The sequence below is a fragment of the Myroides sp. LJL115 genome, assembly GCF_054871665.1.
The window spans coordinates 1-45,859 of record NZ_JBTXLS010000022.1 but is presented as its reverse complement, the minus strand read 5'-3'; the positions used below and the strand labels follow the sequence as shown (position 1 = coordinate 45,859).

Sequence of the window (45,859 nt, the reverse complement as noted above, 5' to 3'; positions counted from 1 at the left end):
GCTATACTTCTATACATGACATCTACTTAAAAGTATCGTAAAGTTAAGAACCGCCTTGGTACGGATCCGTATGCCAGGTGGTGTGAGAGGTCGGCTGAAGAAATAATCTTCAGCCTCCTACTCGATTATTAAGTAGATATTATCTTGTTTTGTGTAAGATAAAGATACACGGTCTTTTGTGTAAATCTATGATTTGTTTTTTCCACTCTTGTACACTTTTAGTTTGTATAAACTCAGTTTCCAAGGTGATATCACAAGCTACACATAGTAAAGTACTCGGGTGTAGTATTTGACACATATCACTTAAAAGCTGATTATTGCGGTAAGGAGTTTCAATAAATAACTGGCTTTGATCTTTGTCAAAAGAAAGTTTTTCTAATATCTTTAAAGTATTTTTTTTGTCTGACTTATCAATGGGTAAATATCCATTAAAAGCAAAGCTCTGACCATTCATTCCAGAGGCCATTAAAGAAAGTAGGATAGAAGAGGGGCCAACTAAAGGACGTACCTTAAGGTTGTTTTTATGAGCTAAATCTACAATTACTGCTCCCGGGTCTGCTACCCCAGGACAACCAGCATCGCTCATAAGTCCGATGCTTTTACCTTGCTTTAAAGCATCGATATAAGTGGTAAGCTCCGTTTTATCTGTATGTTTGTTTAAAGGCAGTAAAACTAGCTCAGATTGCTTTTTATCCGGGCAAATACTCTTGATAAATGCTCTAGCTACTTTAGGATTTTCTACAATGAAAATATCCAACATCTCTATACAGCGTTTAACAGTTTGTGGTAAAACGTCCATAGGATTTTCTGTTGGGCCTAAGGTAATTGGAATTAAATATAAAGCTGGTTCTTTACTAGGTGATTGCATAAAAGAATGTTTTGTAAAATAAATGGGTGCAAAGGTAGGGATAAAAAAGAAAAGGAAGAAAACTGATTTTCTTCCTTTTTTATTTTGATGATTCTAAACTAGAGGCTATTATTTGACAAGCCCTATCTAATTGGTTGTAAACTTTTTCAAATCCATCGGCTCCTCCGTAATAAGGGTCAGGAACCTCTGTGCCTTTTGAATCTATTACATTTAAAATCAATTCTACTTTATTTTTTTGCTCTTGGCTACTCGCTAAGGAAAGTACATCTCTATAATTTTGCTTATCCATAACATAGATTCTATCAAAATTATTAAAATCCTCTTTTGTAAATTGTCTTGCCTTTTGTTGGGCAATATCAATTTTGTTTGCAGCTGCAACAGAAATAGAGCGAATGTCTGGTGTCTTGCCAACGTGCCATGAAGCCACTCCAGCTGAGTCTACAAATACCTTTTCTTTATCTACTTTAGATTCCAAAATACCTTGGGCTAAAGGAGAACGGCAAATGTTTCCTAAACATACCATTACTACTCTTAGTTTCATTACATATTAAATTTTAAATTAATATCGTCATGGTATTTCTTAAATTCTTTGTCAGTTTCAATTAAGTTATCAATTGTCTTGCAAGCGTGAAGCACTGTGGCGTGATCCCTTCCTCCAATTTGAGAACCAATACTAGCTAAAGAATTTTTAGTGTATTTTTTTGCAAAGAACATTGCCAATTGTCTTGCTTGAGCAATATTCCTTTTTCTTGTTTTTGAGCGTAGTACTTCTGTGTCAATTTCAAAGTAGTCCGAAACCACACTTTGAATATAGTCAATAGAAATTTCTCTTTTTACGTTCTTAACAAACTTCTCTACTACTTGTCTAGCTAGGTCTAAAGTAACTTCTCTTTTGATAAAAGAAGATTGAGCAATTAAAGAAATAATAGCTCCTTCTAGTTCACGAATATTAGAAGTTACGTTTTGAGCTACGTAATCAATAATTTCTTTTGGCATTTGCACACCATCTCGGTATAGGATGCTTTCCATAATCTTAGAACGCGTTTCAAAATCTGGGTGAGAAATCTCTGCAGATAGTCCCCATTTAAAACGAGATAATAATCTTTGCTCAATATCTTGCATATCCACTGGGGCTTTATCCGATGTAAGGATAACTTGTTTTCCATTTTGGTGCAAGTGGTTAAAAATGTGAAAGAACACATCCTGTGTTCCATTTTTACCCGATAAGAATTGTATGTCATCTACTATTAAAACATCAATTAATTGATAGAAGTAGATAAAGTCATGTCTTGTGTTCTTTTTTACTGAGTCTACATATTGTTGTGTGAAAACTTCTGCCGAGATATACAATACTGTTTTCTCTGGGTAAATTTCTTTGATTTCCACACCAATGGCCTGTGCAAGGTGAGTTTTTCCTAAACCAACTCCACCAAAAATAAGTAAAGGGTTAAAGGAAGTACCTCCAGGTTTATTAGCTACTGCTAAACCAGCCGAACGAGCAAGTCTATTGGAATCCCCTTCTAAGAAATTATCAAAAGAATAATTTGTGTTTAATTGGGATTCAATTTTTACGTTGCGAATTCCAGGAATGATAAAAGGATTTTTTAGTTCTGGATTCTTGTTTTGAATTGGAACGTCTAACTCCTGTGGTTTTACTGGACTTCTATGTGTGCTTGGTAATTGCTCTGTAAAAGGTTGCTTAGTAGATTGACTACTTTCCATTTGGATTTTGTACAATAACTTCGCATTTTGTCCTAATTCTTTAATTAGGGCAACTTTTAAGATTTTAACGTAGTGTTCTTCCAACCACTCGTAAAAAAACTTACTTGGTACTTGAATACACAATTCATTATCATTGACTAATTCAATTGCCCTAATAGGCATGAACCAAGTCTTGAAGGCTTGTTCTTGAATGTTGTCCTTAATGAATTCGAGACAATTGTTCCATACAGATTCAGCTGTCATATTCGTATATTCACGCATTATTGGTTAGAATTAAAAAAACAGTTACTATTTTTGAGTGATATTTGACACGCCCTGAAAAGGGGTATCTGATTTCAGAGGACAAATATGTGAACAAATTTCGGGATAAAAAAATTTTTAAACCATTGTATAAATCAAAAAAAAATGGTAGGTAGTATAAAAAAACAAACAAACAAGTAAAACTAAGTAGGAATGAAAACATTTGAAACAAAAGTTAGAGTACGATATGCAGAAACCGACAAAATGGGAGTGGTTTATCATGGAAATTACGCCCAATACTTTGAGATAGGTAGAGTTGAGTGGCTGAGAAACCTAGGAATTTCCTATAATCAGATGGAAAAGGATGGGGTTATGCTGCCTGTGGTTAGTTTATCGATGAATTATAAGCGTCCTGCAACTTACGATGATGTACTAAGTATTCGTACAATTTTAAAAAGTTGTAGTGGCGTTAAAATAGAATTCGATTATGAAATATTTAACCAAGATGGGACTCTATTAACAACAGCAAATTCCATTTTGGTGTTTGTCGATGCTAACACTTCTAGACCAATTAGTGTTCCGGATTTTATTGAGCAAAAATTAGAAGGGATTATTTAAGGTTTTTTTCTTTGCTAAAGTCTTTAACATATTTTAAAAAAAAGTTTATATTTGAACTAAAGCAAAAAAAACATGAAACAAGTCAATTGGCTAATTGCCATAATGGGATTTTTCACTATCACTAGTGTAGCACAACAAAGAAGCTCAATCGATGGTCGTATTCGGCTATTTGATGGTACTACCACTTTGGTAGAGGTATTTAATATGAAAACCAAAGAAAAGATCAATAGTGATGTTACCGGGTATTATATGATTAATGCTGCTGTGGGGGACACTTTGCGATTTTCGAGTGCTAAAAGTACCGTATCTCATTATGTGGTTGGTCCAGAAGATTTAACCCAAGGGAGGGTGAATGTTGTTTTAGTTAAAAAGGGACAAAACTTAGAGGAGATCGTAATTATTAAAAAAGACTTTGGTCCAAATTTCTTTGATTTAACTCCTCAACAAAAATTATCTCAGGCAGAGTTGAACTACAAAGTGAATAATACTTTAACCAGTGCTACGGCTAACGGGAACGTTGGGATTAACATAGGGGCTTTAATTAATTTGTTCAACGGTAAGCGCAAAGCCGATAAACAAGCTATTGCTTACGAGAAAATGGAATTGATGATCAATAATTTAGTTGACATTTACCCTAGAAAAGAATTAGTTCAAGAACTAAATATGCCAGAAGAGTTTTTAGAAGGTTTTTTAGTTTATTTGGTGAATCAACCAGATTTCGCTCAAATTCCAATTACCCATGATCCTGGCTACTTACTTTATTTAGCTGGTCATTATGAGGGCTTTTTAGATTTTATTCAACAAGAGTAATACAAAGAATACTTAAGTAAAATAAAAAGAGGGCTGTCTCACAATTGAATACAGCCCTCTTTTTGTTTAATAAATTTCGTATTTTACTTGGTGTAATTTAACTATTTAATCTGTACTATAAACTATGCCTAATATATTACTTCTAAATGACAACCAAGTAACCTTTATGAGATAGTCCCATTTTATTTTAATATTCTTTCATATCTGGAGTCAGTACTTTTACCTCGTAATAAGGTTCAAAGCTTTCCAAAGCTTGCTGGTATTCACTTTGACGTATGCTTAATTCGATTTCACAGCTCATGTGCATGTTCTGGTTGACGATGTTTAAGTTTTTCTCCTTTATAACTCGCATAACATTATTCATGTCTTTGTAATCAAATCTTACCTTAAAGTAACTATCAATGGTTTTTTCTATTATAATAGCTTCTTCTAAGGCCATTTGGGCTGCTGCTCTATAGGCGGTGATTAAACCACCAACTCCTAGCTTAATTCCTCCAAAGTAACGAACCACTACTACTAGAACATCGGTAAGTTCAAAAGATTGAATCTGTCCATGAATAGGAGCTCCTGCTGTATTGCTAGGCTCTCCATCGTCATTTACTCTATAATACACCGTTTGGGCGCCTGTTTGAAAGGCATAACACCAGTGCCTAGCATTATAGTGTTCTTTTTTAATCTGCTCTATAATATCCTTTACCTGGGATTCTTCGTGTATTGGAAAAGCATAGGCAAAGAATTTGCTATTCTTCTCCTTGTATAATACCTCAGGGGTTGGTTTTTCTATGGTTTTATAACTATCTATGTGTGTACTCATTTTATCTTGTTAGTATATCTAAGGTATCTTCTAAGATATGGTGTCTTTGATGATTTGAAAAATTGTTTATTTTTGGGGCTATGTGCCCATTTTCTAAATAGCTTTGGGAAGTGAAAATTCTAGCTTGGTCCCAAAGGTTTAAGTCAATAAAGTTTTGAAGGGTTTTACTTCCTCCTTCAATAACAAGGGACATGATCTTCTCTTTATATAATGCCTCACAAATTTGTTGGGGTAGGTTGTCTTGAAAGTTAAGATGGTATACACTCAAATTGTCATGGCTTTTTAAGCTTTGGTTTTCTGTAAAGCAAATTGTTCTGCTGTTACTATCGTTTATAGCAAAGCTTGAATCAATTACGCCTTTTCGATCGATGTATATTCTAATTGGATTATCCCCATACCAATCTCTAGTGGTTAAAGAAGGGTTATCCTCTAAAACAGTATTAGTTCCAACTAAAAAGGCAGCTTCTTGGCTTCTGTATTTATGTACTAATTGTTTACTATAGGTATTGCTAATCCAAACTGGACTTTGATGGTCCTTCTCTAATGGAGCGATATACCCATTATAGGTTTGAGCCCACTTTAAAATAATAAAGGGACGTCTTTTATTTAAAAAAGTAAAGAAGCGAATATTACTGTCTTGACACTCTTTTTCTAAAACACCAACAGTTACTTCAATACCAGCTTGTTTTAATTTTTGTATGCCTTTGCCATGTACACTTGCAAATGGATCAATGGTTCCAATAACTACCCTAGGGATTTGCATCTTCACGATTAAATCCGCGCATGGAGGAGTTTTGCCATGGTGGCTGCAAGGCTCTAAGGTTACATAAAGAGTACTTTGTTTAAGTAGTTCTTTGTCCTTTACTTTATCAATGGCATTTACCTCGGCGTGTTTACCACCATAAGGGCTGGTTGCTGCTTCTGCGATAATTTTGCCATTATGTACAATAACAGCGCCAACACCTGGGTTGGGCATTGCTTTATAAACGGCCGATTGGGCGATTTGTATAGCTCTAGAAATATATAGTGAATGTTCTTTCAAAATGTATAAAACTGTATCTTTGAACAAATTTACGATTTTTAAAATTAAACCCTTAAATCTTTGACCTATAAAGTATGTTGATAAAGACCATAAATGAGCAGTTTATAAAGGAGCTTACTCCTATATATGATGCCCAAGAATCTCAAAGTTTGTTTCTTCTGTGTCTGGAAGAGCTGGAAAATAAAAAAAGATTAGATCTTGTTTTGAACCCAGAACTCTCTACGCAAAAGCAAGAAAAGTGGCAACAGGTATTAAAGGACTTAAAACAAGCTAAACCTATTCAATATATTTTCAATACTGCTTATTTCTATGATCTTATTTTTAAGGTAACTCCGGATACTTTAATACCTCGAAGTGAAACAGAGGAATTAGTGGAATGGATTTTAGATTCACTAGAGGATAAGAATAAAGCTATATCTATTTTAGATATTGGAACAGGTAGTGGTTGTATAGGAATTACATTAGCAAAAAATTTGCCTAATGCTAAGGTAACTCTAATGGATGTTAGCCCAAATGCTTTAGAGGTAGCTCTATATAATGCCAAGGCTAATGATGTTAAGGTAAATACCATTGAGCAAGATGTTTTAGCTTTAGAACAGTTAAAAGATACCTATGATATTATTGTATCTAACCCTCCTTATGTAAGAGAGTTAGAAAAGGTGGAGATACACTCTAATGTACTTGATAACGAACCTCATTTGGCTTTGTTTGTTTCAGATAATGACCCTTTAATTTTTTATAGAAAAATTGTACACTTAGCCACTGCTAATTTACCTAAGGGAGGTATGCTTTTCTTTGAAATTAACCAATATTTAGGACAAGGTACTTTAGACCTTTTTAATCAGCTCGATTTTAATCAGCCTATTTTGCGCAAAGATTTAAAACAAAACGATAGAATGATAAAGGCAGTTAAGCTCTAATGCTTGCTCCTATATATAGGTATAAAAAAACAAGAGCATTTTTAAGACTAAGAATGCTCTTGTTTTTTGCTCTATAATAAGAAGGAGTGAATTATTATATACTTTAAAATGTTTGCTTTTCAATCAGTTATTTTATTTAAAATGTTTGCTTTTCAATCAGTTATTTTATTTAAAATGAAATAGGCTATAGAAAGTGTAAATTTATTAACTGCAAGATTCAAAAAAGTCTTTAAACACTTTTTTAATAGCACTAAAGTCTACTTTAAAAAGTTCCTTAATCTGACTCTTTTCAAGATCTGTTAAATCTTTAGTGTAGTTTACTCTTTCTTTTTGAAGCTCTACTTCATTTAATGTAATACCTTGAAGTACAATTTTCACATAGTTACAGGTAAAGTCTACCTTTGTTTGTACTTTTATATCTTCCCCTTTTATTGTTTTTATTTTAGAAGTGAAAAAAGACTTCTCTACCCAATAGATATGCGTATCAGTTAGAAGAAGATTTTTATGATACAATAGGACTAGCTCACTAGGCTTCAGGTCTATTTTGTGTTTTTTTACAAAATCTGCTACTTTACTAAAAAACACTCCCGGGTACTCTTTTTCATCCTCGGCAGTAGAGTAGGACCTTTGACTATAGTCCATAGAAAAATAATCTTGCAAATCATACTTTTTGACTATAGGTAGAAATATCTGCTGGTATAATTGATGGCTTTGTTTTAGTAAGTGAAGCGACAGTCCTTGGTCTTTGAGTTTGCTTGTATCAAAATCTTCTAATAGATTCTTATCCGTATTATTATATGTTTTTTTAAGTTGCTCTTCTATTGAATTTGCAAGAGAAAACAGATATTCTTTACCCCATATAGGATCCATATTTATAATCTCTAAATGATCTAAAGTTAAATCTAGTGCCTTGTTTAAGAAAAATTCTTCTAATGGTACAATAGCGGATTCTAAGTAGTTGATAGGGTATTTATCAAATTGCTTAGCTAATAGTAAAGCGCTTAGAAACTGCTGTAAACTAATGTAACGCTGTTGAATTACACTTTGTAAAACGTCCAAATATTGCAAGGTAGCTTTCTGACTTAAATAACCTAACTCAAAATTATACTTTAATAACTCATAAGCCCTAAGTAAGTCAATAGCACTAAGGTTGCTGTTTTTTAGGGTATTACTCCATTTTTCAAAATAGGCCAAAAGAGAAAATAGAGAATAATGATTCTCAAGGGTATGGGTGCAAAGAGCGTTGGTTTGTATGTTTTGCTGTTTAAGTAGTTGGGAAAAAGAGGCTTGTTGCTCTATGGGTAATAATTCTTCCAAAGGAGTGGTAAACACCCTAGTTGTGTTATTTTGATAAATGTCTATAAGAACTTCTTGGGCGGTATATACACTTTGGTTTTTATATATTAAATCTTCCAAGTGTTGTTTTATCTCTTGGGGTTTCAATTGTTTGTATATGTGCTCTAATTCTTTTTTTGCAGCTATTCTATCTATAATAGAGATACTTGTGGTAAGTGATAGGAAGTCATTTTTATCGCTAGACTTGGCTGTTTTATTTATAGTAGGGATGAAGCCTTTGGTTAAATAGGCTAGTATATTTAGTTTGTGATAAAGCATTGTGTGATGGTTATTATAAAGAGGGTATAGGATTTTTTTGCTATAAATAATCTTTTTTCAAAGAAATCTAATACATCATCTTATACCATGTATTATTTAGCGATTTCTCCTACGTAGGAAGTTAAATAAAAAGCGGAACTAATTTTAAACTAGTTCCGCTTTGATTTTTTTTACTACCAAAAGTTTAATTCACTTTATGATAGATGTTTCTATTGGAAATAACCGGAGAATAAAGGATTTCTTCTACTTTTAACTCAATGATAGTGTTGTTGTTACATTGGTTTAGTTTTCCGCCGTTTCCACATTCTGTGGTTGGGTCTGTAGGGCGATCTGAAGTAGGGTTTGTAGCATCTACATCCCAGTTATCTGCTGGTCGCAATATGGAAATTGCTAAATTACTTGTTGTTGTTTTTGTCGGAGTAAGTGTTATACTATATGTAAGGGTACAACCTGATTCCATGTTAATTACAGAACTGAATTTGTCTTTTTGCGTATTTAGGGCGATTGCTGAAGTTTCTAAGGCACAATTGCCTTGTGATGATATTTTCGCTTCTCCAGGTGTAAAACCCTCTGGCACTTCAAAAGCGAATACTGCTCCTTGGGCGCTTGTAGGCCCCTCATTAAATACAGAGACTTCAATAGTAAAAGCTTGATCAATTGTCAAGTCCTGTGGGATTTTAACTTGCTTGATTTGTAGATCGGATTTTTTAACCAGTAACCCACCTTCTATTATTACCATTGGAGCTTTAATAAAAGACCAGGTATCTAATGACCTACCATTTCCATAACCTCGATTGATTTCACTGTTTCCAATCCCATATCTATGTCCGTTTTCAGCGCTACTAAGGCCTTTAGATCCTTTTAAATGGCTATTAACTTTTGGATCAGGTGTAGATCCATTATTGTTAGGAAACCCTGTGGTGGTGATCATTACAGTGGAATCATCCCAATAGACAATATCTGAGGCAATTGAAAAATCGTCATTTAATCGAGAAATGATTGTTCCGTTAATATTTAATTCTACATCAAAGAAGGGAAAGTGAACTTCTCCTCCTAACAGCTCAATACCAACCTGTAAAGGGGTATCTGATGCTGGAACTATATTACCTTGGCTATCTTTACCATCCCAAAAATACTGATTTGTTCCTTTTTTTGTATAACCAGATAAAATAATGGGTTCAAAGTTTGCGTTTAATGGGTCAGAAATTGTTATAGTATAGCTGCCCGTGATATTTGCATCAAAACTAATAGTTGCTCCTTTGCTTCCCATTTGATTTAATGTGCCTTCGAATCCAGTTATTTTAACATTGCTAAGATCCGTGTTGGCAAGGGGCTGTTTTAGCCAAGTTTCTCCTCCTGGTACAGCTCCAATAGAGGTTTCAGGTAGATCCCACATATCTATATTCTGTGGTAGGGTATAGAAAATTTTATGGGTTATATTATATTCAGTGTCTACAAGATTAGGGTTGTATACATTCTTTTCAATTTGATCTTTTAAAGAACTATTTAAGCTCAGATAAGACGCTTTAGGAATGTTGTTTTCTGATGTTGTAAAGCCATTATTGTTTGCAAAAAAGGTAAATAAATAACCATTATTACCATTGTTATTTATATTGTAAACATGTCTGTCTTTAGTAAGAATTTTTAAATTCCCATAAAAAGCTTGGGGTATTTGTTCAGCCCCATTGATTCCAAGATTAAGTAGGTTCGCATAGACTCTTCCTGGTACAAAAGCAGTGTTTGTTACGTTAACCACAGATATATCCCAAGCAGCTATGAAATTACTTACATTAGGTTGTTTGTTAATAGATTCTTCAGCCCAGTCTTTATCGGGGTTAAAATTATTAGGATGAACTATGAAAGCGTCTCCAGGCGAAGAAATATATTTCATCGAAATTTTATATACTCCTTCAGAAGGAACGTCGAAAACATGTGGTGTGTAAGCGTCCTTATTTTGGTTGTAGTTTGTCTTCGGACCAGCTAATTCTTGAGCACGATTTCTTATGTAACCAATTGATTTATCTGATGTTACATTGTATAATGAATTTGTTAATTCTTTAGTGATTACTTGCTTGTTTTGATCTAAGTATTCGATGATAAATACAGCACGATTACCATTTATGGAAGGCGATGAGTTTGCTAAAGTGATTTTTTCATCCTTTTTTGCATAGACATAATGGATTCCATTGTTGGCAAAAGGCCAATTTTCAGTGGATTGTGTACTTGTTCTAAGGTATGCTCTTGCACCTTTAACTCCGTTTGGGTAAAGGTTTTTTGACCCGTCTGCTAAGACAGGTAAACTAGTTAAGAAAGTAACGCAAAAAAGTAATAGAAAAGTTAATTTTCCTCTGAGTGAAGAAGGTGTTTTTGAGTTTTTATTCCAATAATTCATTTTTGGGAGTTTTTTATTTTTGCGTGCAAAGATACTTGTTTTAAACTAATAGAGTTCTAAAAGTTTCCTTAGGAAAATTAAAGTATTGAAAAGCTTTGTGTTAAAGTCTAATTATAGTGATGGGGTAAAGTTGTAGTTAAAATGTTTTTTATATTACTTATTGTGTTGGTTTGTATATAGTTACGGTTTGTGTTGTAAAAAGATGTATAGCTATTTTAGGCGGAGTTATTGCTAACTTAGTTTTTTATAGACTGATTTTCCTTTGGAAGGAATATCCGAAAAGTATACTTTCTCTTAATTTAGTGTTAATAATTTTAAGTATTGTATTCTATGGGTAAGCAGGTAGAGAAGTAATGTTTTACAATCATAAAGTCTTTAATTATAGTGTCTTATGTTGATCTATATTTAATTGCATAAGCTTTATAGAAGTTAAAAATCGATTTTCAGATACTTAAATTAACATAAACACATCGTATTGGATTTTAACAGTAGTTTGATTTGGCCTAAAGTATGAGTAAATTTGCACCCGATTTATGACATTTATCATGTTTTAAAACTAAGCTGTTTATCCTCATTATATTACGAGACGTAGTTATAGCGAAAAACAAAAACTTTATACATGTCTAAATTAATGTAGTCTTTCTAGTTTGAAAATATGCTATGCATTTGATAAATAGACTAATATTATACAAGTTATAAAAAAAAATAATATAAAACTCAATTATGAAAAAAAGATTACTCTCTGTTGCCTTACTAATGGGAACCTCTTTTGTTGCTCAAGCGCAAGTAGGAATTGGTACAGCTACACCTAATAAGAGTGCAGAACTTTCTGTTGTCGCAAACAATAGAGGTTTGTTAATTCCAAATGTTGCTTTAAGCGATATTAAAGATGCAAAAACTATCTCAAACGGAAACGTAGAAAGTTTATTAGTATTCAATACAAATGGCGTTCCAAGTAGAGATGTTGTTTTAAGTGTAACTCCAGGATATTACTATTGGCATATTGATAGATGGCATAGAATGACATCTGAGGCGGATATTCCTGAGATTGTAGTGAATCAGTTCCAAGATATATTAAATCTTGATGGGGATAAAGTAAAAAATATCATTCAAGGATTATTTAGTGAAACTTTAACTGTGGTTGAGTATGACCCAGCAACTGGTGCATTAAAATATATTGATGAGAAAGGACAACCGACTGTTATAGATATCGCAGGGGCAGTTAAAAATTTTGAAACTGTTACTAAAATTGATGGTAATAAAGAAGACGGTACTTTTACTTTTATTGATGAAGCTGGAAATAGCACTACGCTAAATATTGCTGATTATGTGAAATCCCATGAAACCCTTACTACTTTAGTAAAGCAAAGACCAGGGTTATATACTTACACAAATGAACATGGTAAAACACAAGATATAACTGTTGTTAGTGACTTAATTCAAGTTATTGAAAATAAAACAGATCTTGATTTATATAACGTATTAAAACAATTAGTTAAGGTTGAACAAAGTTTAACTCAACTTGTTTATAATGCAACCACAAATAAATTAACTTATATCGATGAATCTAGTAAAGAAAATGAATTAGATATCGATACATTAGTTAAAACAAACCAAAATGACGTAAAAGTTATTGCTGGAACAAACATCACTGTAACGGAAGATTCTTCAAAAAAGAATTTAGTTACTTATACTTTAGATGTACCAAATGCTACTAAAAATACTCCAGGGGTTGTAAAACCAGGAACAGGATTAAACGTAGATGAAGACGGATCTTTAAATGTAGATATATTAGATGTAAAAGGAGACTTAGCTAACGGTACAATTTTATCTTCTTCTATAAATGTATTAGTTGATAAAGGATCAGTACTTCCAACATTATCAGATGTTACTTTAGAAATTGCAGCTGGAAAAGAAGGTCAAGTATTAACTTCAGTTGAAAATGCTGATGGTAGTACAACTACAGTTTGGAAAGATAGTCCTTTAGCTACTGAAGATACTCCAGGAGTTGTAAAACCTGGAGCTGGATTAAACGTAGATATAGACGGATCTTTAAACGTGGATTTATCTACGGCTAAAAATGCTAAAGATTTAACTGCTGTTGGTGCTGCAGGAGCAGAACGTATCACAATTACAAATGGATTAGGTACGACTCTAAAGAATACTATTTTAGATGTTAACGAAGCAAATTTAAAACTACAGAGTATTGGAGGTAAATTAGAAGTTAATCAAATTACTCCAGGAAAGGATGGACAAGTTTTAGTTTCTAAGAAAGATGATAGCAACAATGTTATTACTAAATGGGAAGATGCTTCAGGTACTACAAATACTTTGGAATTAGGAAAAACTGAAGGTGAAGATAATTATAACAAAATTACTTCTACAGTTAACGGTGTTGATTCTATAGTGGATTTAAATGGTGCTGTTAACTCAGGAATGTTACAAAATAACTCTGTAACTGCTGGTAAAGTAGATGCAAGTGTTGCTGGGAACGGTTTAGTTAAAAATAAAGATACGGGAGCTTTAGATGTAGATTTTCCTACTGTTAAAGGAGAATTAGCTAAAGGAAAAGTTAGCTCTAGTACTATTACAGTTAATAATGGTACAGACAATAAAGAGAACACAACTTTTGCAGATGTTACTTTAGAAATTACTCCTGCACAGAATGCTGGACAGATATTAACAACTACAATTGAAAATGGTAAAACTCTTGTAGAGTGGAAAGATGTACCTGGAGCAAGTATTGCTACAGAGAATACTCCAGGAGTTGTAAAACCAGGAGCAGGATTAAATGTGGACAAAGAGGGATCTTTAAATATAAATTACTCAACTGTTAAAGGAGAGTTAGCTAAAGGAAAAATAAGCTCTACAAGTATTACTGTTGTAAACGCTAACAAGGAAAAACCTGAGAACACAACTTTTGCAGATGTTACTTTAGAAATTACTCCTGGAACAGAAGGGCAAATTTTAAGTTCTAAAAAAGTAGGGGATAATACTGTTGTAGGATGGATTGATGCGCCTTCATTAAATCTTGATGGAGATGTTACTTTAGATAAAGCTGGGGAAACAGTTGTTGGAGGAATCCAAAATACTCCAGTTGCACCTACACCTCCAACTAAAGATGGACAAGTTTTAGTTTATGACGAAACTTCTAAATCTTGGATTCCAGGAAATACTAATGTGGATCACTTAGCTGGAGCTAAAAACTTAACTGGAGCGGTAGATACAGAAGGAGCTACTCCTAGAATTACTGTTGTAGGTGGAGAAGGAACTACTTTAAAAGGAACTACTTTAGATGTAAATGAAAAAGCTTTGAATTTATCTAAAATCGGTGGGATTCTAAATGTAAATCAGATTAAACCTGGAAACAAAGGACAGATTCTAACTACAACAGAAGTAGAAGGTAATAAAGTTATCCAATGGGAGGCAGCACCTGAAGGATTAACTCTTGCTGGAGATGTTACTTTAGATACGGATGGGAAAACAGTGGTTGGAGGAATCCAAAACACTCCTGTTTCACCTACACCTCCAAGTAAAGATGGACAAGCTTTAGTATATGAAGAAGGTAAAGATGGAAAACCAGGACAATGGGTTCCAGGAATGCCAGATGTAAATGTTGAAAATATTCTTAATGCTAAGAATCTAACTACAGATGGTAAGATTTCAATTGGTACAGCAACTCCTGCAATAGATGGAGATTCAGCTAGAATGAAACAAGGAGCTGTTTTAGTAGATACTCATTTAAGTATTGCCAAAGGAAGTATTACAGGTGATGAAATTCAAGATGATACTATTACTCCTGATGACATTAAAGGGGGTACTGATTTAAAGGATCAAGTATTAGGTACAGATAAAGATGGTAATCCAGAGTGGATGGATAAATCTACTTTAATGGTAGAACCATGGTTTGTACAGAAAGGTGAAGCTGCTGGTGAAGATGGTGAAACTGTAGCAACAGGTGGTGATAAAGCTACTTTAAATACTCAAGCTATTTATCAAATGGGTGCTGTTGCTATCAATAAAGAAACAGGAATGGCAGGGGCAGATTTAGATGTTGCTGGAGCAATTCGTGGAGCTTATGCTCGAGGTACAGAAGAAGGTTTTGATGGTATATCGTATCCTGTTGGGCCGGGTTCTGTTGCTCTTATTTCAAGTTCTGTTGCTAGTGAGTTCGGAAGTGTGGCTATAGGTAATTACGCAATGTCAACCGGTATGTATGGTATTGCGATTGGACAAAATGTAAAAGCAAACGCTGATGCTTCAATTGTTATAGGTGATGCTTCTCAGACAGATGCTACATATTCTTTTGCTTTTGGAAATGATATTAAAACTCGCGCTTTTGAATCAATGGCTTTAGGTTATGGTACAATATCTACAACCCAAAGAGAAACGGTAATGGGAGCTTATAATGCTATCTTAAATGGAAACTCTTCTCTTTCTGATGAAAAAAAAGGAGAATTTGAAGATCCAAATGCCATTCATTTCCAAATTGGTAATGGTACTGGAGGTAGAACAAGTGATAAAGTGGCAGGTAACGCAAGTACAGCTTTTGCTATGCTTAAAAATGGTAACACAGGTATAGGTATCGTTGGTCTTACTGATGAAGCTGCTAAACCAACTGCTACTTTGGATGTAGGTGCTGGTAAACCAGTTGGATCCAATAACAAGACATTAACTGGAAACAAAGGAGATGTTCGTTTTAGAGCTCTTCCAACTTTCGAAGGAAAAGCTTCAGATAGAATTGTAGTAGTAGATGATAAAGGATACTTAAAAACTGTAGATGCTGTTGCACAAGCAAAAGCTGCTATGCCAAAAGTATTCTATATGCCTGCTGTTACTTTTGATACTACTAATGATGCAACAGGCCTTAAAATGGATCTTCACGCCGAGTATATCAAACAATTCGGTGGAGCTTCAGGTTCTTTTGTAAGTAGTGAAGCTGGAGATACTGCTAGAGAATTAGATATTATCCCGACTTTTGAAAAAGGTGATTTAAAGTACTACGTTACTTATTATGATAAATCTGTTTTCAAAATTACAGGTATTACCAAAGAAGGAGTAATGACTTATGATATTATTGGTCGCGGTACTGCTGCAAGCTATATTAATATCGTATTTGTAGTTAGAGACTAAGTAAGTAATATAAAGAATGGGTCGTGCTAGTTTAACTAGTGCGACTATTCTTATTCAAAATTAAAAGCTATGTATACACCTAATAAAAAATACTCTTTTATTTTCTTAGCTTGTTTGCCATTTGTAACGAACGCGCAAAGCAATGATAAAAAAGAAGTATTTACCAATGAAGGGGTTATCACAGTGGCTGAAGGCGGACTTATGTCTACTATTTATCCTTTTGATAATACCCAACAAGGGAATGTGAAAAATGATGGTACGGTTTATTTTTATCACGATTTTAATAATGATAATATTTACACCCATAGTACTAATGCGCAGAATTCTACTGCCATTTTCACTCCTTATGAACAAAATACAGGTACACAATTAATCTCAGGAGAAAGTATTTCTGAGTTTCATCATGTAATATTAAAGAACCCAACTCCTGTAATGGCATTTGATTTAAAAAATGCTATGGATGTTAACGGATCGGTAGACTTCCAAGATGGAATCATTCAAGTAGATTCTTTAAATGGTTCTCTAACTTTTCATCACTCAGCACAAGCTCTTAATCCAACGGATCGTTCGCATGCAGAGGGAATGGTAGAAAAAATTGGACAAGAAGCCTTTCAATATCCAAAAGGAGATAAAGGTCTTTATAGATATTCTGCAATAAGTGCTCCTAGTAGTAAAACCGATGCGTACGAAGGAACCTATATTTTAGAGGATAAAGCCTTTTTTAGAGCGCGTCCTCATGTGTCTGGAGTAATCAATATCCTTGATAAGAATGAGTACTGGATTGTAGAAAAAGGAAGCTCTAACCATAAAGAAGATATTCTTCTTACTTTAAGTTGGGACGAGCGTACTACCCCAGCGGAACTTTTAAAAGATCCAGAAAAAGAACTTCATATTGTTCGTTTTGATCCTTATGAAAATCTTTGGGTAGACGAAGGAGGAATAGTAGATTTAGCAAATAAAGAGATTACTACTCCAACTGCAGTTAAAGGTTATGGTTTCTTTACTTTAGCTACTGTTAAAACAGATCTTATTTTAGATGGAGATGTAGTTATTTACAACCTTGTTACTCCAAATGGAGATGGGAAGAACGACTACTTCGAAATTGAAAACTTACATAAGTTCCCAGATAACCGCCTAGAGATTTTCAACCGTTGGGGAGTAAAAGTTTTCGAAACTTCTAATTATGACGCTAAAGGGGACGGTTCTGTAAATGTATTTAGAGGATACTCAGAAGGTAGAGTAACGGTGGATAAAAACCAGATGTTACCAACTGGAACTTATTATTACGTACTTACTTATGAGTACACAGGTACAAACGGAAATAGTACCATTAAAAAAGCTGGGTATTTACACCTAGAGACGCATTAAAATTAAAACGTACGTATGAAATTTTTTCAAACAATAAAATATCTAGGTATCACCCTTTTAGCTTTAGGATGCTACCAAAATGCTTTTGCTCAACAAGATCCTCAATACACGCAGTATATGTATAATACCTCCGCTATTAACCCGGCTTATGCAGGAAGTAGAGGAACCATGACAGCTGTTGGTTTATATAGAACCCAGTGGGTTGGATTAGAAGGAGCACCTAAGACGGCAAGTTTTTCTGTGAATACTCCTCTTGGAGATTCAGGGTTAGGACTAGGGGTGAACTTTATCAATGATAAGCTTGGAGCAATGAATGACAATAACATTGCTATTGACCTTTCTTATGCTATTGATCTTAACTATGATTATAAATTAGCTTTTGGTATTAAAGGAACAGCTAATTTATTAAGTGTGGATTATCAAAAGTTAACTATTCGTCACCCGGATGATCCAATTTCAGCTAGTAATATAAATAATAAATTCACACCAAATATTGGAGCTGGTTTATACTTATATTCAGAGCGAACTTATTTAGGATTATCAGTACCAATGTTTTTGGAAAACGATCGTTACGATGATAATGATATGACTACTATGCGTCAAAAGCCTCACTTTTATTTAATGGGGGGACATGTATTTGACCTTAGCCATAATTTAAAATTCAAGCCTGCATTTTTAGCTAAAGCAGTAACAGGTGCTCCACTTCAAGTGGATTTAACGGCGAATTTTTTAATTTTGGAGAAATTAACTCTTGGTGCTGCTTATCGTTGGGATGCTGCAGTTAGTGCTTTAGCAGGATTTCAAATCAATGATAACTTATTTGTTGGTTATTCTTATGATGCGGAAACTACTAAGTTACGTCACTACAATTCAGGATCTCACGAGATTATGTTGCGCTTTGAACTATTTAACAGACGCGGAAGCATCAATGCTCCAAGGTTCTTCTAAAGACTTCTAGTTATGATAAAAAATAAAGTAAAAGTAGGCTTAGTAAGCCTACTTCTTTTTATGGGTGCTTTAAGTGGTTTTGCCCAAGTAAAAACACATAAAAAAGCAGATACAAGATACGACAGATTAGCTTATGTAGATGCTATTCAAATGTATGAGCGTATCGCGGAAAAAGGCTATAAAAATCAAGAGATATTACAAAAGTTAGCAGATGCTTATTATTTCAATGGTAAGTTAGACAAAGCTAATGAGTGGTATACAGAGCTTTTTGAAGCAGAGTACAAAGACAAAGGTAAAGAGCCTATCTCTTCTGAGCATTACTATCGTTATGCACAGACTTTAAGAGCAGTGGAAGATTATGCAAAGAGTGATTCTATTATGGGGGTATTTAACCAAATGGAAACCCAAGATAAGCGTGCGATTCTATTCACTGGTAATAGAGATTACTTAGAGCAAATTGCCCAGCAAGGAGAAAAGTATAATCTTAAAGCTATAGAGGTGAACTCTGAGTTTTCAGATTATGGTGGATTCGTTTTAGGAAATGATTTAATCTTTACTTCTGCTAGAGAGAATTCTGCAAAAGCTTCTAACGGGGTACACGCTTGGACTAATGAGAATTTTACTAGCTTATTTTCTACAACAATAGAAAATGACGGTACCTTTAGTGAGCCGGTTGTATTTTTAAGTGAAATGGATTCTAAGGTAAATGACGCTACTGCTATCTTTACTAAAGATGGAAATACAATGTATTTCACCCGTAATAACTCAAAAGCAAACGGACGCAAAAAAGGAAATAAAAGTAAGAATTCCTTACTTAAAATTTATAAAAGCCAAAAATCAGAAGATGGTAAATGGTCAGCGGTAGAAGAGTTACCTTTTAACTCAGATAACTTCAATACAGCTCACCCTACTTTAAGTGTAGATGAAAAATGGCTTTTCTTTTCTTCAGATAGAAAAGGTACTTTAGGAGCATCGGATATCTTTAAGGTAGAAATTCTACCTAATGGCCAGTATGGTGAGCCTATTAACTTAGGAGATAAGATCAATACTTCGGCAAGAGAGACATTTCCATTTATTTCTAAAGATGGAATTTTATTCTTTGCCTCTGATGGACATCCAGGTTTAGGAGGATTAGACATCTTTATGACGCGTTTAACTGCTACTGGAGAAGTAACCCAAATTATTAATATGGGTAGTCCTATTAACTCCAGTATGGATGACTTTGCACTTTTTACTACTAATGGTAAAAAGGGATTTGTAAGTTCTAATCGCCAGGCTGAAACTGCAGGTGATAACATTTATTTCTTTAGTGAAATACCATGTGCAATTACTTTAGATGGACGTATCATTGATACAGATACTAATGAGGTTATACCAGGTGCTACAGTTACTATTTACAATCAGAAAAATGAGGTGTTATTTACCTTAACAAGTGATGAAAATGGTTACTATAATCCAAATGCTACTCTACCTTGTGGAGAGATGATTATAGTAAAAGCTGAAAAGCAGGATTACCAAAGCAATGAAGTAATGCTTACTTTACCAGTATCCACTACAGCAGTTACTGCTGATGTAAAACTAGAGAAAAGTACTTTAGGGCTTAAAGTAGGAGACGATTTATTTAAAACTCTTGGACTTAATCCAATTTATTTCGATTTTGACAAGTCTAATATTCGTCCCGATGCTCAAGAGGAGTTAATCAAGATTTACGCAGTAATGCAAGAATATCCTTCTATGAAAATTGATGTTCGTTCTCATACAGACTCAAGAGGAGATGATAACTACAACATGGGTCTTTCAGATCGACGCGTAAAATCTACTATTAAATGGTTAATTGAGCAAGGGATTGATTCAAGCCGTATACAAGGTAGAGGATATGGGGAGAGCCAACTATTAAACAAATGTTCTAACGGAGTTCCATGTACAATACAAGAGCACCAGTTAAATAGAAGAAGTGAATTTATCATTTTGGAATTATAATAATTTGAGAATGACTTTTTAAAACGGAGTTTCTATATTAATTATAAAAGGGAGTTGAAAACGATATGTTTTTAGCTCCTTTTTTTTGCTTAATGCCAAAACAAATGTTCTTTTAGTAAATTCATTAAAGGCATTATTAGCCTATGGTTTTCTATATGTTTTTTTATTATCATGACACTTATTTAAACCCTAAGACGAACCATGGGAAATTTGCTGACTATTCTTTTTCTACACTTAAGCAGTTTATCCTCTTTTAGAGGAGTTTTATGGGATGAATAGAAAAAGGGAGCTATGAAAATCAAAAACAACTTCTTTAGGAGGTTGTAAGGGGTTGAAAACATACTTTACATACTTTGAGATAGAATAAATTATAAACCCCAGTAGAAGCTATTTAAATCACTCTTTTTAATTTATACAAGGTAGAATAGGAGAGAAGCTTGCTTTTTGATTGTGTTTTTAATGAAATAGAAGATAGGTTATTTTTTCATCTTATTTCGTTGTAGCTAGGAAGAAGGTAGTTGTTTTGAAGACGTAAAAGTGCTGCATTATACGGTAGTGCAAAAGTAAGGGCATAAAAAAACCTGCTTTTTTAAAAAAGCAGATTTTTTTACGCATCTATTATTTATCACTTCTATTTTAGTGATCATGGCCACCGCCACCTTCGTTTTTAATCAAATGGCTTTGGATGTAGTAAGCTCCTGTTAATGCAATTTGAGGATCCTCTGGTAAGGCCATAAGTACACTAACCTGAGTGTATCCTAATTCCGATGTACCAGTTTTTACCTCAATACGCTCAAAGTGATATTCCTCCTTTGTTTGATCTTCTACCACAAAGATAAACTCTTTACCCTCTGCCTTTACAATAGCTGTGTTTGGTAGCGATGGCACTTTAGAATCTCCTAAGTTTACTAGAGCATTTACATAAAAGCCTGGTACAAGAGTTTGATCTGTTTTTTCAATATTTGCGTGAACAGCAACGGTTTTAGTTCCTGGTTCAAAAGCATTTCCAATACTAAAAATAGTTGCATTTATTGGAGTAGACTCATTATTAGTCAAGTTAAAGCTAACGGTTTGCCCTACTTTAATTTGTGCTAAATCTTTTTCAAATACCATTAAATCTAAGTGTACTTTAGTATTGTCTACTACGTTAAACAAAGATTGTCCAGGGGCAATATTAGTACCAATCTTTACATCAATACTGGCAATATTTCCAGTAATAGGAGCAGTAATTCTCATGCTAGCTGCACTAGAACCAGGGGCTACATTAAGTAATTTTAATTGATTGGTTAAACTTTGGTAACGTGCTCTTTCAACATTTAGATCCGATTTTGTCTTTTGATAAATCTTTTGAGAGTTTACATTTTGCTCTCTTAAGGTCTGTTGTCTTTGGTATTCTAATTCCAAATAATCTAAGTTGTTCTTAGAAACTAGATACTGCTCTTGTAATTGGATAAACTCTGGACTCTCAATCATAGCTAAGGTTTGACCTTTTGTTACGTGTTGTCCAACATTTACATTGATTTGTGTAACGGTTCCTCCTAAAAAGCTAGTTACATCCGCTTGGTCTTTTGCAGGTAATTTGATTAGTCCATTTACCCTTAGAACATCGCTTAAGTTTCTATCTTGAATTTGTCCTAAAGTAATGCCTGCTGCTTTAAACTGGGCGTTATTTAATTCTACTTCTTTGTTTAAAGAAGCATTTTCTTGCTGTTCTTGGGAAGTAGAATCTATTGTATCGATAGAGGTTTTGTCTTTAGTAGTACAACTAAGGCTTAGTAAGCTAAGAGCAAAACCAAAGTATAAGATGGATTTTTTCATGATCAATTATTGATTAATTAGGTAATGTAAAGTGTTGTGGCTTAAGTTGTATTGCAATACTGCTTCTAAGTAATTAATATAAATGGTGAATGCTGTTTCCATAGATTGTATGTATTCTACATAGGAAATGTCTCCATTGTTATATTGTTTATTGGCGTGATCAGTTATGATATCTGCGTTTTTTAGTGCGCTTGTTTGATAGTATTGAATAACCTTATCTTGGGCCGAAATATTATCTAATTGCTGCTGTACATTAGCACTTAGTTGCGTGTGCAAATAATCTTTCTCTACTTCTAATTGTTTTGTTTTTGTTTTCAAGGCCTTTACTTTTGAGCTTTGACTTCCAAAGAAAATAGGGATAGTGATACCTACTGAATAACTTGGAATACGCAGTTGTTGGCCATAATTTTTGGTTGTTCCATTACTCATTGTCTGCAAACCAGATTCCGATTCTATGCTATAACCTAGGGAAATATCTGGTAAAAATGCCGATTTCTCTAGTTTTGTTTGTGCCTGTGAAGTGCTAATTTGATTTTCTGCTAATAATAAAGAATTATTTTGGCTTAGATCAATTTGCTCAAACACATCATGTGGGTCAAATTCTAATCCTGCTTCTAAAGGAGTAAAATCCTCTTGTATATTTAATAGAGCTCTTAACTTGGACTTTTCGTTTAAAAGTAGGGCTATGTTTTGGGTTAGCATCACATTGACCTCTTGTTCCTTTGCTATGGCTACATTGCTTTCCATAAGGGTAGATTCCCCTGTTTCATAGCGTAGTTTAGCCGAAGCAGAAAACTCCTTTAATAAATCTAATTGCTCTTGTAAAACTAATGATCTACTCATAGCAAAAAGCATATTGTGCCAAGATTGCTTCACCAAAAACTCAACTTCAATTTGGCTTTTTTGTAGCATTAAAACAGAAGCCTGATAATTGTTTTTTAATACCTCTTTTTTCTTACCATAGGTAAAAGGACTAAAGCTTTGAGATACATCTAATGAAATATCCTTTTTTTCTATTCCACTTAAGTGACCAAAACCAGTGGATACTTCCGTCTTTGGGATGTCATAGGCAGTTTTAATTAACTGCTGTTGGCTTTGCGCTCCTAAACGTGCTGCATCAATGGATTGATTGTTTTGAGTAGCCAATTCGATTGCTTGCTCTAAGGAGATCACTTGTCCTTTTTCTTGGGCTACTGTTGGTATACTCATACACAGTAGTAAAGAGGCTAAAGCTGCGGCTTTTGCTTTTTTAGAAAGTCCTAATCCTTTTTCTTCATAGTAGTAGATAATAGGTAGGACAATTAAAGTTAAAATTGTAGCCGATATAAGTCCTCCAATTACTACAGTAGCTAATGGCTTTTGCACCTCAGCTCCAGCGCTATTAGATAGTGCCATAGGCAAAAAACCTAAAGAGGCAACCATTGCTGTTAATAGTACTGGTCGTAGTCGGATTTTAGTTCCTTCAATAATTCTTTCGTATAGTGGCATACCTTCTTTTTCTAGAGCGTTAAACTGGCCAATAAGTACAATACCATTTAATACGGCAACTCCGAATAGAGCAATAAAACCTACTCCAGCAGAAATACTAAAAGGCATATCACGTAGCCAAAGGGCTGCAATTCCACCGATGGCCGATAGGGGAATAGCCGTGAAAATCATAAGGGATTGTTTTACCGATCTAAAGGTAAAATAAAGCAGTATAAAAATTAGAGCAAGGGCTATAGGAACCGCTATACTAAGACGATTAGTTGCTTCAACTAAATTCTCGAACTGTCCTCCATAAGTAACATAATAGCCATCAGGTAAAGTTAGTTTTTGATCTAAAATTCCTTGAATGTCATTTACTACACTTTTTACGTCTCTTTCTCTAACGTTAAACCCAAGAACAATACGTCTTCTTCCATCTTCTCTACTAATTTGTTGTGGTCCATCTTCATAGTCGATAGTGGCTATTTGACCTAGGGGAATCTGACCTCCGTTTGGAAGTGGGATAAAGGTATTTCTAATATTTTCAATATCTGCTCTAGCATCTTGATCTAATCGAACTACAAGGTCAAATCTCTTTTCTCCTTCATATACAAATCCGGCGGCTTCTCCAGCATACCCCATTCGAATGATTTGACTAATTTGTCCAATACTAAGTCCATGCATAGCTAGTTTATCCTTGTCATAAGAAATACTAATTTGCGGAAGTCCAGAAACTCTCTCTAATTTAGGAGTACTCACTCCTGGAACATCTGCTATATAGCCGTTGATTTCCTCTCCAATAGCAGCTAGTCTATCTAGGTCTTCTCCAAATACTTTAATCGCAACATCACTTCTAACTCCAGTCATTAACTCGTTGAATCGCATTTGAATAGGTTGAGAGAATTCTGTTGTTACTCCAGGAATTTGCTCTAGAGCATGCTCCATTTTTGAGATTAACTCTTCTTTTGTACTAGCACTGGTCCACTCATCCTTTTCTTTTAATACCACAATTAAATCCGCTGCCTCCATAGGCATTGGGTCGGTTGGAATCTCCGCACTACCAATTTTGGAAATTACCATCTTTACCTCAGGGAAATTTTCTTTTAAAATTTGCTCGGCTAAAGTAGTGGTCTCAATTTCTTGTGAAAGGGAACTTCCAGAGGAAATAATCACGTGAGTGGCTAAGTCTCCTTCATCTAAGGTTGGAATAAATTCTCCTCCCATATTAGAGAACACATATACAGAGTAAGCAAATAGAACTAAAGCAAGACCTAAGACTAATTGCTTTACTTTGAATGCTTTTTCTAAGATAGGTTTGTAAAGCTTGTATATTTTTTGGATTAATCGATCGCTAAAGTTCGGTTTTTCCTTTCCAGCATTTTTAGATAAAAACAGGGAAGAAACCATTGGTACATAGGTTAATGATAAAATAAATGCACCTAAGATTGCAAAGGATACCGTTTGTGCCATAGGACCAAACATTTTACCTTCAATACCAGAAAGAGCCAAAATGGGCAAGTACACAATTAAGATGATAATCTCCCCAAAGGCTGCACTTGTTCGAATTTTAGAAGAAGCTTGGTATACCTCTTGGTTAATTTGAGCTTGGGATAACCGTCTTTTCTTTCCAAGGTGAAGTCGGTGTACAATGGCCTCTACAATAATAACGGCCCCATCGACAATTAAACCAAAGTCAATAGCTCCTAAGCTCATTAAGTTTCCACTTACTCCAAATAAACGCATCAAAGAGATGGCAAATAGTAAAGAAAGCGGAATCACAGAGGCTACAATTAATCCTGCACGCCAGTTTCCAAGGAAAATAACTAATACGAAAATTACAATTAAAGCCCCCTCCATTAAGTTGGTTTGAATGGTTTTAACTGTTTTATCAATTAATTTTGTACGATCTAAGAAGGTATCAATGGCAACTCCCTCAGGAAGGGATTTCTCAATTTGGGCCATGCGCTCTTTCACAAGATTTACTACCTCTTGAGTGTTGGCATCTTTGAGCATCATTACCATTCCACCTACATCTTCTCCTAAACCATCTTTGGTAACAGCTCCATAACGTATACTACTTCCAATGCGCACATCTGCAACATCGCGAATTAACACAGGAGTACCATTAACGTTTTTAACTACAATTTTTTCAATGTCTTCTAAATTAGACACCATACCAACGCTTCGGATAAAGTAGGCATAAGGTTTTTTATCGATATAAGCACCTCCTGTGTTTTCGTTATTTGCCTCTAATGCTTGAAATATTTCCAAGATGGAAGTATCTAAAGAGGTTAGCAAATCTGGTTTTACAGCAATTTCATATTGTTTTAGTTGCCCCCCAAGAGTGTTTACCTCTGCAACACCTTTTACTCCCAAAAGTTGTGGTTTGATAATCCAATCTTGAATGGTACGAAGATCCATACTGTTGTATTGGTCTTCATATCCTTCTTTGGGGTAAACCACATATTGGTAAATCTCTCCAAGACCTGTACTCACTGGTGCAAGCTCTGGTGTTCCAACTCCTTTAGGAATAATTTCTGAGGCTTCGCTAAGCTTTTCGTTAATTTGAGTTCTGGCCCAATAAATATCTGTATCCTCGGTAAATACTACGGTAATTACACTTAATCCAAATCTACTAATGGATCTAAGTTCGGTAATATTTGGGATTGGTTTTACCGCCTGTTCAATAGGGTAGGTAATGAACTGCTCTACCTCTTGTGTGGCTAAAGTAGGAGAACTAGTTATAATTTGCACCTGATTATTGGTAATATCAGGCTGGGTATCCATTGGTAAAGTTGACACAGAATAGCCTCCCACTACCATTAAGGCAAGGGTTAGCAATCCTATAATAAACTTATTTTGGATACTAAATTGTATGATTTTATCTAGCATTGTAATAAAATTTAGTTTTAATAGGTGTATTCATAGTTTAAATTTAAGAAAACTATGTTAAAAACGTTAAAATTTATTATGCTATTTTAGGTGGTTGCCAGATGCTTTGGGCAATATTTTGTGGGAAGTAATTATAAAAGGATACTACTTCTTTATTTAAAGAAAAAGTTTTAGCCTCTGGTAGATTTACAGAAAATGCCAATGTAATAAAAGTAGCACAACAATTACAGGTACACAAAGGAGAGCATGTATCCTTAAGGGTTATTTCCTTTTGGATAGAAGTATCGTTTGAAGCTGTGGCTGAGGTATAATTTGTAGTGTTTACTACAGAAGGGGCATATTCGAACCTATCGGTACATGGGTAGCTTGCCACTACTAAGATTAGTAGGGATAAAACAAGGTGCGCTATGTATCGAGTGGCTTTCATCGTTGCAAAAATACTAAAAAACATTGTATTACAACAATACATTCTATATTTTATGTAAAGGTTGCAACAGAGTTGCATTGTTATATTTATGATTTCTTTTTTGCAACATATTTAATAACAGATGATTGTGGTTAGGTTAGGGCTGCGATGATACAAAAAAGGTAGTTTCTCTCCTAAGGTTTACTGTAAAATATTGTCAATTTTATATTCTTGTTGGTAGTAATTAGTTTTTTTATGGTTATATTCATAATATACTATTTTAGTATAGGTTATTTTAGTATATTTAATGTGTTTAATATGTTTAAATCAGTTATAAATTAACTAAAATATCATACTGTTAAAAAAAATATTTATATTTTAGTTAAATAAATTTTTTGTGCAAATGAAAATAAGTGTTCCAAGTAGCCATAAACAGCTAGGCTTTACTAGTGATAATCCTCTTGTATTACAAGAGACGCTACATTTAGCTAGCAAGGCACTTTTTATGCAAAGTAAGTTAAAGGGTTTCCATAGAAAGATCTTTTTTAAAATGAAGGATTATTTTACAGAGAATAAAGCCTCTTTAGCACTTTGTATTGCCAAAGATAGTGGCAAGAATCTTTTTTTAGCTAGACAAGAAGTAGATTTATGTATTGCTGTTTTAAATGATTATTGCCTTAATGCTGCTAGTTTTTCAAAGAATACTAATCCCCTTAAGCTAGGCAAACAACAAAAACCTAAGATTGTTGTTTCTATGCACTATAAGAATTTTATTTTGCTTCAAATGATTAAGTCTATTTTACAGGAGATTCCCCTTGGTAACACTTTGGTAATTAAACCTAGTAAAAGAGCGATTTTAATCCGTGAGAAGATGCAGCAAATTCTCCAATTTTGTGGTTTTCCAAAAGGAGTGGTGAGTATTGTGTTTTGTAATAAGATTCAACTCAAACAAATTTTTAGCGATCCAATGGTCGGTAAAGTAGATTTTTTGGGTACCAAGCAAAATGCAACTCTTTTACAAGAGCACCTTATAGGTAGTTTAATACAAAGTAATATAAAAAGCATCCCAGATATGCCTGTTTTAGTTCTAAGTGATGCCAAAATGGAACAAGTTGCAAAGCAAATTGTTGTTCAAAGATTGCAAAATAGCTATCATTTAGAGTTAATTGCACATCCCATTATTGTACACAAAAGCCATGAATGGGAATTTACCAAAGAGCTAACCACTCAGGTCACACAAATGAATTGCCACAGGTTAAATGGCCATCAAGGCTCTAAGTATAGTTCGCAACTTATTCACCTTGTGCATATGGCTATTTTACAAGGAGCCATTTTACACTATCCTGTAGGTATAGATTTGCATTGTATTGACTCTAGCACTCCTATTGTTTTAAGTAATGTAGATGGTAGCATGGATTTGCTTTCAATGACTCTGAATGAGCCTATTTTTCTTATTCAAAGTGCCGCGAGTCTACAAAATATGTTAGAGTGCTTACAAATGGAGTATAAGGGCCTTCCCATTAGTGTGTATACTAATGCAAATCAGGTTATTGCTAAGGATTTAATTCAAGATCTAAAGACTATGAGGATACAGGTCAATAAATTCCACAATAGATATGTAGAAGACCTTATGTGTCAATTTTAATAGTACATCCACTAATACTATCCCATAAAAACAAGAGCTATTAAGTTTTATACTAGTTTTTTATAGGGGATTTTAGTGCTTAAAGTGTTGTTGTTTTGTTGTTTATAATGAGTGAAAAGGTTTTTGTTGTGGCGACAAAAACCTTTTTTTCATGGAATAAACTTTGGAGTTATATATAGAATACTGTGTTAATAAAACGTTTTTTATTTTTTAGCTAATTTAACACTAGGGTAAGCTGTCTGTTTTTTTGTTAATATTTGGTTAATACTATTGTTTTTCAGATGAGCCAATTTTGTACTCAACCAAAAACAATAATAAAAATGAAACGACATTTACTATTTTTTATGCTATTTTTTAGTTTTCTTCCCTGGGGAGCTATGGCGCAAGATGGCTTTAACTTACAGGGAGTTGTATTAGACCATGAGGGCTTTAGCTTACCGGGAGCCTCCGTAACTATTAAAGGGAGCAGTTATGGAGTAGCAACTGATTTTGAAGGTAATTTTAGTATTAATGTACAAAAAGGCGATATTCTGATTGTCAGTTTTATCGGTTACCAAAATAAAGAGGTAAGCGTAAATGAGAACAATCTATTAACCATAATATTACAAAGTGAGGATTCCTCTTTAGACGAAGTGGTTATTACCGCTTTAGGGATAACAAGAGCTGAAAAGACCATTGGTTATGCTACCCAACAAGTCGATGTAAATAAAGTGCAAGAGGTAGCCACACCCAATGTAGGTAGCTTACTCTCAGGACAAGTAGCAGGATTACAGGTATCCAACCCTCCGGGTATGATGCAAGCTCCGTCGTTTTCACTAAGAGGGAAGTCCCCTTTGGTGGTTATTGATGGTATTGCTGTAAGTACAGACTTTTTCGATGTATCTCCAGAGGATATTGCCAATATAAACGTATTAAAAGGTACTAGTGCTTCTGTACTTTATGGTTCTAGAGGTAGAAATGGTGCTATTTTAATTACCACAAAAAATGCCAAACAAGAAGGTACTGAGGTAACTGCTTCTCAAAACTTAATGATAAGTGCAGGTTTTACTGTATATCCAAAAACCCAAACCCAGTATGGAAGTGGGAGTAATGGACAATACGAATTCTGGGATGGAAAAGATGGAGGTATATCTGATGGTGATATGATCTGGGGACCTAAGTTTGATGGAGACAAGAAAATTGCTCAGTGGAACTCTCCCATTTTGGATAAAGCCACTGGAGAGATTATTCCATGGTACGGAAGTGTTGAGTCTACTCAATATAACGATAGAAGTAAATATGAAAGAGTTCCAATTGCCTGGCAGTATCATGATAACCTAAAGGAGTTTATGCAAAATGGTATAATTTCTAGAACCAATTTTGCTGTAACCAATAAAAGTGAAAAAGGTTCTTACCGCATAGGTGGAGAGTTTAATTACAATAAAGATAGAGTACCTAATACCTCTATGTATAAGGGTAATTTGAGCTTTAAGTCCACTTCTTTTTTAAGCGATAAGTTTACTTTAGATAGTAAGTTTAGTTATGGGAAAATCCACGCTCCTAATGTACCTAATTACGGTTACAACCCTTCGGGACATATGTATACTATTTTAATATGGATGGGTAATGATGTAAATGGAAGAGATTTAAAAAACAATTTATGGGTTCCTGGTATGGAGGGCTATAAACAGGCCAATTACAATTATGCTTGGTATAATAACCCTTGGTTTGGAGCAGAGTACTTTAAGCGAATTTGGGATAAAGATATTGTTAATAGCCAACTTAGTTTAACCTATCAAGCTACTGAAGATTTAGTAATTCAAGGTAGAGCATCTGGGGTGTCTACTTCCAATTCTACCGAGGTACAAAGCCCAAAATCTTATTTTAATTATAGCGCTTCCAGAGAAGGTGGCTTTAGTATAGATAACGATCAAAGATTAGATTTTGAATACGATATCCTTGCCATGTATAACAAAGATATAAGCAATGTAATTTCCTTAAATGTAAACGCTGGAGCAGCCTCTAGGTATTACCAACGAAAAAACACTTATTCTGCAGCCGATGGATTAACTGTTCCTGGAGTGTATAATTTGGGTAACTCCACTGGGAATGTTACGGCAACAAATACTACAATTAAAAAGGCGGTAAATAGTGTGTATGGAACCATAGAATTGGATTTTTACAATGCTTTTTTCCTTACTTTTGCTGGACGTAATGACTGGTCTAGTACTTTATCTAAAGCTAACCGATCTTATTTTTATCCTTCAGCATCTTTAAGTGTGATGCTATCTAACTTAGTTTCTTTACCCTCCAGTGTAGATTATTTAAAACTCTATACTTCTTGGGCAGAAGTATCCAGTGATTTAGATCCTTATTTACTTCAAGCGGCTTATAGTCCGATTAACCCTTCTTTTAATGGTAATCAAATGGTAGAATACCCCAATAGTATTTTAAACCCAAATCTTTTACCAGAGAAATCTCGCTCTTTTGAATTAGGTCTTTCTACTTCGTTTTTAAAAAGGCGCTTAAGTATGGATCTTACCTATTATAGAGTGGTGGATTCTAACTTCTTAATTCAATTTCCAGTTTCAGAAGGTTCCGGATTTGGTTCCATGCGCGTAAACGGAAATGAGTATACCACCAATGGATTTGAAGTTTCTTTAGTGGCCAAAGTCGTAGATAAAGAAGATTTTAGTTATTCTACTTCCGTGAATTGGAGTACTAAAGAGAAAAAACTTACCCAAATCTATGGAGGTGCTCCTAAATACGGCAATTTTAATTTAAACGATAGAGCAGATTCTTTTTATGCTAGTGTTTGGGAAACAACACCAGATGGGGATTTAATCTTAGATGCAGTTACAGGATTGCCAACTATAGATAAAACGCCAAGAAAAGTAGGTAACCTTGATCCAAAGTGGATTCTAGGATGGAATAATACCTTTAAATATAAAAACCTAGGATTAAATATTGGTATTGATGGTATTTGGGGTGGAGTAATGCGCTCTGAGGTTGTAGAGAAAATGTGGTGGGGAGGTAAACATCCCAATAGCGTTGCTTATAGAGATCAAGAATACCAAAGTGGACAAGGGGTATACGTACCTAAAGGAGTAAATATCGTTTCTGGAGAACTTATTACCGATACCAATGGAAATATTGTATCGGATACCAGAGTCTACCAAGAGCATACCACGGCAATTTCTTGGCAAACTTGGGCCCAAAATTACCCTTATAGAGCCAGAGTAACTCAGGCCCAAAGTAAAGAGTTTGCCAATATTTTTGACAGAACCTATTTCAAATTGCGTACCCTAGCTTTTAGTTATGACTTTACCTCTTTGCTTAAGACCAAACGCATTAGTGCTTTATCAGCTAGCTTAACAGGATATAACCTATTTATTTGGAAAAAATCAAAAGGATTATACTCCGATCCCGATTATGACACTACTGGAGCAAATGATATACAAGACCCATCTAGCCGTTGGATTGGGCTAGGAGTGAATGTTAAATTTTAATTGTAAATAACCATGAAAATATACCGTAGAATAGCTCTTTTTGCTTTGTCAGCTTTTACCTTTGTTGGCTGTCAAGACTTAGATAAATTAAACCAGGACCCAAATAAGGTGCAAAGTGCCTCTCCTCACTTGCTTTTAACTCCCTTGAGTAAAAGAGCATTTACTTTGGAGGGAATCTCTAAAGAATATGCCTCTCGAATGCTTATTTCTACCGATGGAGAAAATACCTATCAATATTACAAATGGGGTAGGGGGGATTATTCTTTATTTAGAGAACTGCTTCAAACGGACAAAATGATGCAGCAAGCTGTGGAATATGAAAAGCCACAATATATAGCCATTGGTCATTTTTTGAAAGCCTACTTCTTTTACCAATTAAGTTTAAAATTTGGAGATATTCCCTATAGTGAAGCCTTACAAGGGGAACAAGGTGTTATTTTTCCAGTTTATGATACCCAAGAACAGGTATTGGCAGGAGTTTTAAAAGAGCTAGATTTAGCCCAAAGCCTTATTGTAGCTAATGCACCTTTACAAGGAGATATAATCTATGGGGGAGATAGCGATAAATGGCTTAGATTAATCAATTCTTATCAGTTAAAGGTCTTGATGAGTTTGTCTAAGAAGACTACTATTGACGGACAAAGTGTTGCTCAGCGATTTGCTGAGATCTATCAAAACAGTCCTTTGTTTAGAAATAACCAAGACAGTGGAGAACTGCGTTATTTTGATCAAAATGGAAGTAGATATCCTCAATTTAACTCTAGTTCTTATGGGTCTGGTATGTACATGTCTGCTACTTTTATTGATCTTTTAAAAGACTTGAAAGATCCAAGACTTTTTGCCTTTGCTCAACCTACTGCTAGTGCCTTAGAGCAGGGGCTAAGTATTGGAGATTTCTCCGGCTATAATGGGGGAGATCCCACAGTAGCTTATTGGGAGAATGAAGCTTTAGTTGGACAAAAGAATATCTCAAAGGTAAATCAGCGTTATTACCAGAATCCTGTAAATGAGCCTACTAGTATTTTAAGCTATAGTGAGTTGCAGTTTATTTTAGCAGAAGCAGCCCTAAGAGGATGGATTAACGCAGATGCTACTACTTTTTATACCCAGGGTATTAAAGCCAATTTTGAATTTTATGCCACTTATGCAAAAGAACAGGCTTCTTATTATACAACCAATGAGTATGTTAATTATATTAGCCAAAGTAAAGTTACTTTAATGGTGGAAGATTTTAATGCAGCTTTAGAGCAGATTCTAACCCAAAAGTACATCACTATGTTTCACCAAGGTAATTGGAGTATTTATTACGACCACTTAAGAACGGGATTTCCTAAATTTAAAACCAAGGGCGATAACACCCCTGGACTTAGATGGATTTACCCACTTGGGGAGTACAACAATAACCCTAGTAACTTACAAAAAGCAATAGACCGTCAATTTAATGGAGCCGATGTTATTCGCTCTGTAAGTTGGTGGTTAAAATAAAACATTACTATACTAACTAAACTATGAAACCAAGCAGAAGAGATTTTATCAAAGTATCGAGTTTATTTACCACTGGACTTTGTTTTAATAATGGTATGCCAAGCTCCATACAAAGGGCTTTGAGTATTGACCCTATTGAAAACAGTGATTTTACCCAAGCAGAGCATATTGTGTTTTTAATGCAAGAGAACCGCTCCTTTGACCATGCCTATGGTTGTTTACAAGGAGTAAGGGGATTTAATGACCCTAGGGCTATGGTTCAACCAGATGGTTTACCTGTTTACTTACAAAGTGACCCCCTTAATCATAAAATTTACGGTCCTTTTCATCTGGATATAGTAAATACAAAAATTACCTGGATGGGTAGTTTACCTCACAGTTGGAAGGATATGGTAGAGGCTAGAAATAATGGGGATATGAATAATTGGCTTAATGCAAAAAGGCCTTCTGGAGAAGCTTTAAAATACGCTCCTTTAACCATGGGGTACTTTCAAAGACAGGACATTCCTTTTTACTATGCACTAGCGGATGCCTTTACCGTATGTGATCAACATTTTTGCTCCTCTTTAACTGGAACAAGTGCCAATAGATCCTTTTTTTGGTCGGGTACCGTTAGAGAAAAACCTCATGATCCTGAATCAACAGCTCATCTAGATAATGGTCAAATCAATTACAAAAATGTGGGATGGAGTACTTATCCAGAGCGCTTGGAAAAAGCTGGTATATCTTGGAGGGTATACCAAAACGAACTTAGTATTCCTGTGGGATTGACCAATGATCAGGAGAATTGGCTTGCTAATTTTACCGATAATAATCTAGAGTTTCACCAGCAATACAATGTTCGATTGCACAAGGCTCATACCCAATATCTAGTTTTCGAAAAACAAAGGGTGGATGCAGCCTTAGAGAAAGAAGATTTAACCCCAGAGCAAAGAAGTGATTTAATCAAAAAACAAGAGCGCTTAGAAAAGGATATGTCTCTTTATAATCAAGAAGCTTTTGATGGGCTAAGTGATTTTGAAAAAGCCATCCATAAAAAGGCTTTTACCACCAATGAGCAAGATCCAAATTACCATGAGTTAGAGCAAATGAGCTATCATAGTCAGGGCCAAGAAAAACAAACAAGCCTTCCAAAAGGAGATGTGTTTTATCAATTCAGAAAAGATGTAGATAGCGGACAGCTGCCTATGGTTAGTTGGCTTGTAGCACCTTGTAACTTCTCGGATCACCCTGGAGCACCTTGGTTTGGCGCTTGGTATTTATCTGAGGCAATAGACATATTAACCAAAGATCCTAAAGTATTTCAAAAGACTATCTTTATTCTAACCTATGATGAAAACGATGGATACTTTGATCACGTAGCTCCTTTTGTTCCTGCCTTACAAGGGGATTTATCCACTGGTAAAATGTCTGCGGATCTTTATAGCCCGCAAGAATGGGTTACCAAAGAGCAAGAAAGAAAAAGAAGTGGTAAACCCGATAGAGACTTTCAAAGTCCAATAGGCTTTGGTTTTAGAGTTCCTATGGTTGTGGTTAGTCCATGGACAAAGGGGGGATGGGTAAATTCAGAAGTAATGGATTTAACCTCTACCATACAGTTTTTAGAATATTTTATTGAAAAGAAAACAGGTAAGAAGATTATAGAGCAAAATATCTCTCCTTATAGAAGGGCAGTAAGTGGAAATATGACTTCAGTTTTCCAACCAGCATCAAGTACTACAAAAGTGGAACTGGATTTTGTAGAAAGACAGCAAATTGTCCAAACCATTTTGCAGGCTAAGGATAAAAAAGTGCCAGATTTATTCCAAGAGTATACCTTGGAACAAATCAAAGGCTTACCTACCTATAGGGATTTACCTGGTTTTGCTAAACAAGAAAAAGGAGTAAAGAAAGCTTGTGCTTTGCCCTATAATATGATTGCTGATTTGCATTGGAAAGAAAACCAGCTTGAATTAGAATTTTCAAGTCAGCCCCTATTAAATAGCAATAAAACTTATGGGGCGCCTTTACAGGTGTATTCTATAGGTAGCTATGCCCGTAGACAAGGGGCTAATTGGGATTTTACAGTTCTAAAGGATCAAAGCTTGGATTATACCTGGGAAGTGGACCAGTTTGAAGGGGAAAATACTCACCTTGTAATGCATGGGGCAAATGGGTTTTATCGCAGCTTTAAGCAAAGTAAAACTCCAGTTGGCCTACAAATAAAGGTAAACTATACCCTGAATAAAGGTCTAATTGTTCACTTGCAAAACCAAAGTAATATTTCTTTGTCTATTGAATTACAGGATAAGATTTACTTAAAAAAGAGCCAAGAGATTACTTTAAGAGCCAAGCAAAGTCAAGAAATTACTTTAGATTACCAAAATTTTAAAGGATGGTATCAATTGGAATTACGCCTTAAAGGACATCCAGACTTTGAGTACATTTACGCCGGTCATATAGAGGATAATTCCCCTAGTATAACCGATCCTTATATGGCGTCTTTATCAAATTAATTTAAAAGAAAATTCTAAAAAGATAAAAGGAACTATCTTTTAAAGGTTACTTCGCTGTCATTCAGAAGTAATTTATTAGATATAGTTTATATTTTGGATTAAATAATTAAATTATACTGAGTAAAATACGATACTTATTAAACAAAAAAAGGGGCTATCTTCCATTGTGAGGCAGCCCTTTTTGCATTTTTATAAAAAGGAAATAATAATCGAAAATAGGGTGTTTTATATTATTATGTATGACAATAGGCTAGAAAAAATAGTTCTAAAAGAAAAAAGCTTAACAATATACTTGTAATTAAATCAATTTGTTATCTTTAAAGGACTAACCAAAAGAAAGTTGTATGAAAATATTAATACGCTTATTTGAAAAATATGGGTATTTGTCTTCGGCATGTAAGAATGCGATTATTCAAAATACTCAGACTTTTCAAAAGAACACCGGGGAAGCCTTACTTCAAGATGGACATTTAGCCACTAGTTTATACGTCTTAGAAAAGGGATGCGTTAGGGCATATTATACCTTAGAGACAAACCAAGAGATTGATTTGTGGTATGGCTTTGAGAATTCTATTATTGGATCTACTTTACATATGTATAAAAGCAGAACCTCCCTGCAGCGTATATCCTGTATGGAGCCATGTTTAATTCATGCTCTACCAAGCGCTGCGCTACTTCGTTTATATAGAGAGTTTCCTGAACTAAATATCATAGTTAGACGTTTTATGGAGGATTATTGTTGCGAACTAGAGCATCGTATCTTTGTTTTGCACACTCAAAATGCCTTGGGGAGATATAGACAATTAATAAAGGATTTAAAAGAAAATATACAGCGTATTCCCTCTAAGAATTTAGCTAGTTATTTAGGAGTGTCACAAGAAACTTTACTTCGAATGCAACAGGAGTAGAATAAATTTTAGAGTATTTGCTTATCTTTGTGCCTTTATAAAATAAAGATGAAAAATTTACTTCTGCTTTTTGTTGCCATTATTTTTGAGGTTATTGCCACATCGAGTTTAAAGGCCTCTGAAGAATTTACCAAATTATGGCCTAGTATAATTACTATAGTTGGCTATGGGTTAGCTTTTTACTTTTTAAGTTTAACCCTAAGAAGTATTCCAATGGGTATTGCTTATGCAATGTGGTCTGGAATTGGAATCGTTCTAGTGAGTATAGTTGGAGTATTTGTATATAACCAAAAACTGGACATGCCTGCTGTTATAGGAATGGCTTTAATTGTCTTAGGGGTTGTGGTTATCAATGTGTTTTCTAAAATGGGGGCACACTAAAAGACTATATTAGCTTTATTATAGACTACTTTGATGGTATTCTATGGTCTTATAGACTATCATTTCTAAGGAGATTAGGTTAATGTGAGAAAGCTGTTGTACTTGCAAGGCGTTTCTCACTCTTTTAAAGTGACCTAAATTCTCCAATAGATACTCATGGTGTTTTACTCCTGAAAAAACATGTAGTAATAATAAATTTCTCTTAGGAGTAAAGCCTACCAAAGGTTTTCTCTTTTCTTGATTACTTTGATTTACTTTGATGGTTCTTTGCCCAAACCCAATTAAATTGGCTTTGTACAAAGTGGGCGAGTAGTTAGTCCATGTTTCAAATAAAGATAATAAGGTTAAGCAGTCCTTTAATAAAGAATAGGAAGTAATAGTAGTATGTAAATGCTCTTGTATATTTTCCAAGTTGCTAGGGGAAGAAGTCATAATAGGTAGAGAGTTAGGTTTTTAAAGAAGGACAATATACTAAGTAGTATAAAAACGCTATTAAGTATCTTATATTGTGGGTTTTAAGCTATGTAAATGTTAAAATTTATCTTTCCTGACTTTTTTTAATCTGTCTATTCCATATTTATAAAAAATTCAATATCAAAGTGTTAAAGTTGGCTTTAAGTTAGTATAAAAGTCTGTTTTATTTTTTTATTTCGGATTTTTTGCGTTATTTTTAGAAATAAAATAGTTGATGATTATGGCTAAGACGAATCTTTTTAATTCCCACCAATACACCGTCTTTTTAGCCGAAAACGCTTTATATGGGTATAAGGACCAGAGCGGACAAATTCGTATTCCACCTACCTTTAAAAGCGCACAGTCTTTTAATAAGACAGGTTATGCAGTGGTAGAAAACCTTCAAGGTCTCTATGGTATTATTGATCAGCAAGGGTTTTTTATAGAACCTTGTAAATACCAAGGTATAGAACTTTATCAAGTAGGTAGGTATACTCTAGCTAACTTAGTATATACCTTCGGCGTGAAAAACAGATTTTGGTTATGGGATTATTTTCCCAATATTACCAAAGAAAATGTATTGGAAGTTTTACCATTATTTGAGCGCTTAAAAACAAGGGCTTGTAGTAGTGTAAAAATTCTTTCAACCAATCAGGTGATTTTAAGCCAGGTAGTTAGTCTACATGGGCCTTGGCAAAATCAAGGTTTTATTGAAATGCAGGTAATAGCACAGCGATTCGTTGTGATACAAGGTAGTTTATATAAGACTAGGAGCAATAATAAAGGACTAAAAAAGATAATTAATAACTACATAGGTTTTTGTGACAATAAGAGTATTATTGTAGGTAAAATATCTAACCATAAAGCCAGAACTTATAATACACGTGGAAAGAGAATCCACAATTATGAAATCTTACCTCAAGGTGCTTTTACTATCACCTATAAAGGCAAAGAACATATGGTATGTATTGATGCAGATAAAAGTAAACTAGAGCAAAAGCCAATTATTTATAGAGACACTAAAAATTATGGCTTCTATTATGTTAATGCAAGATTTGAACTTCATCTTCCTATTCATCTAACTAGAGTCGATATTAAAGATCCTTATTGTATTGTGGAAATTTGGAAGAACATCACCAATGTGGTGCCTCTAGTTGAAAAAGAATTATTTATAATCGAGGTGATTTCTTGGGATCAACCCCTAGTTAAATATCTTTATTTTAGTCTAAGCAAAAACGGTGTATTGAAAGACTATGATTATACCTTGGAAGCAGCAAATAGTATAGAAGACCATCCTTTAGAGTCCTTCGAGGTGGTAGGCTAAAATAGGAAATAGCATTTCGAATCAAAATAAAACACTATACCTAGGTTAGGATATATGACCCAAAAAGGTAAACACTTTTTTGAGGCTTTTTTATTTTAGATTATTTTTTATCAATAATTGCAACGGTTAAGCGACTTATGCAGCTTAGCTTTTGCTGTTGGTCGTAGATTTTAATATCCCAGACATGGGTTGTTCTTCCTAAGTGGACAGGTGTACATACTCCGGTTACTTTTCCTTGAGATACTGGTCTAAGGTGGTTGGCATTTACCTCTAAGCCAACAGGCATCTTGTGGTCTAAATCAATGATTAGGTTACTTGCGTAAGAATCTAGTGTTTCGGCTAGTACCACAGAGGCTCCTCCGTGTAAAACTCCCCAAGGTTGTTGGGTTTTCTCACTAAATGGCATGGTAGCAGTTAAAGTGTTGTCTGTCCAATGAGTAAATTCAATACCAAGAAAAGTACCAATATAAGCAGGTGTTTGATTTAATGTGTGTAAATCTATAGGTTGTCTCCAAATCATTTTAAGGTAGAATTTTAAGGTTATTACTTTGCAAAATACAATTTAAATAAAGACTATAAACACAAAAACTACTTTTAAAGGGATTTTTTCAAAGTGTTTTTTGTAATAGTAGAGGTGTAAAAACCAACATAAACAACAAGGAGAGACTATTGAGTATAAAAAAAACCCACTTTTAACAGTGGGTTTATTTATTGGGTATAATGGAAATCGAGTACCCATTTACCTATTAAGGTAAATGTAAGTAGAATTTACCACATTACATAAGTTAAATATAAAGGATTGTAAAAAATTATTCCACTTCTTGGCTAACTAATTTATTTTTAAAGGATTCTATCGTTTGATGTAAGGCTTGTTTTAAGTCTTGATCCTCAATGTTACCATTTTTAAAATTGTCGTAAAAACTTGGTAAAGAAAAGCTTTCTATCACTTGAGCTCCATAGAAAGGAAAGATATTCTTAGCCGATTCTAATACTGTTGTTGCACCTCTTGGTCCAGGAGAAGTAGAAAGTAAAAGAGTAGGTTTATCTTTAAATACCTTCATGTCTATTTTAGAACTCCAATCAAATATATTTTTAAAGGCCGAGGTAAATGTACCATTATACTCTGCAAGACCTATAATTAAGATATCACTTTGCTCTAAAGCATTGGAGAAATCTTGTGCTTGAGAAGGAATTCCATCTAAACTTCTTTTTGGAGAGAAGATAGGCATTTCATAATCATTTAAATCTAGAATATTTACCTGAGCTTCTGGAAAGTGAATCAAAGTAGATTTTATTAATTCTAGGTTGATTGATTCTGTATTATTGCTTGCTGCGAATGCGGTTATTTTCATTTTGTAAATCTATCTAAAATTTGTACTGCAAAAATACAATCCTTCTCTAACTTTTGAACTTAATCTAGTACAAGAAATGTTTATAAGATAAAAATGTAGAACAATAAGTAAAAAGTATATTCTATTGCTAAAAGTAGTATTGTACAGTATGTAAACATAGAGATTACTTATATAAGTATTGGTTTGTTTGGATATGTGTAAATGGTGGCTTTGTGGAATTTACAGACTTATGAAATGTTTAACGAATAAATAAATGTAAAAAATAGCTATGAGAGCTTTTTTGGTCAATATATACTTTAACTTATAAATATTTGATTATTAGAAAATAAGCTTATACATTAGGTGTATATACAAAACAAAAAAAAAAATCCATGAAAATATTTAGTAGTGCTCAAAGTAAAGAACTAGTAGCTCAAACCATTAGTAATCAATATATTTCTAGTTTTAAGTTAATAGAAAAGGCAGCTCTTAAAACGATGGAAGCTCTTAGTTTACGTCATAAATTGTACCATAGTAACTTTATATTTCTATGTGGAACTACCACCAATGGAGCTTTAGCTTTAGCCTTAGCTCGTATGGTTAAAGAAGCTGGAGGCTTTGTAAAGGTATACTTAGTTCAAAGTAAGAAGTATAGCCCTGATAATGTCACCAATCAAGATTTAATGCAAGAAAGCGGTATTAAGGTTGAAAAATTCCTTCCCAATAAACATTCTATTACCATTAGAGAAAAAGATATCATTATTGATGGTCTTTTTGGAATAGGATTAAAGGATATCTTGGAGGAGAATTGGGCGGAGTTTTTTTCCAAATTAAACCAAAGTCCTGCCCTTGATAGAATATCTATAGAAATACCTAGTGGTATGTTTTGTGATAAAGCCACTTCAATTAATGCTCCAGTATTTAAAGCAAATATGGTTTATACTTTTCAAAGTCCTAAACTGTCTTTGCTATTTGCAAGTAGTGGAGAGTGTGCTGCATCGTTTAGTATTGTAGATGTCGGTTTGGATGCTTCTGCACAAAATCAGCTTTTATGTAAACACTTTTACACCACAGGGACATGGGTTAAACAAAGGCTACAAAAGAATATGAAATTTAGCACTAATAAAGAATTAGGTCATGGTATTATAATAGGAGGGGATAGCCCTGAATTAGGAAAAGTTATTTTAGGAGCCTCAGCGGCATTAAAAACGGGTCTTGGGAAGCTTTGTTGTTATGTTCCCCAAAATGGTTATTTGCCAATAGTAACTCAGCTCTGGCAAGTAAACTGTCTTTGTGATCCACAGCAACATCATTTAAGCCAGGTTCCTTCGCTTTCAGATTATAACGCAGTATCCATAGGTCTTGGTATAGACAAGGATTCTCCCAGTCAAAAGACTATTATTACTGCTTTATCTGAGGTACAGCAAACCAGTAAATTAATTATTTCTTCTAGAGCTGTTGAGGTATTAGTTCAAAATCCAAAATTACTCGATAACCTACCTAGTAATTGCATCTTATATATACAACCAAGGCAATTAGAAGTTCTAGTAGGAAAGTGGGAGGATGATTTTGAAAAATTAGCTAAACTACAAGCTCTCTCTACACAGAAGAAACTTATATTTATCTTAGAAGCATCTCATATACAAATTGTCTTACCAGAGGATCAGATTTTCTTTAATTCAACTAGTAGTCTGCCATTTGCTGGTAGTTCAGAGGTATTGCATGGTGTGATTTTAGGACTTTTAGCTAAAGGCTATGACAATAACCAAGCAGCTATACTTGGAGTATATATCCATGGGTTAGCTTATCAATTAGCCCATAGTGAACTTAGTTACATAGGACTAAATGCTATGGATTTAATACCATTTATTGATAAGGCTTTTAAAGAGGTAATGACACGTTAAAACCAGGGGGAAGAAAAGGCTTTTGTTTAAGTGAAAATACAGGAAAAGACTTTATTTTTGGCCTCTTATTGAAAAAAGAAAAAGATACTATGGATATAGAAGATTTAGTAGGAGATTATTGGGTAAAGGGGACCAACCAAGAACAGGACCAAGAAAGTTTTTACAAAGGTACGCTCTCTTTATCTTTGGATTCTAATAGGCGTATTGTAGCGAAATGGACCATCGGACAGGCTCTTCAATATGGAAAAGGATTCTTTAAGAATAATATTCTAGTAATCCACTTCAATTATAGAGGAGATACAGATAAAATTTTCAAAGGGATTGTGGTGTATACCTGTTTGGCAGAAGGCCTTTTAGAGGGATTTTGGTCTGAAAAGTATGGGGACCCCCTTTATCTGGGTACAGAATATTGCACTAAAATAACAGATAAAAATACTTTGCATTAGTAATAATGAGTTATAAAAAGCATTAAGAAGCTAAAGTAGAGTGTAAACGGCTATGTTTTTTCAGAAATTTTTATGATATATAGTAAAAAGACTTAAAAATGAGTGATATTGTAAAGTATTGTAATACAGGAAGTTGTTTGCTTATTCTAACAAATAACATAAAATATTATAATGGTGTATCTTTTTTAACCTTATTTTGTCCCTAATTAATACTACCTTTGTCAGTACAAACCTAATGTTTATAGTGGGGACTGTACTATTAGGTAAATCATCTTAATGAAAAATTTGTCCTTTTGTTTAAAAGGAAGTTTTTTAGGATATTTTAAAATCGCTTTGAATTTTATTCTAGGCGATTTTTTTATCTCTCCTATTTAAAGCTAAATAGATAAGTAACAATAGGGTAGGACTAATTAGCATTTCAATCTTTGATTGGTTGGCTTAAGAAACAGAAGTATTTGAGGTGAAAATATTTTTACTGTTTAAGGAAAAAGTGGTATTTTTGATTGCTTGTACTTCCAACTCTCTATTACAATGCTTGCTAAGCCAATGATTTAGTTTGAGTTGAGGTGTTTACTTTATTATTTTATAGTAAAGCTAAGGGCTTTGTTTTAGATAAATAGAGCTATTATGTTGATTTTAGGTAAAAAGGTTGTCTTTGTATTTCATTTGGACTGCTTTTTGCTGTTGATTAAAAAAATATTTATAATGAAAGTAGGAATAACTTTTAGTGCATTTGATCTTTTACATGCTGGGCATATTAAAATGTTAGAGGAAGCAAAAAGACAATGCGACTATTTAATCGTGGGATTGCAAACCGATCCAACTATAGATAGACCAAATAAGAATAAACCCACGCAAAGCGTAGTAGAGCGCTATATTCAATTAAAGGGGTGTAAATTTGTAGATGAAATCGTACCTTATGCAACAGAAAGAGATTTAGAGGATATTTTACGCTCCTTTAAGATTGATGTTCGCATCTTAGGAGATGAATACGCAAATTTAAACTTTACTGGTAGAGATTACTGTCAAGAAAAAGGTATTGAGCTATATTTTAATACCAGAGATCACCGTTTCTCTAGTAGTTCTTTACGAAAAGAGGTAGCAGAGAAAGAGAATAGTAAAGTTATAAAGATAAGCTAGACTTTTTATAGTTAAAATGGCAGAAGGTTATTTTGACAAAGAATAATTAGCACTTTTACCTTGGTGGTAAAGGTGTTTTTTTTTGCCTTTTTTTACCTAGAGAGTTTGTTTTTAGTATTCTTTAAACCTTTTAATATGGCGGTAAAGCGATAAAATCAGTACATTGCAAGGTGAAATAAAAACAAAGAAATTACGCATGCAAAAAATTCAAACCATTTGTTGTATTGGCGCTGGCTATGTTGGAGGACCAACCATGGCAGTTATTGCGGCAAAGAATCCCCATATTCAAGTAACCGTAGTGGATATTAATGCATCCCGTATTGCTGCATGGAATACGCAAGACCTATCCCAATTACCTATTTATGAACCTGGATTGGCCCCAATAATAGCTCAGACAAGAGGGGTGAATTTATTCTTTGATACAGATGTAGATAAAGCTATTGCTATGGCTGATATGATCTTTATTTCGGTAAACACACCAACTAAGACTTATGGAAAGGGTAAAGGTATGGCTGCCGATTTAAAATACATCGAGCTTTGTGCTCGCCAAATAGCAAGAGTAGCTACAAAAGATAAAATTGTGGTAGAGAAATCTACTCTACCGGTGAAGACTGCATCTGCTATTAAACAAATATTAGATCAAACTGGTAATGGAGTGAATTTTGAGATTTTAAGTAATCCAGAGTTTTTAGCCGAGGGCACTGCAATTGAAGATTTACTTCATCCAGATCGCGTGTTAATTGGAAGCTCTAGCGCTGCTAAAAACAATCATGCTGTACAGGCTTTGGTAGATATTTATGCTAGTTGGGTAGATAAAAATAAGATATTAACTACTAATTTATGGTCAAGCGAGCTTTCCAAACTTGTAGCTAATGCCTTTTTAGCACAAAGAGTATCTTCTATCAATGCTATTTCTGAGCTTTGTGAGGTTTCCGGAGCGGATATAAACGAAGTGGCAAAGGCCATTGGAATGGATTCGCGCATTGGTAGTAAGTTTTTAAAGGCCTCTGTTGGCTTTGGAGGATCTTGTTTTCAAAAAGATATTTTAAATTTAGTATATATAGCTCAAAGCTATGGTTTGAGTGAGGTAGCCACCTATTGGCAACAGGTTATTGATTTTAATGACTATCAAAAAAGTAGGTTTGCCTCAAAGATTGTCAAAACTCTTTTCAATACAGTAAATGGAAAGAAAATTACATTTTTAGGATGGGCTTTTAAGAAGAATACCAATGATACTAGAGAATCGGCAGCAATTCAAGTAGCTAATGAATTAATGGAAGAAAGAGCTATAATTCACGTATACGACCCAAAGGTATCTTCTAATCAAATTACTAAGGATATTAATGATTTACAAACTAGAAGCAATCAAGAAAACCAAGGTCTTTTACAAGTGCATAACAATCCTTATAACGCACTAGAAAATGCCCATGGGATAGCTGTTTTAACCGAGTGGGACGAGTTTAAAGACTATGACTGGCAAAGAGTGTACGATAATATGCTAAAGCCAGCCTTTGTGTTTGATGGACGAAATGTTTTAGATAAAGAGAAATTACAGAACATTGGATTTGTTGTCTTTAGTATTGGAGATGGATCTTGTGAATAATCAAGTAGATAAGAGGATAAATATATAGAATAGAATAGGAGGCTGAAGATTATTTCTTCAGCCGACCTTTCACACCACCCGGCATACGGTTCCGTACCAAGGCGGTTCTTAACTTTACGATACTTTTAAGTAGATGTCATTTAGAGATGGATAACCTGCTCGTCTTAGTACTTGCTTATTTAATGTAGTATGGAGGACAAAACT

Annotated in this window: 31 protein-coding genes; 18 read left to right on the top strand and 13 right to left on the bottom strand. The window is 34.2% G+C overall.

Translation table 11 applies throughout. The features are described from left to right. Positions 1-139 precede the first annotated feature (139 nt). The 3 genes from ACYSNX_RS07190 to dnaA form a co-directional block, all read right to left on the bottom strand. Positions 140-868, bottom strand: coding sequence for an SAM-dependent methyltransferase (locus ACYSNX_RS07190; RefSeq protein ID WP_461754005.1), 729 nt, complete (start codon positions 866-868; stop codon positions 140-142). A gap of 79 nt (positions 869-947) precedes the next feature. Continuing rightward, complete coding sequence (locus ACYSNX_RS07185; protein WP_461754004.1) at positions 948-1,409, bottom strand: low molecular weight protein-tyrosine-phosphatase; 462 nt, start codon at positions 1,407-1,409, stop codon at positions 948-950. Then, the gene (gene dnaA, locus ACYSNX_RS07180) at positions 1,409-2,851 is read right to left on the bottom strand and encodes a chromosomal replication initiator protein DnaA (RefSeq protein ID WP_461754003.1); all 1,443 of its coding nucleotides are present in this window, start codon (positions 2,849-2,851) and stop codon (positions 1,409-1,411) included. Before dnaA ends, ACYSNX_RS07185 begins: the two co-directional genes overlap by 1 nt. A 192-nt stretch (positions 2,852-3,043) precedes the next feature. On the opposite strand from dnaA, the gene ACYSNX_RS07175 reads away from it, so the two are divergent. Both ACYSNX_RS07175 and ACYSNX_RS07170 read left to right on the top strand, forming a co-directional pair. Further along, positions 3,044-3,448: an acyl-CoA thioesterase gene (locus ACYSNX_RS07175; RefSeq protein ID WP_461754002.1), complete on the top strand. Its 405-nt coding sequence runs from the start codon at positions 3,044-3,046 to the stop codon at positions 3,446-3,448. A gap of 72 nt (positions 3,449-3,520) precedes the next feature. After that, the gene (locus tag ACYSNX_RS07170; protein ID WP_461754001.1) at positions 3,521-4,258 is read left to right on the top strand and encodes a hypothetical protein; all 738 of its coding nucleotides are present in this window, start codon (positions 3,521-3,523) and stop codon (positions 4,256-4,258) included. A gap of 187 nt (positions 4,259-4,445) precedes the next feature. Here ACYSNX_RS07170 and ACYSNX_RS07165 read toward each other — a convergent pair whose 3' ends face one another. Together ACYSNX_RS07165 and ribD are read right to left on the bottom strand one after the other, a co-directional pair. Further along, entirely contained in the window at positions 4,446-5,072 is a 627-nt protein-coding gene (locus tag ACYSNX_RS07165; RefSeq protein WP_461754000.1) for an IMPACT family protein, read from the bottom strand. 1 nt (position 5,073) lies between these two features. Beyond that, entirely contained in the window at positions 5,074-6,141 is a 1,068-nt protein-coding gene (gene ribD / locus ACYSNX_RS07160; protein WP_461753999.1) for a bifunctional diaminohydroxyphosphoribosylaminopyrimidine deaminase/5-amino-6-(5-phosphoribosylamino)uracil reductase RibD, read from the bottom strand. A gap of 47 nt (positions 6,142-6,188) precedes the next feature. Between ribD and prmC the strand changes: the two genes are divergently transcribed. Next, on the top strand, positions 6,189-7,034 hold the full coding sequence (prmC, locus tag ACYSNX_RS07155) for a peptide chain release factor N(5)-glutamine methyltransferase (RefSeq protein ID WP_461753998.1): 846 nt from the start codon (positions 6,189-6,191) through the stop codon (positions 7,032-7,034). 204 nt (positions 7,035-7,238) lie between these two features. On the opposite strand, the gene ACYSNX_RS07150 is transcribed toward prmC, so the two are convergent. Both ACYSNX_RS07150 and ACYSNX_RS07145 read right to left on the bottom strand, forming a co-directional pair. Continuing rightward, positions 7,239-8,648, bottom strand: a complete 1,410-nt coding sequence (locus ACYSNX_RS07150; protein ID WP_461753997.1) for a DUF1266 domain-containing protein — start codon at positions 8,646-8,648, stop codon at positions 7,239-7,241. Positions 8,649-8,832: 184 nt separating this feature from the next. Beyond that, positions 8,833-11,040: a flagellar hook assembly protein FlgD gene (locus ACYSNX_RS07145; protein ID WP_461753996.1), complete on the bottom strand. Its 2,208-nt coding sequence runs from the start codon at positions 11,038-11,040 to the stop codon at positions 8,833-8,835. Between the two features lie 723 nt (positions 11,041-11,763). Here ACYSNX_RS07145 and ACYSNX_RS07140 point away from each other — a divergent pair. From ACYSNX_RS07140 to ACYSNX_RS07125, 4 genes are all read left to right on the top strand, one after another. After that, positions 11,764-16,173 carry a hypothetical protein gene (locus ACYSNX_RS07140; protein WP_461753995.1) on the top strand — a complete coding sequence of 1,470 codons (4,410 nt, stop codon included), beginning with the start codon at positions 11,764-11,766 and terminating at the stop codon, positions 16,171-16,173. Between the two features lie 69 nt (positions 16,174-16,242). Further along, on the top strand, positions 16,243-17,541 hold the full coding sequence (locus tag ACYSNX_RS07135) for a gliding motility-associated C-terminal domain-containing protein (RefSeq protein ID WP_461753994.1): 1,299 nt from the start codon (positions 16,243-16,245) through the stop codon (positions 17,539-17,541). Positions 17,542-17,556: 15 nt separating this feature from the next. Beyond that, complete coding sequence (locus ACYSNX_RS07130) at positions 17,557-18,489, top strand: PorP/SprF family type IX secretion system membrane protein (RefSeq protein WP_461753993.1); 933 nt, start codon at positions 17,557-17,559, stop codon at positions 18,487-18,489. Between the two features lie 12 nt (positions 18,490-18,501). Continuing rightward, positions 18,502-20,469, top strand: coding sequence for an OmpA family protein (locus ACYSNX_RS07125; protein WP_461753992.1), 1,968 nt, complete (start codon positions 18,502-18,504; stop codon positions 20,467-20,469). 636 nt (positions 20,470-21,105) lie between these two features. Here ACYSNX_RS07125 and ACYSNX_RS07120 read toward each other — a convergent pair. From ACYSNX_RS07120 to ACYSNX_RS07110, 3 genes are all read right to left on the bottom strand, one after another. Further along, positions 21,106-22,287, bottom strand: coding sequence for an efflux RND transporter periplasmic adaptor subunit (locus tag ACYSNX_RS07120; RefSeq protein WP_461753991.1), 1,182 nt, complete (start codon positions 22,285-22,287; stop codon positions 21,106-21,108). A 6-nt stretch (positions 22,288-22,293) separates the two neighbouring features. Further along, complete coding sequence (locus tag ACYSNX_RS07115; protein ID WP_461753990.1) at positions 22,294-26,646, bottom strand: CusA/CzcA family heavy metal efflux RND transporter; 4,353 nt, start codon at positions 26,644-26,646, stop codon at positions 22,294-22,296. A gap of 76 nt (positions 26,647-26,722) precedes the next feature. After that, a complete protein-coding gene (locus ACYSNX_RS07110; protein ID WP_461753989.1) occupies positions 26,723-27,097 on the bottom strand; it encodes a DUF6660 family protein in 375 nt (124 codons plus the stop codon). Between the two features lie 358 nt (positions 27,098-27,455). Between ACYSNX_RS07110 and ACYSNX_RS07105 the strand changes: the two genes are divergently transcribed. From ACYSNX_RS07105 to ACYSNX_RS07080, 6 genes are all read left to right on the top strand, one after another. Continuing rightward, positions 27,456-28,697 (top strand): aldehyde dehydrogenase family protein, encoded by a 1,242-nt coding sequence (locus ACYSNX_RS07105; RefSeq protein ID WP_461753988.1) that lies wholly within the window; start codon positions 27,456-27,458, stop codon positions 28,695-28,697. 320 nt (positions 28,698-29,017) lie between these two features. Next, positions 29,018-32,185, top strand: coding sequence for a SusC/RagA family TonB-linked outer membrane protein (locus ACYSNX_RS07100; RefSeq protein ID WP_461753987.1), 3,168 nt, complete (start codon positions 29,018-29,020; stop codon positions 32,183-32,185). A gap of 12 nt (positions 32,186-32,197) precedes the next feature. Continuing rightward, positions 32,198-33,670: a SusD/RagB family nutrient-binding outer membrane lipoprotein gene (locus ACYSNX_RS07095; RefSeq protein ID WP_461753986.1), complete on the top strand. Its 1,473-nt coding sequence runs from the start codon at positions 32,198-32,200 to the stop codon at positions 33,668-33,670. Between the two features lie 23 nt (positions 33,671-33,693). Beyond that, positions 33,694-36,165, top strand: coding sequence for a phosphocholine-specific phospholipase C (locus ACYSNX_RS07090; RefSeq protein ID WP_461753985.1), 2,472 nt, complete (start codon positions 33,694-33,696; stop codon positions 36,163-36,165). A 344-nt stretch (positions 36,166-36,509) separates the two neighbouring features. Beyond that, the gene (locus ACYSNX_RS07085) at positions 36,510-37,073 is read left to right on the top strand and encodes a Crp/Fnr family transcriptional regulator (RefSeq protein WP_461753984.1); all 564 of its coding nucleotides are present in this window, start codon (positions 36,510-36,512) and stop codon (positions 37,071-37,073) included. 48 nt (positions 37,074-37,121) lie between these two features. After that, the gene (locus ACYSNX_RS07080; protein ID WP_461753983.1) at positions 37,122-37,454 is read left to right on the top strand and encodes a DMT family transporter; all 333 of its coding nucleotides are present in this window, start codon (positions 37,122-37,124) and stop codon (positions 37,452-37,454) included. A gap of 18 nt (positions 37,455-37,472) precedes the next feature. Here the strand turns inward: ACYSNX_RS07080 and ACYSNX_RS07075 are convergent, their stop codons facing one another. Next, positions 37,473-37,886 carry a hypothetical protein gene (locus tag ACYSNX_RS07075; RefSeq protein WP_461753982.1) on the bottom strand — a complete coding sequence of 138 codons (414 nt, stop codon included), beginning with the start codon at positions 37,884-37,886 and terminating at the stop codon, positions 37,473-37,475. A 262-nt stretch (positions 37,887-38,148) separates the two neighbouring features. Between ACYSNX_RS07075 and ACYSNX_RS07070 the strand changes: the two genes are divergently transcribed. Further along, a complete protein-coding gene (locus tag ACYSNX_RS07070; RefSeq protein WP_461753981.1) occupies positions 38,149-39,231 on the top strand; it encodes a WG repeat-containing protein in 1,083 nt (360 codons plus the stop codon). Between the two features lie 100 nt (positions 39,232-39,331). Here ACYSNX_RS07070 and ACYSNX_RS07065 read toward each other — a convergent pair whose 3' ends face one another. Beyond that, entirely contained in the window at positions 39,332-39,751 is a 420-nt protein-coding gene (locus ACYSNX_RS07065; protein WP_461753980.1) for a hotdog fold thioesterase, read from the bottom strand. 289 nt (positions 39,752-40,040) lie between these two features. Beyond that, positions 40,041-40,583, bottom strand: coding sequence for an NADPH-dependent FMN reductase (locus ACYSNX_RS07060; protein ID WP_461753979.1), 543 nt, complete (start codon positions 40,581-40,583; stop codon positions 40,041-40,043). A 371-nt stretch (positions 40,584-40,954) separates the two neighbouring features. Here ACYSNX_RS07060 and ACYSNX_RS07055 point away from each other — a divergent pair, with 371 nt between their 5' ends. The 4 genes from ACYSNX_RS07055 (at position 40,955) to ACYSNX_RS07040 (ending at position 45,655) form a co-directional block, all read left to right on the top strand. Beyond that, on the top strand, positions 40,955-42,466 hold the full coding sequence (locus tag ACYSNX_RS07055; protein ID WP_461753978.1) for an NAD(P)H-hydrate epimerase: 1,512 nt from the start codon (positions 40,955-40,957) through the stop codon (positions 42,464-42,466). Between the two features lie 89 nt (positions 42,467-42,555). Then, positions 42,556-42,912, top strand: a complete 357-nt coding sequence (locus ACYSNX_RS07050; protein WP_461753977.1) for a hypothetical protein — start codon at positions 42,556-42,558, stop codon at positions 42,910-42,912. Positions 42,913-43,617: 705 nt separating this feature from the next. Continuing rightward, entirely contained in the window at positions 43,618-44,052 is a 435-nt protein-coding gene (locus ACYSNX_RS07045) for an adenylyltransferase/cytidyltransferase family protein (RefSeq protein ID WP_461753976.1), read from the top strand. Positions 44,053-44,248: 196 nt separating this feature from the next. Then, positions 44,249-45,655: a nucleotide sugar dehydrogenase gene (locus ACYSNX_RS07040; RefSeq protein WP_461753975.1), complete on the top strand. Its 1,407-nt coding sequence runs from the start codon at positions 44,249-44,251 to the stop codon at positions 45,653-45,655. The last annotated feature ends 204 nt before the right edge of the window (positions 45,656-45,859 follow it).

Excerpts from the sequence above, each read along its gene's own strand:
- ACYSNX_RS07190 (WP_461754005.1), bottom strand. The coding sequence starts at position 868 with ATGCAATCACCTAGTAAAGAACCAGCTTTATATTTAATTCCAATTACC.
- ACYSNX_RS07185 (WP_461754004.1), bottom strand. The coding sequence starts at position 1,409 with ATGAAACTAAGAGTAGTAATGGTATGTTTAGGAAACATTTGCCGTTCT.
- dnaA (WP_461754003.1), bottom strand. The coding sequence starts at position 2,851 with ATGCGTGAATATACGAATATGACAGCTGAATCTGTATGGAACAATTGT.
- ACYSNX_RS07175 (WP_461754002.1), top strand. The coding sequence starts at position 3,044 with ATGAAAACATTTGAAACAAAAGTTAGAGTACGATATGCAGAAACCGAC.
- ACYSNX_RS07170 (WP_461754001.1), top strand. The coding sequence starts at position 3,521 with ATGAAACAAGTCAATTGGCTAATTGCCATAATGGGATTTTTCACTATC.
- ACYSNX_RS07165 (WP_461754000.1), bottom strand. The coding sequence starts at position 5,072 with ATGAGTACACACATAGATAGTTATAAAACCATAGAAAAACCAACCCCT.
- prmC (WP_461753998.1), top strand. The coding sequence starts at position 6,189 with ATGTTGATAAAGACCATAAATGAGCAGTTTATAAAGGAGCTTACTCCT.
- ACYSNX_RS07150 (WP_461753997.1), bottom strand. The coding sequence starts at position 8,648 with ATGCTTTATCACAAACTAAATATACTAGCCTATTTAACCAAAGGCTTC.
- ACYSNX_RS07145 (WP_461753996.1), bottom strand. The coding sequence starts at position 11,040 with ATGAATTATTGGAATAAAAACTCAAAAACACCTTCTTCACTCAGAGGA.
- ACYSNX_RS07140 (WP_461753995.1), top strand. The coding sequence starts at position 11,764 with ATGAAAAAAAGATTACTCTCTGTTGCCTTACTAATGGGAACCTCTTTT.
- ACYSNX_RS07135 (WP_461753994.1), top strand. The coding sequence starts at position 16,243 with ATGTATACACCTAATAAAAAATACTCTTTTATTTTCTTAGCTTGTTTG.
- ACYSNX_RS07130 (WP_461753993.1), top strand. The coding sequence starts at position 17,557 with ATGAAATTTTTTCAAACAATAAAATATCTAGGTATCACCCTTTTAGCT.
- ACYSNX_RS07125 (WP_461753992.1), top strand. The coding sequence starts at position 18,502 with ATGATAAAAAATAAAGTAAAAGTAGGCTTAGTAAGCCTACTTCTTTTT.
- ACYSNX_RS07120 (WP_461753991.1), bottom strand. The coding sequence starts at position 22,287 with ATGAAAAAATCCATCTTATACTTTGGTTTTGCTCTTAGCTTACTAAGC.
- ACYSNX_RS07115 (WP_461753990.1), bottom strand. The coding sequence starts at position 26,646 with ATGCTAGATAAAATCATACAATTTAGTATCCAAAATAAGTTTATTATA.
- ACYSNX_RS07110 (WP_461753989.1), bottom strand. The coding sequence starts at position 27,097 with ATGTTTTTTAGTATTTTTGCAACGATGAAAGCCACTCGATACATAGCG.
- ACYSNX_RS07105 (WP_461753988.1), top strand. The coding sequence starts at position 27,456 with ATGAAAATAAGTGTTCCAAGTAGCCATAAACAGCTAGGCTTTACTAGT.
- ACYSNX_RS07100 (WP_461753987.1), top strand. The coding sequence starts at position 29,018 with ATGAAACGACATTTACTATTTTTTATGCTATTTTTTAGTTTTCTTCCC.
- ACYSNX_RS07095 (WP_461753986.1), top strand. The coding sequence starts at position 32,198 with ATGAAAATATACCGTAGAATAGCTCTTTTTGCTTTGTCAGCTTTTACC.
- ACYSNX_RS07090 (WP_461753985.1), top strand. The coding sequence starts at position 33,694 with ATGAAACCAAGCAGAAGAGATTTTATCAAAGTATCGAGTTTATTTACC.
- ACYSNX_RS07085 (WP_461753984.1), top strand. The coding sequence starts at position 36,510 with ATGAAAATATTAATACGCTTATTTGAAAAATATGGGTATTTGTCTTCG.
- ACYSNX_RS07080 (WP_461753983.1), top strand. The coding sequence starts at position 37,122 with ATGAAAAATTTACTTCTGCTTTTTGTTGCCATTATTTTTGAGGTTATT.
- ACYSNX_RS07075 (WP_461753982.1), bottom strand. The coding sequence starts at position 37,886 with ATGACTTCTTCCCCTAGCAACTTGGAAAATATACAAGAGCATTTACAT.
- ACYSNX_RS07070 (WP_461753981.1), top strand. The coding sequence starts at position 38,149 with ATGGCTAAGACGAATCTTTTTAATTCCCACCAATACACCGTCTTTTTA.
- ACYSNX_RS07065 (WP_461753980.1), bottom strand. The coding sequence starts at position 39,751 with ATGATTTGGAGACAACCTATAGATTTACACACATTAAATCAAACACCT.
- ACYSNX_RS07060 (WP_461753979.1), bottom strand. The coding sequence starts at position 40,583 with ATGAAAATAACCGCATTCGCAGCAAGCAATAATACAGAATCAATCAAC.
- ACYSNX_RS07055 (WP_461753978.1), top strand. The coding sequence starts at position 40,955 with ATGAAAATATTTAGTAGTGCTCAAAGTAAAGAACTAGTAGCTCAAACC.
- ACYSNX_RS07050 (WP_461753977.1), top strand. The coding sequence starts at position 42,556 with ATGGATATAGAAGATTTAGTAGGAGATTATTGGGTAAAGGGGACCAAC.
- ACYSNX_RS07045 (WP_461753976.1), top strand. The coding sequence starts at position 43,618 with ATGAAAGTAGGAATAACTTTTAGTGCATTTGATCTTTTACATGCTGGG.
- ACYSNX_RS07040 (WP_461753975.1), top strand. The coding sequence starts at position 44,249 with ATGCAAAAAATTCAAACCATTTGTTGTATTGGCGCTGGCTATGTTGGA.